General features: G+C 65.6%; 50 protein-coding genes and 1 pseudogene (1 of these 51 only partly in view). 28 read left to right on the plus strand and 23 right to left on the minus strand.

The window, feature by feature from the left end; translation table 11 throughout:
• Positions 1-60: 60 nt before the first annotated feature.
• Positions 61-444: a cell division protein ZapA gene (locus AC1RUR_RS14240; RefSeq protein ID WP_492844923.1), complete on the minus strand. Its 384-nt coding sequence runs from the start codon at positions 442-444 to the stop codon at positions 61-63.
• A complete protein-coding gene (locus AC1RUR_RS14245) occupies positions 441-761 on the minus strand; it encodes a DUF4164 domain-containing protein (RefSeq protein ID WP_020608063.1) in 321 nt (106 codons plus the stop codon). Before AC1RUR_RS14245 ends, AC1RUR_RS14240 begins: the two co-directional genes overlap by 4 nt.
• Positions 762-1,156: 395 nt before the next feature.
• On the opposite strand from AC1RUR_RS14245, the gene tkt reads away from it, so the two are divergent.
• The 8 genes from tkt to AC1RUR_RS14285 all read left to right on the plus strand — a co-directional run bounded on the left by tkt (position 1,157) and on the right by AC1RUR_RS14285 (position 10,926).
• A complete protein-coding gene (gene tkt, locus AC1RUR_RS14250) occupies positions 1,157-3,142 on the plus strand; it encodes a transketolase (protein ID WP_492844925.1) in 1,986 nt (661 codons plus the stop codon).
• 170 nt (positions 3,143-3,312) lie between these two features.
• Positions 3,313-4,320, plus strand: coding sequence for a type I glyceraldehyde-3-phosphate dehydrogenase (gene gap, locus AC1RUR_RS14255; protein WP_492844927.1), 1,008 nt, complete (start codon positions 3,313-3,315; stop codon positions 4,318-4,320).
• A 153-nt stretch (positions 4,321-4,473) separates the two neighbouring features.
• Complete coding sequence (locus tag AC1RUR_RS14260; protein WP_492844929.1) at positions 4,474-5,670, plus strand: phosphoglycerate kinase; 1,197 nt, start codon at positions 4,474-4,476, stop codon at positions 5,668-5,670.
• Positions 5,671-5,724: 54 nt separating this feature from the next.
• A complete protein-coding gene (fba, locus tag AC1RUR_RS14265; protein WP_492844931.1) occupies positions 5,725-6,792 on the plus strand; it encodes a class II fructose-bisphosphate aldolase in 1,068 nt (355 codons plus the stop codon).
• 246 nt (positions 6,793-7,038) lie between these two features.
• Entirely contained in the window at positions 7,039-8,064 is a 1,026-nt protein-coding gene (locus AC1RUR_RS14270; protein ID WP_492844932.1) for a class I fructose-bisphosphate aldolase, read from the plus strand.
• A gap of 3 nt (positions 8,065-8,067) precedes the next feature.
• Entirely contained in the window at positions 8,068-8,742 is a 675-nt protein-coding gene (locus tag AC1RUR_RS14275) for a thiamine phosphate synthase (protein ID WP_492844934.1), read from the plus strand.
• A 248-nt stretch (positions 8,743-8,990) separates the two neighbouring features.
• A complete protein-coding gene (locus AC1RUR_RS14280) occupies positions 8,991-10,055 on the plus strand; it encodes a tetratricopeptide repeat protein (protein ID WP_492844935.1) in 1,065 nt (354 codons plus the stop codon).
• 85 nt (positions 10,056-10,140) lie between these two features.
• The gene (locus AC1RUR_RS14285) at positions 10,141-10,926 is read left to right on the plus strand and encodes an inositol monophosphatase family protein (protein WP_492844937.1); all 786 of its coding nucleotides are present in this window, start codon (positions 10,141-10,143) and stop codon (positions 10,924-10,926) included.
• A gap of 66 nt (positions 10,927-10,992) precedes the next feature.
• Here AC1RUR_RS14285 and AC1RUR_RS14290 read toward each other — a convergent pair.
• From AC1RUR_RS14290 to AC1RUR_RS14315, 6 genes and pseudogenes are all read right to left on the minus strand, one after another.
• Positions 10,993-11,103, minus strand: a pseudogene (locus AC1RUR_RS14290) (IS5/IS1182 family transposase); the annotation flags it as partial.
• 86 nt (positions 11,104-11,189) lie between these two features.
• Positions 11,190-12,359, minus strand: coding sequence for a tetratricopeptide repeat protein (locus AC1RUR_RS14295; protein WP_492844939.1), 1,170 nt, complete (start codon positions 12,357-12,359; stop codon positions 11,190-11,192).
• 81 nt (positions 12,360-12,440) lie between these two features.
• A complete protein-coding gene (locus AC1RUR_RS14300) occupies positions 12,441-13,565 on the minus strand; it encodes an AAA family ATPase (protein WP_492844941.1) in 1,125 nt (374 codons plus the stop codon).
• Positions 13,566-13,955: 390 nt separating this feature from the next.
• Positions 13,956-17,117, minus strand: coding sequence for a multidrug efflux RND transporter permease subunit (locus tag AC1RUR_RS14305; protein ID WP_492844943.1), 3,162 nt, complete (start codon positions 17,115-17,117; stop codon positions 13,956-13,958).
• Between the two features lie 241 nt (positions 17,118-17,358).
• The gene (locus tag AC1RUR_RS14310; RefSeq protein WP_492844945.1) at positions 17,359-18,552 is read right to left on the minus strand and encodes an efflux RND transporter periplasmic adaptor subunit; all 1,194 of its coding nucleotides are present in this window, start codon (positions 18,550-18,552) and stop codon (positions 17,359-17,361) included.
• Between the two features lie 231 nt (positions 18,553-18,783).
• Positions 18,784-19,812 (minus strand): SAM-dependent methyltransferase, encoded by a 1,029-nt coding sequence (locus tag AC1RUR_RS14315; protein WP_492844947.1) that lies wholly within the window; start codon positions 19,810-19,812, stop codon positions 18,784-18,786.
• A 210-nt stretch (positions 19,813-20,022) separates the two neighbouring features.
• Between AC1RUR_RS14315 and AC1RUR_RS14320 the strand changes: the two genes are divergently transcribed.
• From AC1RUR_RS14320 to AC1RUR_RS14335, 4 genes are all read left to right on the plus strand, one after another.
• Entirely contained in the window at positions 20,023-21,042 is a 1,020-nt protein-coding gene (locus AC1RUR_RS14320; protein WP_492844949.1) for a flagellar motor protein MotA, read from the plus strand.
• A 148-nt stretch (positions 21,043-21,190) separates the two neighbouring features.
• Positions 21,191-22,219: a peptidoglycan -binding protein gene (locus tag AC1RUR_RS14325; RefSeq protein WP_492844950.1), complete on the plus strand. Its 1,029-nt coding sequence runs from the start codon at positions 21,191-21,193 to the stop codon at positions 22,217-22,219.
• Positions 22,219-22,668, plus strand: coding sequence for a GNAT family N-acetyltransferase (locus tag AC1RUR_RS14330; RefSeq protein ID WP_492844952.1), 450 nt, complete (start codon positions 22,219-22,221; stop codon positions 22,666-22,668). Before AC1RUR_RS14325 ends, AC1RUR_RS14330 begins: the two co-directional genes overlap by 1 nt.
• 79 nt (positions 22,669-22,747) lie before the next feature.
• The gene (locus AC1RUR_RS14335) at positions 22,748-22,975 is read left to right on the plus strand and encodes a hypothetical protein (protein ID WP_492844954.1); all 228 of its coding nucleotides are present in this window, start codon (positions 22,748-22,750) and stop codon (positions 22,973-22,975) included.
• Positions 22,976-23,132: 157 nt separating this feature from the next.
• Here AC1RUR_RS14335 and AC1RUR_RS14340 read toward each other — a convergent pair whose 3' ends face one another.
• Positions 23,133-24,983: an ABC transporter ATP-binding protein/permease gene (locus AC1RUR_RS14340; RefSeq protein WP_492844956.1), complete on the minus strand. Its 1,851-nt coding sequence runs from the start codon at positions 24,981-24,983 to the stop codon at positions 23,133-23,135.
• A gap of 201 nt (positions 24,984-25,184) precedes the next feature.
• Here AC1RUR_RS14340 and rpmE point away from each other — a divergent pair, with 201 nt between their 5' ends.
• Positions 25,185-25,412 (plus strand): 50S ribosomal protein L31, encoded by a 228-nt coding sequence (gene rpmE / locus AC1RUR_RS14345; protein WP_027530154.1) that lies wholly within the window; start codon positions 25,185-25,187, stop codon positions 25,410-25,412.
• 272 nt (positions 25,413-25,684) lie between these two features.
• Here the strand turns inward: rpmE and rcdA are convergent, their stop codons facing one another.
• A complete protein-coding gene (rcdA, locus tag AC1RUR_RS14350; RefSeq protein WP_492844958.1) occupies positions 25,685-26,194 on the minus strand; it encodes a protease adaptor protein RcdA in 510 nt (169 codons plus the stop codon).
• Between the two features lie 517 nt (positions 26,195-26,711).
• Positions 26,712-26,903 (minus strand): DUF1192 domain-containing protein, encoded by a 192-nt coding sequence (locus AC1RUR_RS14355; RefSeq protein ID WP_492844960.1) that lies wholly within the window; start codon positions 26,901-26,903, stop codon positions 26,712-26,714.
• Positions 26,904-27,015: 112 nt separating this feature from the next.
• Here AC1RUR_RS14355 and AC1RUR_RS14360 point away from each other — a divergent pair, with 112 nt between their 5' ends.
• The gene (locus AC1RUR_RS14360; RefSeq protein ID WP_492844961.1) at positions 27,016-28,014 is read left to right on the plus strand and encodes an NAD(P)H-quinone oxidoreductase; all 999 of its coding nucleotides are present in this window, start codon (positions 27,016-27,018) and stop codon (positions 28,012-28,014) included.
• A gap of 152 nt (positions 28,015-28,166) precedes the next feature.
• A complete protein-coding gene (locus tag AC1RUR_RS14365) occupies positions 28,167-31,043 on the plus strand; it encodes an EAL domain-containing protein (RefSeq protein WP_492844963.1) in 2,877 nt (958 codons plus the stop codon).
• Positions 31,044-31,102: 59 nt separating this feature from the next.
• Here AC1RUR_RS14365 and AC1RUR_RS14370 read toward each other — a convergent pair whose 3' ends face one another.
• Positions 31,103-31,366, minus strand: coding sequence for a DUF7662 domain-containing protein (locus tag AC1RUR_RS14370; RefSeq protein WP_492845284.1), 264 nt, complete (start codon positions 31,364-31,366; stop codon positions 31,103-31,105).
• A 153-nt stretch (positions 31,367-31,519) separates the two neighbouring features.
• On the opposite strand from AC1RUR_RS14370, the gene AC1RUR_RS14375 reads away from it, so the two are divergent.
• The gene (locus AC1RUR_RS14375) at positions 31,520-33,016 is read left to right on the plus strand and encodes a sensor domain-containing diguanylate cyclase (RefSeq protein WP_492844965.1); all 1,497 of its coding nucleotides are present in this window, start codon (positions 31,520-31,522) and stop codon (positions 33,014-33,016) included.
• A 195-nt stretch (positions 33,017-33,211) separates the two neighbouring features.
• Here the strand turns inward: AC1RUR_RS14375 and AC1RUR_RS14380 are convergent, their stop codons facing one another.
• Positions 33,212-34,087 (minus strand): UTP--glucose-1-phosphate uridylyltransferase, encoded by an 876-nt coding sequence (locus tag AC1RUR_RS14380; RefSeq protein ID WP_492844967.1) that lies wholly within the window; start codon positions 34,085-34,087, stop codon positions 33,212-33,214.
• 203 nt (positions 34,088-34,290) lie between these two features.
• On the opposite strand from AC1RUR_RS14380, the gene AC1RUR_RS14385 reads away from it, so the two are divergent.
• A complete protein-coding gene (locus tag AC1RUR_RS14385; protein ID WP_492845286.1) occupies positions 34,291-35,673 on the plus strand; it encodes a lytic murein transglycosylase in 1,383 nt (460 codons plus the stop codon).
• Between the two features lie 170 nt (positions 35,674-35,843).
• The gene (locus AC1RUR_RS14390; RefSeq protein ID WP_492844969.1) at positions 35,844-37,547 is read left to right on the plus strand and encodes an SGNH/GDSL hydrolase family protein; all 1,704 of its coding nucleotides are present in this window, start codon (positions 35,844-35,846) and stop codon (positions 37,545-37,547) included.
• A 163-nt stretch (positions 37,548-37,710) separates the two neighbouring features.
• Here the strand turns inward: AC1RUR_RS14390 and AC1RUR_RS14395 are convergent, their stop codons facing one another.
• Positions 37,711-38,085, minus strand: a complete 375-nt coding sequence (locus tag AC1RUR_RS14395) for a CsbD family protein (protein ID WP_492844971.1) — start codon at positions 38,083-38,085, stop codon at positions 37,711-37,713.
• A gap of 183 nt (positions 38,086-38,268) precedes the next feature.
• Positions 38,269-39,006, minus strand: coding sequence for an SDR family NAD(P)-dependent oxidoreductase (locus tag AC1RUR_RS14400; protein WP_492844973.1), 738 nt, complete (start codon positions 39,004-39,006; stop codon positions 38,269-38,271).
• 99 nt (positions 39,007-39,105) lie between these two features.
• On the opposite strand from AC1RUR_RS14400, the gene AC1RUR_RS14405 reads away from it, so the two are divergent.
• Together AC1RUR_RS14405 and AC1RUR_RS14410 are read left to right on the plus strand one after the other, a co-directional pair.
• Positions 39,106-39,885: an SDR family NAD(P)-dependent oxidoreductase gene (locus tag AC1RUR_RS14405; protein ID WP_492844975.1), complete on the plus strand. Its 780-nt coding sequence runs from the start codon at positions 39,106-39,108 to the stop codon at positions 39,883-39,885.
• 152 nt (positions 39,886-40,037) lie between these two features.
• Entirely contained in the window at positions 40,038-40,925 is an 888-nt protein-coding gene (locus AC1RUR_RS14410) for a TauD/TfdA dioxygenase family protein (protein WP_492844977.1), read from the plus strand.
• Positions 40,926-41,244: 319 nt separating this feature from the next.
• Here the strand turns inward: AC1RUR_RS14410 and AC1RUR_RS14415 are convergent, their stop codons facing one another.
• Positions 41,245-41,889 carry a YqgE/AlgH family protein gene (locus AC1RUR_RS14415; RefSeq protein WP_492844979.1) on the minus strand — a complete coding sequence of 215 codons (645 nt, stop codon included), beginning with the start codon at positions 41,887-41,889 and terminating at the stop codon, positions 41,245-41,247.
• Between the two features lie 142 nt (positions 41,890-42,031).
• Between AC1RUR_RS14415 and AC1RUR_RS14420 the strand changes: the two genes are divergently transcribed.
• Both AC1RUR_RS14420 and AC1RUR_RS14425 read left to right on the plus strand, forming a co-directional pair.
• Positions 42,032-42,874, plus strand: coding sequence for a protein-disulfide reductase DsbD domain-containing protein (locus AC1RUR_RS14420; protein WP_492844981.1), 843 nt, complete (start codon positions 42,032-42,034; stop codon positions 42,872-42,874).
• A 585-nt stretch (positions 42,875-43,459) separates the two neighbouring features.
• Complete coding sequence (locus AC1RUR_RS14425) at positions 43,460-44,836, plus strand: flippase (RefSeq protein ID WP_492844983.1); 1,377 nt, start codon at positions 43,460-43,462, stop codon at positions 44,834-44,836.
• Between the two features lie 12 nt (positions 44,837-44,848).
• Here AC1RUR_RS14425 and AC1RUR_RS14430 read toward each other — a convergent pair whose 3' ends face one another.
• The gene (locus AC1RUR_RS14430) at positions 44,849-45,823 is read right to left on the minus strand and encodes a LysR family transcriptional regulator (RefSeq protein WP_492844985.1); all 975 of its coding nucleotides are present in this window, start codon (positions 45,821-45,823) and stop codon (positions 44,849-44,851) included.
• Positions 45,824-45,960: 137 nt separating this feature from the next.
• Here AC1RUR_RS14430 and AC1RUR_RS14435 point away from each other — a divergent pair, with 137 nt between their 5' ends.
• From AC1RUR_RS14435 to AC1RUR_RS14460, 6 genes are all read left to right on the plus strand, one after another.
• Positions 45,961-46,983: a carbon-nitrogen hydrolase family protein gene (locus AC1RUR_RS14435; RefSeq protein ID WP_492844987.1), complete on the plus strand. Its 1,023-nt coding sequence runs from the start codon at positions 45,961-45,963 to the stop codon at positions 46,981-46,983.
• Positions 46,984-47,049: 66 nt separating this feature from the next.
• Positions 47,050-48,369 carry an ABC transporter substrate-binding protein gene (locus tag AC1RUR_RS14440; RefSeq protein ID WP_492844989.1) on the plus strand — a complete coding sequence of 440 codons (1,320 nt, stop codon included), beginning with the start codon at positions 47,050-47,052 and terminating at the stop codon, positions 48,367-48,369.
• A gap of 9 nt (positions 48,370-48,378) precedes the next feature.
• Positions 48,379-49,254, plus strand: coding sequence for a branched-chain amino acid ABC transporter permease (locus tag AC1RUR_RS14445; RefSeq protein ID WP_492844991.1), 876 nt, complete (start codon positions 48,379-48,381; stop codon positions 49,252-49,254).
• Positions 49,251-51,128 carry a branched-chain amino acid ABC transporter ATP-binding protein/permease gene (locus AC1RUR_RS14450; protein WP_492844993.1) on the plus strand — a complete coding sequence of 626 codons (1,878 nt, stop codon included), beginning with the start codon at positions 49,251-49,253 and terminating at the stop codon, positions 51,126-51,128. The genes AC1RUR_RS14445 and AC1RUR_RS14450 overlap by 4 nt, the downstream gene beginning before the upstream one ends.
• On the plus strand, positions 51,115-51,819 hold the full coding sequence (locus tag AC1RUR_RS14455; protein ID WP_492844995.1) for an ABC transporter ATP-binding protein: 705 nt from the start codon (positions 51,115-51,117) through the stop codon (positions 51,817-51,819). Before AC1RUR_RS14450 ends, AC1RUR_RS14455 begins: the two co-directional genes overlap by 14 nt.
• Positions 51,820-51,988: 169 nt before the next feature.
• Positions 51,989-52,813 (plus strand): sulfite exporter TauE/SafE family protein, encoded by an 825-nt coding sequence (locus AC1RUR_RS14460; RefSeq protein ID WP_492844997.1) that lies wholly within the window; start codon positions 51,989-51,991, stop codon positions 52,811-52,813.
• A gap of 122 nt (positions 52,814-52,935) precedes the next feature.
• Here the strand turns inward: AC1RUR_RS14460 and AC1RUR_RS14465 are convergent, their stop codons facing one another.
• From AC1RUR_RS14465 to cysT, 6 genes are all read right to left on the minus strand, one after another.
• Positions 52,936-53,724 (minus strand): 3-hydroxybutyrate dehydrogenase, encoded by a 789-nt coding sequence (locus AC1RUR_RS14465; RefSeq protein WP_492844999.1) that lies wholly within the window; start codon positions 53,722-53,724, stop codon positions 52,936-52,938.
• A gap of 1 nt (position 53,725) precedes the next feature.
• Positions 53,726-54,904 (minus strand): DUF3734 domain-containing protein, encoded by a 1,179-nt coding sequence (locus AC1RUR_RS14470; protein WP_492845001.1) that lies wholly within the window; start codon positions 54,902-54,904, stop codon positions 53,726-53,728.
• A gap of 78 nt (positions 54,905-54,982) precedes the next feature.
• The gene (locus AC1RUR_RS14475) at positions 54,983-55,486 is read right to left on the minus strand and encodes a CAP domain-containing protein (protein WP_492845003.1); all 504 of its coding nucleotides are present in this window, start codon (positions 55,484-55,486) and stop codon (positions 54,983-54,985) included.
• Between the two features lie 90 nt (positions 55,487-55,576).
• A complete protein-coding gene (locus tag AC1RUR_RS14480; protein ID WP_492845005.1) occupies positions 55,577-56,614 on the minus strand; it encodes a sulfate/molybdate ABC transporter ATP-binding protein in 1,038 nt (345 codons plus the stop codon).
• Positions 56,604-57,506: a sulfate ABC transporter permease subunit CysW gene (cysW, locus tag AC1RUR_RS14485; protein WP_492845007.1), complete on the minus strand. Its 903-nt coding sequence runs from the start codon at positions 57,504-57,506 to the stop codon at positions 56,604-56,606. The genes AC1RUR_RS14480 and cysW overlap by 11 nt, the downstream gene beginning before the upstream one ends.
• A gap of 10 nt (positions 57,507-57,516) precedes the next feature.
• A protein-coding gene (cysT, locus tag AC1RUR_RS14490; RefSeq protein WP_492845009.1) for a sulfate ABC transporter permease subunit CysT crosses the window boundary here: on the minus strand, positions 57,517-57,671 show its final stretch. It continues 682 nt past the right edge of the window; 155 of the gene's 837 nt are visible here — the last part of the coding sequence; the start codon falls outside the window, past its right edge — the gene reads right to left on this strand; it ends in the stop codon at positions 57,517-57,519.

The following is a 57,671-nucleotide window of genomic DNA, read 5'->3' on the forward strand; positions in this document are numbered from 1 at the left end:
TCACCCCACCCCGCTCGCGCTTCGCGCGATCGACCCTCCCCCTCCAGGGGAGGGTGGACGCTACCCGATCGCGATGCCGCCTCCGACGGTCCGGTTCAGGACCTGGGTCGATTTCTCGATGCGTTCGGCGGCGGCGTTGAGCGCATTGACCACCGCGGTCTGCGTCAACCTGGCGCGCTCGACGGCGGCGTTGCGGAAATCCCTGAGCTCGGTGAGCTCCTGCTCCAAAGTACGGACGCGGTTGCTGGTGTCGACCAGCTCGTCGCAGACGGTCAGCGCGGCCATCACGGTGAGGCGCGCATCGCCGATCTCGCCGAATTTTCCGCGCAGCGACTGAATCCGCGTCTCCAGGCTTTCGGCGAGCTTGAGCAGCCGCACCTCCTGGCCCTCCTCGCAGGCCATGCGGTATTGCCGGCCGTTGATGGTGACGTTGATGTGGCTCATCCATCCTCTCCGGTATCGAGCACCGAGCGTATCGTGACGATGGCCGAATCCAGCCGGTCGGAGATCTCGCGATTGGTGCGCTCCAGCTTGCGCGCCTTCACCAGCGCGCCGTCGAGCTCATCGGCAAGCCGCGAGCGGTCCGCGCCCAGCGCCTGGATTCGCGCGGCAAGCTCGTTCTCGTCGCGATCGGCATCGCGCCGCCGCTCGACCGCGCTTTCGAGCGCGTCGAGCGCCGCCATGAGCCTGCGGGTCGCGATCTCGATCTCGACAGCGGAGGACTCCGTCATGGCGGAACTGTTGGAAACGCGATCGTTCATGCGGTCAGCGGCGGACCTTGGTGGCCTTTGCATCGGGGCTTGCCGCCCGGCAAAAGACTCGGTTCGGCAAGCGGTTAGAAGCAGAAATTTACGTGGCAAGCTAGCAAATCGCAACGTCGCCGCGAAACTATGCACTGATAGATCGGGATGGGATTCATCCCGATCTATCAGTTCCTCGGGCATGATCTGGCCGGAAAACCGGCCTCCACTTTGCGCTGACGCGGCCCTTCGGGTCCGGATCATGCCGTCAGCAACTTTTACGGCCAAACCGGCGTTTGATTGCCTTGGCCTGCCGGAACCGAGATGCTATCCCAGCCGCGACCCCAGCGGCCGAAAGGCTCCTTCCGGCGCGGCAAGTACCGCCACAAGCGCCTCATTTCAGACGGATTTCAGACATGACGCAGGTCGACCACACCCGTATGGCCAACGCGATCCGCGGCCTTTCGATGGACGCTGTCGAGAAGGCGAAATCGGGTCATCCCGGCCTGCCGATGGGTGCCGCCGACATCGCCACGGTGCTGTTCACGCAGTTCCTGAAATACGACGCCGCCGCGCCCGCCTGGCCGGACCGCGACCGCTTCGTGCTCTCGGCCGGCCACGGCTCGATGCTGCTCTATTCGCTGCTGTATCTCACCGGCAATGCCGAGATGACGCTGGACCAGATCAAGCAGTTCCGCCAGCTCGGCGGGCTGACGCCGGGCCATCCCGAGAATTTCCACACCAAGGGCATCGAGACCACCACCGGTCCGCTCGGCCAGGGCATCTCGACCGCGGTCGGCATGGCGCTCGCCGAGAAGATGCTCGCCGCCGAGTTCGGCAAGAAGATCGTCGACCACCACACCTACGTGCTCGCCTCCGACGGCGACCTGATGGAAGGCGTGTCGCAGGAAGCGATCGCGATGGCCGGGCACTGGAAGCTCAACAAGCTGATCGTGCTCTACGACGACAACGGCATCTCGATCGACGGCCCGACCTCGATCTCCGATTCCGTCGACCAGGTGAAGCGCTTCAAGTCCGCCGGCTGGGCCGCCGAGAAGATCGACGGCCACGACCAGGCCGCGATCACCGCGGCCATCACCCGCGCGAAGAAATCCAACAAGCCGACGCTGATCGCCTGCCGCACCACCATCGGCTTCGGCGCGCCGCACAAGCAGGGCACCTCAAAGGTGCACGGCGAGGCGCTCGGCGCCGACGAGCTCAAGGCGGCAAAAGAAAATCTCGGCATCTCGCTCGAGCCGTTCTCGGTACCCGACGACGTGCTGAAGGCCTGGCGCGCAGCCGGCTCTCGCGGCGCCGCCGCACGGCAGGAATGGGAAGGCCGGCTCGGTGAGCTCGGCAGCCGCAAGCGCGCCGAGTTCGAGCGCCGCCTGCGCCATGAGCGTCCGGCTTCGCTCGCAAAGGCGGTGCGCGCCTACAAGAAGGAGCTGCTGGAAAAGCCGCTGGTTGCGGCCACCCGCAAATCCTCGGAAGCCGTGATCGAAGTCATTGCCGGCGCGATGCCGATGGAGTTCCTCGCGGGCTCGGCCGACCTCACCGGCTCCAACAACAACAAGGCGAAGTCGGCCACGGCTTTCTCGGCCAAGACGCCGAAAGGCCGCTTCATCCATTACGGCATCCGCGAGCACGGCATGGCGGCTGCGATGAACGGCATCTTCCTGCACGGCGGCTTCGCGCCGAACGGCGCGACCTTCCTGGTGTTCACCGATTATGCGCGTCCGGCGATGCGCCTGGCCGCGCTGATGGGCGCGGGCGTCGTCTACGTGATGACGCACGATTCCATCGGCCTTGGCGAGGACGGCCCGACCCATCAGCCGGTCGAGCATCTCGCCGCGCTTCGCGCCATTCCCAACATGCGCGTGTTCCGCCCCTGCGATTCCATCGAGGTCGCCGAGTGCTGGGAGCTCGCGCTGAATCGCATCGACGGTCCGACGGTGCTGGCGCTGACGCGGCAGAACCTGCCGCAGCTCCGCACCACCGCGCCGAACGACAATCCCTGCCAGCAGGGCGCCTACGAGCTGGTCGCCGCCCAGGGCGAAGCCAAGGCGACGCTGTTCGCCTCCGGCTCCGAGGTCGAGATCGCGGTTGCCGCCCAGAAGCAGCTCGCCGAGCGCGGCATCCCGTCACGGGTGGTCTCGGTGCCCTCGCTCGAGCTTTTGTTAGCGCAACCAGAGGCGAAGCGGGCTGAGATCATCGGCAACGCGCCGGTGAAGGTCGCGATCGAGGCGGCCGTGCGCTGGGGCTGGGACGCCGTGATCGGCCAGGACGGCGAATTCGTGGGCATGCATTCCTTCGGCGCCAGCGCGCCGGCGAAGGAGCTTTACAAGCACTTCGGGATTACCGCCGAGGCTGCGGTTAACGCTGTGCTGAAACGCGTTTCCTGAGAGTTGAGCTTGCCAAAAAAAAGGACTACGTAGTCTCTCATATGATCAAGCATCGCCCGGCCGAACCGGGCGTCCGCCCCTAAAAAACCCTTGCAGGCGCGTATAGCGCGTTGTGCGGGATGATCAGGCGTTATCGAGCCCGTCATTGAACGGTCATAAGGAGATGAAACATGGCAGTCCGCGTCGGAATTAACGGTTTTGGCCGCATCGGCCGCAACATCCTGCGGGCTATTGCCGAGTCAGGCCGCAAGGACATCGAGGTCGTCGGCATCAACGACCTCGGCCCGGTCGAGACCAACGCCCACCTGCTCCGCTTCGACAGCGTCCATGGCCGCTTCCCCGGCACCGTCACCGTCGACGGCGACACGATCAGCCTCGGCGGCAGCAAGATCAAGGTGACCGCCGAGCGCGATCCCTCCAAGCTGCCCTGGAAGGATCTCGGCGTCGACATCGCGATGGAATGCACCGGCATCTTCACCTCGAAGGACAAGGCGTCCGCGCATCTGACCGCCGGCGCCAAGCGCGTGCTGGTCTCCGCGCCCGCCGACGGCGCCGATGCCACCATCGTCTACGGCGTCAACCACGACACGCTGACCAAGGATCATCTGGTCGTCTCCAACGGCTCCTGCACCACCAACTGCCTGGCGCCGGTGGCCAAGGTGCTGAACGACCTCGTCGGCATCGAGACCGGCTTCATGACCACGATCCACGCCTACACGGGCGACCAGCCGACGCTCGACACCATGCACAAGGATCTCTACCGCGGCCGCGCGGCTGCGATGTCGATGATCCCGACCTCGACCGGCGCCGCCAAGGCGATCGGATTGGTTCTCCCGGAACTCAAAGGCAAGCTCGACGGCGTCGCGATCCGCGTGCCGACGCCGAACGTCTCGGTCGTCGACCTCAAGATCATCGCCAAGCGCGCCACCGATGTGAAGGAAATCAACGCGGCGATGAAGCGCGCCAGCGAGCAGCAGCTCAAGGGCATTCTCGGCTACACCAGCGCGCCGAACGTCTCGATCGACTTCAACCACGACCCGCACTCCTCGACCTTCCACGAGGACCAGACCAAGGTGCAGAACGGCACGCTGGTGCGCGTGATGTCCTGGTACGACAACGAGTGGGGCTTCTCGAACCGCATGGCGGATACCGCCGTCGCGTTCGCGAAGGTGATCTAAGGCCGCTCCCGTGTCCCGGACGCGGTGCAGCGCCCTTGCGCTGCTCCGCAGAGCCGGGACCCATTTGACCGCGCGACCCGTCACATCCTGGGTCCCGGTTCTGCGCAGCGACACTTCGTGCCGCAGCGCGCCCGGGACAAGAGAGAGCGTTCAATGACCAACAAATTCCGCACCCTCGACGACGTCGACGTGAAGGGCAAGCGCGTGCTGCTGCGCGTCGATCTCAACGTGCCCATGGAGAACGGGCGCGTCAGCGACGCGACACGGCTCGAGCGCGTCGCGCCGACCATCACCGAGCTCTCCGGCAAGGGCGGCAAGGTCATCCTGCTCGCGCATTTCGGCCGGCCGAAGGGGCGCGATGCCAAGGAGTCGCTCAAGCCCGTGGCTGAAGCGCTGTCGAAGGTCGTGAAGAAGCCGGTCGCGTTTGCCGACGACTGCATCGGCGAGCCCGCGGCCACGGCCGTGGCGGCGCTGAAGGACGGCGACATCCTGTGTCTGGAAAACACCCGCTTCCACAAGGAAGAGGAAAAGAACGATGCCGCCTTCGTCGCGGAGCTGGCCAAGCTCGGCGACATCTGGGTCAATGACGCCTTCTCCGCCGCGCACCGCGCCCATGCCTCGACCGAAGGCCTCGGCCACAAGCTGCCGGCCTATGCCGGCCGCACCATGCAGGCCGAGCTCGATGCGCTGGAGAAGGCGCTGGGCTCGCCGACCAAGCCGGTCATCGCAATCATCGGCGGCGCCAAAGTCTCGACCAAGATCGACCTCTTGGAAAACCTCGTCAGCAAGGTCGACGCGCTGGTGATCGGCGGCGGCATGGCCAACACCTTCCTGCATGCCCAGGGCGTCGGTGTCGGCAAGTCGCTGGCCGAGAAGGATCTCGCGCCGACCGCGCTGCGCATCATGGAGAAGGCGGAAGCCGCCAACTGCGCGATCATCCTCCCCGTCGACGCCACCGTCGCCTATCATTTCGCCGCCAACGCGCCCTCGCATGCCTACGGGCTCGACGCGATCCCGGCCGACGGCATGATCCTCGACGTCGGCCCGCAATCGATCGCCCGCGTCCATGCCGCGATCGACGACGCGGCGACGCTGGTGTGGAACGGACCGCTCGGCGCCTTTGAGCTGCAGCCCTTCGACCGCGGCACCGTCGCGGCGGCCAAGCATGCGGCGGAGCGCACCAAGGCCCGGAAGCTGATCTCGATCGCGGGCGGCGGCGACACCGTCGCGGCCCTCAACCAGGCCCATGTGGCCGGTGACTTCACCTATGTCTCGACTGCCGGTGGCGCATTTCTTGAATGGATGGAAGGCAAGCCACTGCCCGGCGTCGAGGTCCTGCGTATCAAGTAAACCAGTCGACAAGCAGCTAGCGGGCCCTGAAGGCCCAAACCGGAGAAAAGACACATGGCTCGGATCACGTTACGTCAATTGCTCGACCATGCGGCTGAGAACGATTACGGCGTACCGGCCTTCAACATCAACAACATGGAGCAGGCGCTGGCGATCATGGACGCCGCCAACCAGGTCGATGCGCCCGTCATCATCCAGGCCTCGCGCGGTGCGCGCTCCTACGCCAACGACGTCATGCTCAAGCACATGATGGACGCGGTGACCGAGATCTATCCGCACATCCCGGTCTGCGTGCATCTCGACCACGGCAACGAGGCTGCGACCTGCATGACCGCGATCCAGGCCGGCTTCACCTCGGTGATGATGGACGGCTCGCTCAAGGCCGACGGCAAGACCCCCGGCGACTGGGGCTACAATGTCGGCGTCACCAAGACCGTGACCGACATGGCCCATCTCGGCGGCATCTCCGTCGAGGGCGAACTCGGCGTGCTCGGCTCGCTCGAGACGGGCATGGGCGACAAGGAAGACGGCCACGGCGCCGAAGGCAAGCTGAGCCACGACCAGCTCCTGACCAATCCGGACGAGGCCGTGAAGTTCGTCCAGGAGACCAAGGTCGACGCGCTCGCGATCGCGATGGGGACCTCGCACGGCGCCTACAAGTTCACCCGCAAGCCGGACGGCGACATCCTCGCCATGAACGTGATCGAGGAGATCCACCGCAAGCTGCCGAACACGCATCTGGTGATGCACGGCTCCTCGTCGGTGCCGCAGGACCTCCAGGACATCATCAACAGCTATGGCGGCAAGATGAAGCCGACCTGGGGCGTGCCGGTCGCCGAGATCCAGCGCGGCATCAAGCACGGCGTGCGCAAGATCAACATCGACACAGACAACCGCATGGCGATGACCGGCCAGATCCGGAAGGTGCTCAAGGACAATCCGGAAGAGTTCGACCCGCGCAAATATTTGAAGCCGGCGATGGAAGCGATGACCAAGCTGTGCAAGCAGCGGCTCCAGGAGTTCAACACCGCCGGCCAGGCCTCCAAGATCAAGAAGGTCCTGACCACCGCCGACATGGCCAAGCGCTACGCCAAGGGCGAGCTGGATCCCCGCGTCGCGTAAGCGATCGCGAAGGTGGCGTAAGCGACGTAAGGGCAGGCACCGTCATTCCGGGGCGCGCGCAGCGCGAGCCCGGAATCCATGGTGCCACCGTCGACGCGGATCAATGGATTCCGGGCTCGCGCCAAGGGGCGCGCCCCGGAATGAGCGGCCTCCCCCTTTACCCTGCGACGAACGTTAACTCGGCAATTGCCCGAGAACGGGCTATTTTCACGGGCAAGGGCAGAATCGTTTTGGGAGGACCTCTCGATGAATCTGACTGAGCTCAACAGGGTCGCGACCGCCATGGTCGTATCGGGCAAGGGCATCCTTGCCGCCGACGAATCCTCCGGGACCATCAAGAAGCGCTTTGACGCGATCGGCGTGGAATCGACGGAATCGAACCGCCGCGACTACCGCGAGATGCTGTTCCGCTCCAGGGAAGCCATGAGCCAGTACATCTCCGGCGTGATCCTCTATGACGAGACGATCTGGCAGGATGCGAAGGACGGCACGCCGCTGGTGAAGCTGATCGAACAGAGCGGCGCCATTCCGGGCATCAAGGTCGACGAGGGCACGCAAGCCCTGCCGATGTGCCCCGGCGAACTCGTCACCGTCGGGCTCGACAAGCTCGCCGAGCGCCTGAAGAAGTATTACGAGCGCGGCGCGCGCTTCGCCAAATGGCGCGCGGTGATCGACATCGGCAACGGTATTCCCTCGATGACCGCGATCAGCGTCAATGCCCACGCGCTGGCGCGCTATGCCGCGCTCTGCCAGGCCGCGCAGATCGTGCCGATCGTCGAGCCGGAGGTGCTGATGGACGGCGACCACGACATCGACCGCTGCTATGAAGTCACCCAGCGCGTACTCAACAAGACGTTCCAGGAGCTGCGTGTGCAGCGCGTCGCGCTCGAGGGCATGGTGCTGAAACCGAACATGGCGATCTCAGGCAAGAAGTCACCGAAGCAGGCTTCCGTCGCGGAAGTCGCGGAGAAGACGATACGGCTGCTCAAGGCCTGTGTGCCGGCGGCGGTGCCCGGCATCGCCTTCCTGTCCGGCGGTCAGTCCGACGAGGAGGCAACCGCGCATCTCAACGCCATGCACAAGCTCGGCCCGCTGCCCTGGGGCCTGACCTTCTCCTATGGCCGCGCGCTGCAAGCTGCGCCGCAGAAGGCCTGGTCCGGCAAGGCCGAGAACGTCGCGGCTGGCCAAAACGCCTTCAGCCATCGCGCACGGATGAACGGCCTCGCCTCCAGGGGCGAGTGGCAAAACAGCCTGGAAAAGAAAGCGGCCTAGATCTTGTCGAACAAATCGCCTCCGCCGCGCCCGGCGCCGCGTCTTTATCTCGCGACGCCTGTCGTCGATGACCCGGCTTCGCTGGTCGCCGAGCTGCCGGGCCTGCTCGCCGCCGCCGACGTCGCGGCCGTGCTGGTGCGGCTGAAGGAGACCGACCAGCGCACCATGATCTCGCGCATCAAGGCGCTGGCACCGCCGGTGCAGAAAGCGGGCGCTGCGCTGCTGGTCGACGGCCATGCCGAACTGGTCGCGCGCGGCGGCGCCGACGGTGCGCACCTGCCCGGCATCGCCGCGCTGAAAGAGGCGCTGCCGTCGCTCAAGCCCGATCGCATCGCCGGCGTCGGCGGGCTGACGACGCGGCACCATTCCATGGATGCGGGCGAGATGGGCGCGGACTATGTGCTGTTCGGCGAGCCCGACGCGAAAGGCCAGCGGCCGTCGGCGCAAGCCATCGCGGAACGGCTGGACTGGTGGGCCGAGCTGTTCGAGCCGCCCTGCGTCGGCTTTGCCACCTCGCTGGAAGAGGCCCACGACTTCGCCGCCAGTGGCGCCGATTTCGTGCTGGTCGGCGATTTCATCTGGGCCGATCCGCGCGGGCCGAAGGCCGCGCTGGTCGAGGCCGACGCTGCGATCAAGAAGGCCCATGCGACCGCGCTTGCGGGTGAGGAGCACGGCTAGCGCATGATGACGTCAGGTTCGAATGCCGCAACGAGGGAGGTGCGCTCCCTCCCCCGCTTGCGGGGGAGGGCTGGGGAGAGGGTGCCTCCGCAATGGGACAATCCCCCAGAGGAAAGAGCCCTCACCCGGCGCGCGGGACGATGCTTCGCATCGCCCGGGACGCGCCGACCTCTCCCGCAAGCGGGAGAGGTGCACCGAGCCCGCGGCCGCTTGATTCAACCTAAGCTCATTCCGCTTTCGCGCCCGACATGAAGCTCCCGCGCATCACCATTCTGGCCACGCTGCTGCTCACAGGGCCCGCAGCCGCGCAGCTCCAGATCACGCCGCCGGCCACAACGCCGAGCGCGCCGGCCGAAAAGCAGAAAGCCAAGCCGCACGCACCTGCCAAGAAGAAGGAGGCCGCGCCGGCGCCGAAGCCGTCCGCCTCGCCCAAGCCGGCACTGCCCGCGACGGTGATCCCGGCGCCGCCGACCGACAATCCCAATGTCGACCTGGTGTTCGGCGCCTATCAGCGCGGCCAGTACAAGACCGCGTTCGATCTCGCCACCGCCCGCGCGGCGACCGGCGATCCCAAGGCGATGACCATGCTGGGCGAGCTCTATTCCAACGCCATGGGCATCCGCCGCAACTACGCCAAGGCGCTCGAATGGTACAAACGTGCGTCCGACGCCGGCGACCGCGAGGCGATGTTCGCGCTCGCCATGATGCGCATCGCCGGCCGTGGCGGCCCGGTCGACAAGGGCGAGGCGGTGAAGCTGATGGCCTCCGCCGCCAAGCTCGGCGAGCCCAAGGCGGCCTATAACCTCGCGTTGCTCTACCTCGACGGCCAGACCCTGCCGCAGGACGTCAAGCGGTCCGCTGAACTGCTGCGCCAGGCCGCCGATGCGGGCCTGCCCGAGGCCCAATATGCGCTCGCGACCTTCTACAAGGAAGGCACCGGCGTGCCGAAGGACCCGGAACGGTCGGTGCGGCTGCTCCAGGCCGCCTCGCTGGCCGACAATGTCGATGCCGAGGTCGAATATGCCATCGCCATGTTCAACGGCACCGGCACGCCGAAGAACGAGCCGGCAGCCGTAGCACTGCTCCGCAAGGCCTCCCGCCAGGGCAGCGCGATCGCGCAGAACCGGCTGGCTTGGGTGCTGATCAATGGCATGGGAACGTCCGTGGACAAGGTCGAGGGCTTCAAATGGCATCTGGTGGCCAAGACCGCCGGCAAGGGCGATCCGGAGCTCGACAAGCAACTGGCCGATTTGCCGGCCGAAGAACGGGGCAAGGCGGAAGCCGCCGCCAGGAAATGGCTCGGGACCAAATGACTTGACGTTGAGCCCCCCACAGGGCACCCAATCCCCCAAACAGGCGCGTTTTCGCGCCATTTCCCCCGATCAAGACCTAGAGCACATGCTGTATTCCGCAACTATCAACGTCATGGTCAAGGCTGCGCGCCGCGCCGGCCGCAGCCTCAAGCGCGATCTCGGCGAGATCGAGCATTTGCAGGTCTCGCTGAAGGGGCCGGCGAATTTCGTCTCGCTCGCCGACAAGCGCGCCGAGGAGATCCTCTACCAGGACCTCTCCAAGGCGCGGCCCGGCTACGGCTTCATCGGCGAAGAGGGCGGCACGCGGGAAGGCAGCGACAAGAGCCACACCTGGATCGTCGACCCGCTCGACGGCACCACCAACTTCCTGCACGGCATCCCGCAATTCGCGATCTCGATCGGCCTCGTTCGCGAGGGCACGATCATTGCGGGCGTGATCTACAACCCCGCCAATGACGAGCTCTACATCGCCGAGCGCGGCAAGGGCGCCTTCCTCAACGACCAGCGCCTGCGGGTCGCCGGCCGCCGCCAGCTCAACGAATGCGTGGTGGCCTGCGGCCTGCCCCATATCGGCCGCGGCGACCACGAGGAATTCCGCCGCGAGATGACCGCGATCCAGGACCGCGTCGCAGGCCTGCGCCGCTTCGGCGCCGCCTCCCTCGACCTCGCCTTCGTCGCCGCCGGCCGCCTCGACGGCTACTGGGAGCGCAACCTGCAATCCTGGGACATCGCCGCCGGCATGATCATGGTGCGCGAAGCGGGTGGCACGGTGAGCGATATCAATACGCCCGGCGATGCGCTGGTGACCGGCGACGTCGTGTGCGGGAATGAGTTCGTGCACGGGGAGCTGGTGAAGGTGTTGCGGAAGTAAATCGCAGGAGCACGACGGCTCGATCCGCAACGAGTAGGACGCGGACTCATTAAGGCGTGGCCATGATCAGATTGATGCGAGCTGAACGAAGGCAAGGTAGTTGACGGCGAGCCTGTCGTAGCGCGTCGCCGCCCGACGACATTGTTTGATCCTGTTGAAGAACCGCTCGACCCGGTTGGCAGCAGAAGCGGACATCGACCTGCCGACAATCCTCGGTGAGACCGTCGAAAATGACCCACAACGGAAGTTGAGCCTGCCGCAACTTAGGGGCTATTCCCCGACGCATTTGGCGCACGAAACGTCGCTTGGGAGCCAAGCTGTGCCTTCAAGACCAGGTCGAAGCTGGGGCGCGTTTTTCCGTCCTGGAACACCACGCCTTTCGGGCTGAAGGCGACCCTGTCCGGGTCCTTGTTCAACGTCTGCCAGCTGCACGATATAGCGACGATACCGTAAGCCGAAACCGGCTGAACCTCTCCGGGATCTGCCACGCCATTACCATTAGCATCGCGCCACAGGGCGAGGCCGGCCAGTTCTTTACCGGTCAACATGCCATCGCGGTCGTCATCGAGTGCGGCCAGCGGCGCATATCCGTTGTTCCAAAACATCCAAAACGTGATGTTGCCGAACAATTGCCGGCCGCTGTTAATTTTGCCATCAAGCCTCAAGTCGCTGACAAGCCAGGCAGCTTTGGGGGTAATCCAGCTCCATTCGCGACTCAACCCGCTGCCGTCCACGTCGAACGTCACCCGCGCGTCGGGTGCTTCTAGGTCGGTGATCGTGAGTCCATCGGCCAGCGGCACAGCGATGGGAGTGATTGGGTACGGCAGCTTTCCCATCGCGGCCGCGTGGTCCTTCAGCGTCTCGATCTCGCGCTTATCCTTCTCGGCGTCGAGAAGCGGGACGAGGTAAGAGGCGACTTCGCCGGTCAGCGTCTGCCCGCCGAGACCAAGCCCCGTCAGGTTCTTTTCCTTCTCCCAGGCGGCGCTTGCGATCGTTCGATACTGCTTCACCGCATCGTACTTCCTGCCGGCCTGCTCGGTCAGCCAGGCGAGGCCGAGCTGGATAACAAGGTTGTCCTTGTCCAGTGCCAGCGCCTGCTTGTACGCTTTCAACGCGGCTTCCAGATGCGCCTGGGAGGCGGTCTTCGAAGTGGGGTCAGCGGCCGTCGTTACCTTACCGAAAGGAACGGCCGGCGGCCGAGTGCCATGGTAGGCCTTCGGCACCGTCAGCGGGTCGGACTTCTGAGCGTAAGCCATGCCATGCGCACGACCAAGGTTCAGCAACGCCTCGACGCTGGTAGGATCGTCCTTGGCGATCTTCTCCAGGTTTTCGATGAGCCTGGCGACCGGGATCCGTTCCTCTTCCACGCCCACCCACCTGCCGAGCGCCGGCGACGTCGCGGCAAGGAAAACCATCAGGAAGAGCAAGCGCACGGCGACTCCGACTTGCAAGAGAAGATCGTGGTCAATTTATCCGGTGCACACTGACGATGCTAGGGTCTGGAGGGACGCGGCCTAATCGTCCTCGTCCGGCTCCTCCTCGCGATACTCACCGCCGAGAGTGAGGCCCTCGATCGCCGTCGCCCCTTTCGACTTGATCACGCGGCGGAGCGGGACCGCGTTCTCGCTTCGCAATGCCTCCATCAGCTGTTCCGAATGGGTGACGATCCAGATATCGGCGCGGCGTGATGCCTTGGCGATCAGCCGGGACAATGGCGACAGCAGCGACGGATGCAGGCTGGTCTCGGGTTCGTTCAGCGCGATGAACGGCGGCAAGCGGTAGCCCATGAACACCGCGAGCAGGCAGATGTATTTCAGCGTCCCGTCGGAGAGTTCATGAGCCCCGAACGGCCGCGGCATGTCCTCCAGTTGCAGAGCAAATTCGCACAGGCCGTTGTTTTCCCATGCGCGGAGATCGGCGCCGGGAAACGCATCCTGGATCGCATCCTGCAGGTCGGCGGCGTCTCCTCGAATGGTGTAGAGCGTCGCCAGGGCCGCAGCCAGATCGCTTCCATCGGCGCTGAGCGAGGGCGTCGTGATCGCCAGACACGGCTTTCGTATCGGCGACGCCGGATCGGTGCGAAAGTCGTGATAAAATCGCCAGCCCAGCATTGCGTTTCTGATCAAATCGATTTCGGGGCATTCCTTGCCGTCCGAAAAACCCGCTAGCGCCGTTTCCGACGGCAGCACCGCGTCCTTGTGGTTGACCCATGCACCACTCTCGTCGCGGACGCTGACGAGCGAGTTTTTCCGCTCCATCAGGAGAACCGTGCGCTTGCCCTCCGTCGCCTCGATACTTTCTGTCTTGATCATCGGTTCGCCGGAAAACGCCGCCTCCAGTGGGCCAGGAAATCCGAGCTCAATGGAATATTTGAGACGGTCGAACCTGGCAGACAACCGCAGTCGCCCATCTTCGCCGCGCTTGCGGAGGCCGGACCAGCACACCGAATTCAATCCGCCCTCGTCGGCGATGGTGCGCGTGATCCGCCCGGTTGCCGCGTCGCGCAACAGCGACAGGGACTTGTAGAGATTGGATTTGCCGACACCATTCTCACCGACAAACACGGACAGGGGATGGATGGGTATGGAGAGCCGCCGGATGGAGCGATAGTTCGAGATCGCAATGTCGGTCGGACGCATCACATGCTCTCGGCAGGCTAACCGTGCATTCGCTGTTCAGTGCGACTACACATTCATTCAATCCAGGGATGCAGTCTGGATTGACAATCCCGAGAAAGCAAGCCGACCGATCCGGCGTTCGGGCAGGCAATCGCATATGGATTTCACAAGCAGCGCGCGGGCTTGCTCCGCCTCTCCCGCTCGCGGGAGAGGCCGACGCGCCCGGGGCGATGCGCAGCATCATCCCGCGCGCGGCGGGTGAGGGCTCTCACCACACTGGGACATCCTCCGCATTCTCGGCAATCCCGACGCGGAGATACCCCCACCCCAGCCCTCCCCCGCAAGCGGGAGAGGGAGCCCACTGCCGATGCCGCCCCATCGTGCATACTATGGGCGATTGCCCCGGGGCGTTCAGTGGCCGCCCCTTGCCCGCGCCGGCGGCCCGTACGCCTCGCCATCCTTCGCCGCTTTCTGCTCGCGATCCCCCGCCAGCACGCGCTGCACGGAGACGAAGAACACCGGCACCATCAACAGTGCGAGGATCACCACCGCGATCATGCCGCCCATCACGATGCTGCCCAGCGCCTGCTGGCTGGCGCCGCCGGCGCCGTGGGCGATGGCCATGGGGAGCACGCCGCAGATGAAGGCAAGGCCGGTCATCAGGATCGGGCGGAAGCGCAGGCGGCAGGCCTCGATGGTGGCTTCCACCAGCGGCTTGCCCTCCTTGCGGAGGTCCTTGGCGAACTCGATGATCAGGATCGCGTCCTTGGCGGCGAGGCCAATGATCGTGATCAGGCCGACAGTGAAATAGACGTCGTTGGGTAGCCCCCGCAGCATCGCCGCGACCACGGCGCCGACGATGCCGAGCGGCACGGTGAGCAGCACCGCGAGCGGAATGGTCCAGCTCTCGTAGAGCGCGGCGAGGCACAGGAACACCACGAACACCGACAGCGCCAGCAGGAACGGCGCCTGCGAGCCCGACAGTTTCTCCTGGAGCGACTGGCCGGTCCATTCATAGCCGAAGCCGCGCGGCAGCTTGCCGGCGAGACGCTCCATCTCCGCGATGGCATCGCCCGAGGTGAAGCCGGGCCTGGCTTCGCCCGAGATGCGCACCGCCGGATAATAGTTGAAGCCGGCGATCTGGGTCGGGCCGCGCGCCCACTCCACCGTGGTGAAGGAGGAGAATGGCACCAGCTGGCCGCGGCTGTTCTTGACGTTGTAGTTGAGGATGTCCTCGGTCCGCATGCGGTCGCGGGCATCCGCCTGCACCACGACGCGCTGCATGCGGCCGCGGTTCGGGAAGTCGTTGATGTAGTTCGAGCCGAGATTGGTCGAGATCGTGTTGTTGATGTCCTCGAAGGTGACGCCGAAGGCGCCGGCCTTCTCGCGGTCGATCACGAGGTTGACCACGCCCGCCTCGGGCAGGCCCTCGATATAGACCTTCTGCAGCACCGCGCTCGCATTGGCCTCCGCGATCAACTGGTCGGCGGCGCGCATCAGGGCCGGATAGCCCTTCTGGCCGCGGTCCTGGAGACGGAACGAGAAGCCCGAGGAATTGCCGAGATTGTCGATCGGCGGCGGCTGCAGCGCGGAGATCTTCGCGTCGCGAATAGAAGACGACAGATCGCGGTTGATGTCGGTGACGATCGCAGCGGCCGACTCCTTCGGCCCGCGCTCCGACCAATCCTTCAAGGTGATGAAGGCCTGCGCGGTGTTCATGCCCTGGCCGGAGAAGCTGAAGCCGGTGAGGAAGGTGACGTTGTCGACGCCCGGCCGCTGCGCCAGGTATTTCTCGACCTTCTCGATCACGGCCTCGGTGCGGCCGTAGGACGAATCCGACGGCGTCTGCACGTCGGTGGTGACGAAGCCCTGGTCGTCGACGGGCAGGAAGCCGCCGGGCAGGTTGACGAAGGCCCAGGACAGGCCGACGAGCAGCGCGACATAGACCAGCATCAGGCGGCCGGTGCGCTTCAGCGAGAAGCCGACGGTGCTCGCGTAGCGAAACCGGCAGGCCTCGAGCAACCAATTGAACCGGCTGAACACGAAATTGCTCGAATGGCCGTGCCCCTTGGCTACGGGCTTCAACAGCGTGGCGCACAGCGCCGGCGTCAGCGACAGCGCGAGGAAGGCGGAGAAGCCGATCGCGGCGACCATGGTCACGGAGAACTGGCGGTAGATGATGCCGACCGATCCCGGGAAGAACGCCATCGGCACGAACACCGCCATCAGCACCAGCGTGATGCCGATGATGGCGCCGGTGATCTGCGACATGGCTTTCCGCGTCGCTTCCTTCGGCGGCAGGCCCTCCTCGGCCATGATGCGCTCGACGTTCTCGACCACGACGATGGCGTCGTCGACGAGGATGCCGACCGCGAGCACCATGCCGAACATCGAGAGCATGTTGATGGAGTAGCCGGCGAGCAGCAGAATGGTGCAGGCGCCCAGCAGCGCCACCGGCACCACGATGGTCGGAATGATGGTGTAGCGGATGTTCTGGAGGAACAGGAACATCACCACGAACACCAGCACCACGGCTTCGACCAGCGTCGAGAGCACCTTCTTGATCGAGGCCTCGACCACGGGCGTGATGTTGTAGGGGATCTCGTAGGAGATGTTGGCGGGGAAGAAGCGCGACAGCTCCTTCATCTTCTCCTCGACCGCGCTCGCGGTCGCCAGCGCGTTGCCGGTCGGCGACATCAGCACGGACAGGCCCGCGGTCGGCTTGCCGTTCAGGCGGGTGTTGAACTGGTAGCTGAGGCCGCCGACCTCGATGCGCGCGACGTCGCGCAGGCGCACGGTCGAACCGTCGGCGTTGGCGCGCAGGATGATGGCGCCGAATTCATCGGGGGACGAGAGCTGGCCCTTGACCAGCACCAGCGCGGAGGTGCGCTGGGTCGACGTCGACGGCTCGGCACCGATGCTGCCCGAGGCGACCTGCGCGTTCTGCGCCGATATCGCCTTGTTGACGTCGTCGGCGGTCAGTCCATAGCCGACCAGCTTGGCCGGATCGACCCAGACGCGCAAGCTACGCTCGGTCGAATAGAGCGTGGCGCGGCCGACGCCGGGAATGCGGCGAATCTCGCCCAGCACGTTGCGGATCATGAAGTCGCCGAGGCCGACCTCGTCGAGGCTGCCGTCGGTCGAGTTCAGCGTGATGATCTGGAGCACGGCGCTGGAGGCTTCCTCGATCAGGATGCCCTGCTGGATCACCGCGCGCGGCAGCCGCGCCTCGACGCGCTTGATGCGATTCTGCACCTCGACCGAAGCCGCGCTGGTATCGGTGCCGGGCACGAAATTGGCGATGATCTCGACCTGGCCGAGCGAGTCGCTGGTCGATTCGAAATTGAGGATGCCGGAGGCGCCGTTGAGCTCCTCCTCGATCAGGCGCGTGACGCTGTTGTAGAGGTTTTCCGGCGAGGCGCCCGGATAGCTGGTCGAGATCGAGATCGAGGGCGGCGCGATGATCGGATATTGCGCGATCGGCAGCAGCGGCACGGAGATCGCGCCGATCAGGCAGATGAACAGCGCAACCACCCAGGCGAAGATCGGCCTGTCGATGAAGAAACTCGGCATTTGCCGTATCACCCTTGTTGTTTCGTACAGGCTCGATGAAGTTAGGTTCGCCCGGTTGTCTGGGGTCCGACCTCTCCCCAGCGGGGAGAGGTCGGATTGCTCTGGCGATGCGAAGCATCGTCCAGTGCAATCCGGGTGAGGGGCCGCAGCGCCCAGTGAGACTGTAACCCCTCACCCGGATCGCATCTTCGATGCGATCCGACCTCTCCCTTCGGGAGAGGTGTTCTGAACCGCGCGAGCGTTACCGCGTGAGTTTCTGGGCGTGCCGGTTGTCCGCGGTCGCATCCGCCTCCGACCAGGATTGCGGCTTGACCTTGTCGCCGGCCGCGAACTTCTGGAAACCTTCGACCACGACCTTGTCGCCGGCCTTCAGTCCTTCGGTGACGAACCAGATGCCGTCCTGAACCGAACCGGTGCGCACCGGCTGCACCGCGATGCGGTTGTCGTCCTTGACGACGAACACCTCGCTGCCGCCGCCGCCATTGCGCTGGATCGCCTGCTGCGGCACCGCGATCGCGTCGGAATCGAGACCCTGGTCGAGGCGCACGCGGACATACATGCCTGGCAACAGCTCACGCTTGGGATTGCGGAACTCGCCGCGCAGCGTCACCTGGCCGGTATGGGCGTCGACCTTGGCGTCGGAGAACAACAGCTTGCCGTCGAGCGAATAGATGGTGTTGTCGTCGAGCACGAGGCGCACCTTGGCGGCGTCGGCCGCGATGCGCTCGAGGTCGCCGCTCTCGAAGGCGCGGCGGAGCTGGTTGAGCTCGTTCACCGACTGGGTGAAGTCGGCATAGATCGGATCGAGCTGCTGGATGGTGGCAAGATTGGTCTCGTTCTGGACCGCGAGCGCGCCTTCGCTGACCAGCGCGGCACCGACCACGCCGTCGATCGGGGCGCGCACGGTGGCATAGTCGAGATTGAGCTTGGCGCGCGAAAGGTCGGCCTTGCGGCCCTCGACCTCGGCATAGGCCTGGCGTTCGGCCGCGATCGCCTTCTCGTTCTCGGCTTCCGGGGCCGCGCGATCCTTGGTGAGGGTGGCGATGCGGTGCGCCTGCTGTCTGGCCTGCATCAACCCGGCCTCGGCCTTGGCGACCGCGGCCTCGTTGGCCATCACCTCGACCTCGAACGGACGTGGATCGATGCGATAGAGCGCATCGCCGGCCTTCACCTCGCTGCCCTGACGGAACAATCGTTCGACCACGATGCCGGAGACACGGGGCCGCACGTCGGAGACGCGCGTCGGCGCGATGCGGCCCGGCAGTTCGCGCACCACGGCGCGCGGCTGCGGTTTGACGACGACAATGCTGACGTCAGGGTCGACCGGCGGGGCGGCGGACACCGCGGAGCTGGACTCGTCGCAAGCACCGAGCAGCGGCGCAAAGGCCGCGAGCAACACTGCAACGCATGCCGATCGCGCGCGAAGTCCTGACATGAAGTGGGGTGCCCCGATGTTGTTGAAACAGATCACGCTCCGCACCGGCCCGTTCTGGGCCATTTTGGCACGGCTGATGGCCCCAAGATAGAATGGACTTGCTGCGACGCAACGCATGGCGCGGGCGGCTCAATGTCACACGGCCTATCGTGCTGAGTTCAGGTTGCTTTTTGCGTCTCACCGGATTGTGAGTCGGGTTCCATTGCAACGTGCTGCGACAGAAGAGCGCAATTACCCCGCCGCCTTCATCCGGTAGTGGCTGACACCCCACTCCGTTCCATCGGCGTAGCCGAACAGGCCCGAGGTCGCGAGCAAGAACCAGCGCCAGCGCCGCAACCACAACGCGGTGTCCTCACCATGGACCCTGCGCAAGGCCGCCTCGATCGCATCGCGATGCGCGTCGAAATTGGCGAGCCAGTCGTTGGCGGTACGCTGATAATGCGTGCCGCTCCAGCACCATTCCTTCTCGACCGTGAAGATGTCGTCGAATTGCCTGACGAGGTGATGGCTCGCCATCACCCCGCCGGTGAAGACGTGCTGCGCGATCCAGTCTTCGCGATTGGCCCGGTCGAACAGATGGGAGCCGGAGCGATGGGTGACGATGTGCATGAACAGCCGCCCCTCGGGCGCAAGCCATGACCGCAGGCGCGTCATCAGCTTGCGCCAGTTCATCACGTGCTCGAACAGCTCGACCGAGACGATGCGATCGAACTGGGCCTCGGGCGCGAATACGTTCATGTCGCCGGTGAGCACGCGCAGGTTCAGCAAGCCGCGCAGCCGCGCCTCCTCCTCGATATGGGCGCGCTGCGCCTGCGAGCTCGACACCGCCGTCACTTTGGCATGCGGAAACTGCCGCGCCATCCACAGCGACAGCGAGCCCCAGCCGCAGCCGAGCTCGAGGATGGTCTGCCCGTCGGCGAGACCGGCATGGGCGACGGTCTGGCGCAGCGCCTCCTCCTCCGCCTCCTGCAGGGTGGTCGCATCGGTCTTGTAGAAGCAGGACGAGTATTTGCGGTTGGGGCCGAGCACCTGGGCGAAGAAGGACGCGGGCACCTCGTCATGGCCGGCATTGGCCGCATCGATGTCCTCGGCGATCGGCCGCAGCATCATCCGCCCGGCGAAAGCGGCCTCGTCGTCCACGCCCAGGGCGGACAGGCGGGTCGCCGTGCGCGAGCACATGCGCTGGATCGCGGCGCGGATCACCACATCCGGCAGCGGCACACGTTCGGCAGTCCCGATGATCGCGGAAACGACGCTCATGCGGCCACTCCGTCTCTGGCGGCAGGGAAGCGAAAATCCGGCTAAGCCTGTGGAATACCGAAGTTCTGCAGGATACGCAGGTATCAAAGCGCGGTTTCGGCTTTGGGTTCCAGATGCTCTCCCCGAAATCGGCGCATCCGGCGCTTTTTTTGGGCTGCCGCTGTGCCATAGTGCGCGCCGCAATCACGTTCGTAACGGATGATACCGGCCATGCCGTCTGGCACTTCGCCCCGCTCCCCCATGGACATCGAATACACCAAACTGTCCTCGCCCAGCGTCTTCCTGGTGCGGATGCTGGTCTTCCTGGTGCTCTGCGCGCTGGTGGGCGTGGTGCTGTACAAGCAGATCATCCAGGCCTTCTTCGCCAATCCGGGCCTCAACGCCCTGATCGGAGCGGTGCTGTTCATCGGCATCGTGCTGGCCTTCCGGCAGGTCATCCGGCTCTACCCTGAAGTCTCCTGGGTCAACAATTTCCGCATCGCCGATCCCGGCCTCGCGCCTGCCCGCCACCCCAAGTTGCTGGCGCCGATGGCGATGATCCTGGGCGGCGAGCGCATCGGGCGGATGACGATCACCCAGACCACGATGCGGCATCTGCTCGATTCGATCGCGACCCGCCTGGACGAGGCCCGCGACATCTCCCGCTACATGACCGGCTTGCTCGTCTTCCTCGGCCTGCTCGGCACCTTCTGGGGCCTGATCGAGACGGTCGGCTCGGTCGGCAAGGTGATCGACGGGCTCAAGGTCGGCGGCGATTCCGGCGCGCTGTTCGACACGCTGAAAGAGGGCCTCGCCGCCCCGCTCGGCGGCATGGGCATCTCGTTCTCGAGCTCGCTGTTCGGCCTCGCCGGCTCGCTGATCCTCGGCTTCCTCGATCTGCAATCGAGCCAGGCGCAGAACCGCTTCTACACCGATCTCGAGGACTGGCTCGCCACCACCGTGCGCGAATATGGCCATGGCGAGGTCGCGGTCGCCTCCGGGGGCGGCGGCGTCGCCAGCGGCGAGCTTCAGGCCGCCGTCGAGCGCTTGCGCTCCGTGCTCGAGGAAGGCAGCGCCAGCCGCGGCACCACCGCGGCGATGGCGAGCCTTGCCGAAGCGATCCAGGCGCTGGTCTCGCACATGCGCACCGAGCAGCAAATGATCCGCGAATGGGCCGACGGCCAGGGCGAGCAGAACCGCGAGATCCGGCGCCTGCTGGAGCGGATCGCGCGCCAGCCCGAGAAGGGTTAGGCGCTCTCGTGCCCCGGACGCAGCGCAGCGCGAAGCGGTGCGCTGCTGAGCCGGGGCCCAGTGCCAGGTGAGACATGGGTCCCGGCTCTGCGGAGCAGCGTTACACGCTGCACCGCGTCCGGGACACGAAAGAACGGAGAGATTAAAAATGGCTCTGGCGCGCAGCCGCCGCGGCGATACTTCCTTCAACTACTGGCCCGGCTTCGTCGACGCGCTGTCGACGCTGGTGCTGTCGATTGTGTTCCTGCTGTCGGTCTTCCTGGTCGTGCAGTTCTTCCTGTCGCAGGAAGTGACCGGCAAGGACAAGGCACTGGAGCAGCTCAACGCCAAGATCGCCCAGCTCAACGAACTGCTCTCGCTGGAGAAGCTCGGCAAGCTCACGCTCGACGACCAGGTCTCGTCATTGAAGGCGGGCCTCGCCTCGGCCGAGAGCGAGCGCGACCGCATCAAGGGCCTCTATGACGGCCTGGCTGCCGCCGGCAACGACGCGCAAGGCAAGACCTCCGAGCTCGGCAAGGCGCTGGACTCCGAGAAGGCGGTTTCGGCGCGGGCGCTGGCGCAGATCGAGGTGCTGAACCAGCAGATCAGCGCGCTGCGGCGGCAACTCGCGGCACTGGAAGAGGCGCTCGATGCATCCGAGAAGCGCGACAAGGAATCGCAGAACCGGATCGCCGATCTCGGCTCCCGCCTGAACGTGGCCCTGGCGCAGCGCGTGCAGGAATTGTCGCGCTACCGCTCGGAGTTCTTCGGCCGCCTGCGCGCCATCCTCGGCAACCGCCCGGACATCCGCATCGTCGGCGACCGTTTCGTGTTCCAGTCCGAGGTGTTCTTCGACACCGGCCAGGCGACGCTGCTGCCCGAGGGCCGCGCCGAGCTCGACACCCTGGCGACCGCGCTGATCGAGCTCGACAAGAAGATCCCCAGCGAAATTCCCTGGGTCTTGCGCGTCGACGGCCATACCGACGTGCGGCCGGTTAGCGGTGCAAACTTCAAATCCAACTGGGACCTGTCGGCGGCACGTTCGATCTCGGTGGTGCAATACCTGATCTCGCTCGGCGTGCCGGCCCAGCGCCTCGTCGCCGCCGGTTTCGGCGAATTCCAGCCGCTCGACACCGGCAACACGGAAGAGGCCTACAAGCGCAACCGCCGCATCGAGCTGAAGCTGACGGAGCGGTAGTGAGCCCTGCCCTCCACCTCCGCCCCTACCGCCCAGAGGACGAAGCAGCCTCGATCGACCTCTGGCACCGCACCTGGCAGCGGGCCTATCCGCAGATCGATTTTGCCGCGCGGCTGGACTGGTGGCGCGAGCGCTGGCGCAAGGATCTGGTGCCGAAGGCCTCGATCGTCGTGACCGAACAGGACGGCGCGCTGACGGGGTTCGTCACCATCGACGGCGACGGCTATCTCGACCAGCTCGTGGTCGATCCGGATCACTGGGGCTCGGACGCGGCGCGGCTATTGGTGGATGAGGCCAAGCGGCTGTCGCCGTCAGGCGTCACGCTGCTCGTCAACAAGGACAATTCCCGCGCCATCCGCTTCTACGAGCGCAACGGCTTTGCCCATGCCGGCGACGATGTGAACCCGACCTCGGGCCGGCCGGTGCTGAAGATGATCTGGCGGACGTGACGCCTGTCACGTCGGGATCGAACGGCGTCCGTTATTCGTTGTGGTTGGAAGCAGCAATGACAGCGGATGGAGACGATCGATGCGGTTGAGCGACCTCGCCAAGGGGTCTTCGGTCTTTCTGGCCGTCATCGTCGCCGGCTATGTGTCGACGGCCTATGTCGACCAGCGCCTTGCTTCGCCGCCCAAGACGACGGGCCAGCCTGCGCCGACGAGCAGCCCTGCTCCATCAGCCTGCGTCGATGCGGACGGCAGCTGGAAGAACTGGCCGTGGCCGAACGTGCCGACGCTCTCGCCGAAGTGCCGGTAAGTCCGAGCCCTCACCACAGTCTCAACTGTCATGCCCCGCGAAGGCGGGGCATCCAGTACGCCGCGGCTTCTCGGTTCAATCACTGCTGTCTCTGGAATACTGGATTCCCCGCCTTCGCGGGGAATGACACCGTCACTGGGGCAGCGATCGCACCGCCTCACGCCCCCTCGAACTGCAGCCTCGCGAGCCGCGCATAAAGCCCATTCGCGGCCACGAGCTCCGCATGCGTACCCTGCTCGACGATCTTGCCCTGGTCCATCACCAGGATGCGGTCGCAGGAGAGCACGGTGGCGAGGCGGTGCGCGATCACCAGCGTGGTGCGGTGGCGCATCAGCTCTTCCAATGCGGTCTGCACCAGCGTCTCGCTTTCGGCATCGAGCGCGGAGGTGGCTTCATCGAGCAACAAGAGCGGCGCATCGCGCAGGATGGCGCGGGCGATGGCGATGCGCTGACGCTGGCCGCCGGATAGCGTCACGCCGCGCTCGCCGAGCGGGGTGTCGAAGCCTTCGGGCAGGCGGCGGATGAACTCGGCGGCATGCGCGAGCTCGGCAGCGCGCTCGACCTCGGCATCGGTCGCATCGGGCCGGCCGAAGCGGATGTTCTCGCGGGCGCTCGAGGCGAACACGTTGGATTCCTGCGGCACCAGCGCGATGCGGGAACGGAAGTCGCGGGGATCGGCCGACCTGACCGGCACGCCGTCGAGCGAGATCGCGCCGCTGCGCGGATCGTAGAAGCGCAGCAAGAGATGGAAGATCGTGCTCTTGCCGGCGCCGGACGGACCGACGATCGCGACCTTCTCGCCCGGACGCACGGTGAACGACACGGCGTCGAGCACCTTGACGTCGAGCCGCGCCGGATAGGCGAAGCTGACCTGGTCGAAGCCGACCTCGCCGCGCGCCGGCACCGGCAGCGCGCGCGGTGACGCGGGCGCCTTGATCTCGGGCTGCACGTGCAGGATCTCGAACAGGCGCTCGGCCGCACCTGATGCCGCCGAGACTTCGCCCCAGACCTCGCTGAGCTGGCCGAGGCCGGCGGCGGCAAACGCAGCATAGAGCACGAACTGGCCGAGCCGGCCCGGCGAGATCGCGCCTGACAGCACGTCATGCGAGCCGATCCAGAGGATCGCGACCACGCTTGCGAACACGATGAAGATGATGATGGCGGTGAGCACCGCGCGCGCCTGGGTCGAGGTGCGCGCGGCCTCGTAGGCCTGCTCGACTTCGCCGCCGAACCGCTTTTCGGCAAACCGCTCGCTGGTATAGGCCTGCACGGTGCGGATCGCACCAATCAGCTCGCCCGCATAGGCGGAGGCCTCGGCGAGCGTGTCCTGCGCATTGCGCGACAGACGCCGCACCCAGCGCCCGAAGGCGACCAGCGGCAGCACGATCAGGGGAATGGCCAGCAGCACGAAGCCCGACAGCTTCGGGCTGGTGATCACCATCATCGCCGCCGCGCCGAAGAACATCATCAGGTTGCGCAGCGCGATCGACACCGAGGCGCCGACGGCGGATTTGAGCTGGGTTGTGTCGGCGGTGAGCCGCGAGATCAATTCGCCGCTGCGCGCGGAATCGAAGAACGCCGGCGAGAGCGACAGCAGATGCGCGAACACATCGTGCCTGAGGTCGGCGACGATACGCTCGCCGATCGTCATCACGAGGTAGTAGCGCGCGGCGCTCGCCAGCGCGAGCACGGCGACGACCGCGATCATCACCGAGAAGTAGCTGTTGATCAGCTCGATGCCCTCGGGCGTCAGGCCGAAATCGATCATCCGGCGCACCGCGACCGGCACCAGCAGCGTCGTCAGCGCAGCGATCGTCAGCGCGACGAAGGCAAGCGCGGCCCGGCCGCGATAACGATTCACATAAGGTGCGAGCGCGAGCAGCGGCCGCAGCTTCGCGCGACTCCTGGCGGGCTGCTCGATCAGCTCGGCCTCGATCGACGGGGCCTCGGCCGCCACGGTCTGGCCCTCATCGCGGTACCGATCGTCAAGCCGTTCCACTGCGCTCATGACATCCGACCCAAGGAGACAAGTTAACTCCACATAGGCCGGTGCAAGGGTAGTGGCAAATCCGGTATGTCCCTTAGGGGACTGCCCGGTTCCCCTTTGGCCACAATGGCTTGTTTTGAAGGGTCCGCTGGGGTATAGAGCCGGCCAAATCCGTCATTCGATAGCCACTCAAGCAAGGCGCAGGTCGCCCTAGGAATTGCCATGAAAGCCGAAATTCATCCGGATTATCATACGATTAAGGTCGTGATGACCGACGGGACCGAGTACCTGACCCGCTCCACCTGGGGCAAGGAAGGCGACACGCTGAACCTCGATATCGACCCGAAGTCGCACCCGGCCTGGACCGGCGGCAACGCCCAGCTGATGGATCGCGGCGGCCGCGTCTCGCGCTTCCAGAAGAAGTTCTCGGGCTTCCTCAAGAAGGATTGATCCGGCCGTTTCGGCCGCGACGAAAAACGCCCCCGGGAGACCGGGGGCGTTTTTGTTTTCCATGAGGCCGCAGCTCAATCTCTCCCCGTCATCCTGAGGCGCGAGCCAGGCGACGCAACGCGTCGCGTGGGGAGCCTCGAAGGATGCACGGCCCGCAGATGCAGCCGGGCCGTCGCCCTTCGAGGGCCGCTGAAGAAGCGGCCACCTCCAGCGACAATGGCTTCGCCATTGCGCGGGGGTGACGGTCGGACAACAAATGCGCGGATTACAGCCTACCGCTCGAACGCGGCCTTCAGCGCGTTGAGCTGCGGCACCAGCGGGTTGCCGATCGCGATGTGCTCGGCCGGCGGGGTGTGGATGGTGGTGTCGAGACGGCGGACGCGGGTTTGCAGGCTCATCGAGCGGTGGATCAGGTCCTGGAGCTGCGAGGGCAGCTTCTCGATGGTGTCGGCGGGGCCGGGATCGGCGGCGGTCAGCTTGACCTTGGTCTTCTCGCGGTTGGCCTGGACCAGCGTCATCTCGCCTTCCTTCACCGCACGGTGCAGCAGCAGCCAGGAGGCGAGCTGCATCAGGCGGGTGGTCAGGCGCATGCTTTCGGTTGCATAGGTGAGGCTGACGGCGCGATCGAGCGCCTTGGCCTCGGTGCGGCCGGCGCCGTCGAGATAGGCGGCGGTTTCCTCGACGAGGTCCATGCCTTCGCGGAACAGCGTGCCGAACGCCGCAGAATTGGTGAACCGCTCGCTGAGTTGAACGAGAGCGCCGTCGGCTTGCAAACGTTCCATGGTTAACGCCCCTTACGCAACTGTTTACCTGTCCGGCTTTGCGCCGGCTTATGATGAACAAATCATTGCGCGCTGGGAGCGCGGAGTCCAGCGACAAGCGCGGATATGGTTTCCGCGCGTCTTTCCTCGGAATTCAACCGCAACTGGTCGTTTTTTGAAAGCGCTTGAACGCAAAAAAGAGCCGCCGGAAGACCGGCGGCTTTGAAAGTTGATAACAGGGAGGCGTCAAACAGAGTGGACAGGAGCCACTCGGTGTCCAAACGAGGACAGTTCCAGTCATAAACGCGAAAGCTTAATCGACGGTAAACGAACGATTTTTTTGAGGGTTCGTTAGCCATGTCGGCCAGAGGCCGAGTGCGCTGCGGAACAGTCTCTCCATCGTCGCCCCGGCGAAGGCCGGGGCCCATAGCCACAGGCGGGAGTCGTCGGGGAAATGCTCGCTCCGAGTCTTCGCCAAACTGCTTGCACGGAGTATGGGTCCCGGCCTGCGCCGGGACGACAGCCGTCATGCGGCGACCTACGACTTGAAAATACTGTTCGCCGCATCGCGCGAGGCGCGCTTCTTGGTGGCGGCTTCTTCCAGTCTGGCGATCTCGGTCTTGAGCAGGGCCACGCGCTCGGTCAGCTCCTCCACGGACAACAGTGAGAGATCCTGTCCGATTTCATGCGTGATCTTCTTGCGCGGGCGGTCGTCGTCTTCGATCGGCATCCTCGTTCCTCCTGCGTTGCGCGAACCACACGGCTGAAGCGGTTGCCAGCGTGGACCGCGCTGGCTAAGCAATGGCCTCGTTGCATCCCGCACCTTTGCTCAAGGACACATCATGGACAAGCTGCCCGCGCAAATGACCGTGGTCGCCATCTCCAAGCCCGGCGGGCCGGAGGTGCTGGTGCCGGAACAACGTCCCGTTCCGCAGCCCGGTCCCGACGAGATCCTGGTCAAGGTGCAGGCCGCGGGCGTCAACCGGCCCGACGTCGCGCAGCGCTCCGGCGCCTATCCGCCGCCGCCCGGCGCCAGCGACCTCCCGGGCCTCGAAATTGCCGGCGAAGTGGTGGCCGTCGGCAGCAACGCCAAGCGGCACAAGATCGGCGATAAGGTGATGTCGCTGGTCGCCGGCGGCGGCTATGCGCAGTACTGCATTGCCCAGGACGCCCAGGCGATGAGCGTGCCGCCGGCGCTGTCGATCAAGGAAGCCGGCGCGCTGCCGGAAACCCTGATGACGGTCTGGCACAATGTGTTCGAGCGCGGCGGCCTGAAAGCCGGCGAGACGCTGCTGATCCATGGCGGCTCCTCCGGCATCGGCACCATGGCGATCCAGCTCGCGAAGGCGTTCGGCGCAAAGGTGTTCGTCACCGTGGGATCGCAGGACAAGGTCGATGCCTGCCTCAAGCTGGGTGCCGACCGCGCCATCAACTACAAGACCGAAGACTTCGTCGCCGTGGTGAAGGAAGAGACCGACAAGGCCGGCGTCAATTTGATCCTCGACATGGTCGCCGGCGAGTATGTCGACCGCAATTACGACGCCGCCGCAGTCGACGGCCGCATCGTCCAGATCGCGACCCTCAACGGCCCCAAGGTCAGCGTCAACATCGCCAAGGTCATGGTCAAGCGCCTGACCCATACCGGCTCGACGCTGCGCCCCCGTAGTAATGCGGACAAGGCGGCGATGGTGGCCGCAATCGAGGCGAAAGTGATGCCGCTGCTGCGCGAGGGCCGGGTCAAACCGGTGATGGACAGCGCTTTCCCGCTGGAAAAGGCGGCCGATGCCCACCGGCGCATGGAGACGAGCGCACATATTGGCAAAATTGTGTTGGAGGCCTAGGCCGCTGACCCACAGGGCAAGGCGGAAACCCTTTGATTTTCCTTGCTTTCGTGGCATCTATCGCGACGCACCGAACCAATTGCGTCCGGTCTGAAATCGCCTTCTAGAGTCGTCTTGCACACAAAGTTTGCGTCGAACGCGGAGAACCGACCTTGCGTCTGATCAGGTGCCTCGCGCCCATCGCGCTGGGCCTCATGATTGTTGTCGCCGCGCTTCCCGCGCGCGCGCTCGACGCCGTCAGCGTCCGCGGTGACGCGCCCGCGATCGACCTCACCGGCGTGCTCGAGCATCAGCGCAGCGACGCCGACCGCATCCAGGTCTCGACCGCGCCCGGCACCGACGGCATCGTCCGCCGCATCGAGGTGCGCGCCCGTGAAGGCGGCCAGAACTGGGTGGTGTTCGCGCTCGCCAACAACACCGACGACCAGCTCGACCGCCTGATCGTCGCCCCGCATTACCGTATCGTGTCCTCGGGACTGCTGTGGCCCGATCTCGGGCTGTCGCGCATCGCGACCATCACGCCCTCGACCGGCGACCGGCCCGAGCGGCAGGAAAGCCCGACCGCCGACGTGTTCCGCGTCACGCTCGACCCCGGCGCCGTCATCACCTTCGTCGCGGAACTGCGCACCGACAAGCTGCCGCAGCTCTATCTGTGGGAGCCGGAGGCCTACAAGGACAAGGTCAACTCCTTCACGCTCTACCAGGGCATCGTGATCGGCATCTCCGGCCTGCTTGCGCTGGTGCTGACCATCCTGTTCGTGGTCAAGGGCAGCATCATGTTCCCGGCGGCCGCGGCGCTGGCCTGGGCGGTGCTGGTCTATATCGGGGTCGATTTCGGCTTCTGGGGCAAGGTGCTCGACATGTCGAACAACGCCGAGCGCATCTGGCGCGCGGCGGGTGAAGCGATCCTGGCGGCGACGCTGCTGGTGTTCCTGTTCGCCTATCTCAACCTCAGCCGATGGCATGTGCGCTATTCGCACATCACGGTGGGCTGGCTCGCCTTTCTCGGCTCGCTGGTCGCGCTCGCGCTGTTCGACCCGGCCGTCGCATCCGGCATCGCGCGCATCTCGCTGGTGCTGATCGCCTTCGCCGGCTTTGCGCTGATCGTCTATCTCTCCACCCATGGCTTCGACCGCGCGGTGCTGCTGATCCCGACCTGGTTCCTGCTGGTGGTCTGGGTGGTCGCGGCCGGCATGACGGTGGCGGGCTCCGTCACCAACGACATCGTCGGCCCGGCGCTGCTCGGCGGCCTCGTGCTGATCGTGATGCTGATCGGCTTCACGGTGATGCAGCACGCCTTCGCCGGCGGCGGCGCCACCACCGGCGTCGTCTCCGACATCGAGCGGCGGGCCCTGGCGCTCGCCGGTTCCGGCGATCTGATCTGGGACTGGGACGTGTCCGCCGACAAGGTCTTCACCAGCCCCGAGACCGAAGCCCTGCTCGGCCTCAAGCGCGGCACGCTGGAAGGCCCGGCCGCATCGTGGCTGGAGGTGCTGCATCCACTCGACCAGGACCGTTTCCGCGCCGCGCTCGACAGCGTGCTCGACCAGCGCCGCGGCCGCCTGGTGCAGGATTTCCGCCTGCGCACCCCGGACGGCCACTTCATGTGGTTCGCGCTGAAGGCACGCCCGGTGGTCGGCTCGGACGGCGAGGTCTCGCGCGTGGTCGGCACGCTGACCGACGTCACCGAGCTGCGCAATGCCGAGGAGCGCCTGCTGCACGATTCCGTGCATGACAACCTCACCGGCCTGCCCAACCGCAAGCTGTTCATGGACCGGCTGGGTGCGGTCGCGCATTTCGCCAAGACCATGCCGACGCTGCGGCCGACGCTGATGGTGATCGACCTCGACCGCTTCAAGCAGGTCAACGATTCCGTCGGCATCGCGGTCGGCGATTCCATCCTGCTGACGCTCGCCCGCCGCCTCACCCGCATCCTGAAGCCACAGGACACGCTGGCGCGGATGGCCGGCGACCAGTTCGGCCTGATCCTGCTGTCCGAGCAGGATCCCGCCCGCATCACCGCCTTCGCCGAGACCATCCGCAAGACCATCCGCGCGCCGATCGCCTTCAACGACCGCGAGATCTTTCTCACGGCCTCGATCGGGCTCGCCCTTTCTGATCCTCAGACGCAATTGACGGACGAGATCATCAAGGACGCCGAGCTTGCGATGTATCACTCCAAGCGCATCGGCGGCGACCGCATCGACGTCTACAAGCCCGCCATGCGCGCGCGAAAGACCGACCGCCTGACGCTGGAGAGCGAGCTGCGCCGCGCCATCGAGCGGCAGGAGATCACCATTCTCTACCAGCCGATCGTGCGGCTCGAGGACCGCTCCGTCGCCGGCTTCGAAGCGCTGGCGCGCTGGGACCATCCGAAGCTCGGGCGCATGGCGCCGTCGGAATTCATCACCATCGCGGAAGAGACCGGCCTGATCATCGATCTCGGCATGTTCGTGCTCGACCAGACCGCAAAACAGCTCTCGATCTGGCAGCGCGCGATGCGCTCGCGCGAGCCGATCTTCGCCTCCGTCAACGTCTCGTCGCGGCAGCTGCTGCGCCACGACCTGATCCACGACATCCGCACCGTGCTGTCGCGCTCCTCGGTGGCGCGCGGCACGCTCAAGCTCGAATTGACGGAATCGCTGGTGATGGAGAATCCGGAGCACGCCGCCCAGATGCTGACGCGGATCCGCGAGCTCGGCACCGGCCTGTCGCTCGACGATTTCGGCACCGGCCATTCCTCGCTGGCCTACCTCCAGCGCTTCCCGTTCGACACCATCAAGATCGACCAGTCATTCGTGCGCACGACCAACCGCGGCACCCGTCCGGTGATCCTGAAGTCGATCATCGCGCTCGCGCACGACCTCGGCATGGACGTGGTGGCCGAAGGTGCCGAGACCGATTCCGACGCGGTCGAGCTCTACCAGATGGGCTGCGAATACGCGCAGGGTTTTGCCTTCGGCGAGCCGATGGACGCCGATGCCGCGATGCGCCTGCTGACGGAAGTGCGGCTGGAAGCGGCGAGCTGATCTCGCCCTCTTGTCTTACCCTCCCCCTCCAGGGGAGGGTCGGCGGCTTCGCCGCCGCGCTACCTCCGCCGGTCGATCTTCAGCTTCGTGAACCGCACGCTCTGGCCGTCCGGCATCCGCACCGCCTTGAAACCCGCGGCGAGGCAGGCCTCGCGCTGCGGCATCTGGATGTCGGGGCTGCGCGAGGTATCCCACCACGAGGCCCGGTTCGCCGCGCGCGGCAGGGCGGCGCCGATGATCTCCTCGATCTGTTCGAAGGTCAGCACGAATTCGGCCTGCTTCTGCCGCAGCAGATGGTCGCGCAACGCGTCGTAGTCGATCACCATCGTCCTTTCGTCCGAAACCGGATCCGCCCGGTCAGGCCTGCCTGAAACCGTGAGCCGCATAAACCGTTTCTTAACTCATTGCGACAGCGTCGTCCTGCCTTAAACACTACTCAAGCTTTCGGGCGCATCCACTAATGTCGGGAGCAAACGATGTTGTCTGGATGGCGCGAAGTCACGGCCCGCCGGCCGTGGCGGGTTTCGGCGAAGCTGCTGATCATCTCGTCCGTCGTGACGGTGATCGGCTTTTCCGCCGTTTGCGTCAACGTGATGCTGGACATGCGCCGGGGCGAGGAGGCGCTGGCCCGCCAGACGCTGGAAAACCTGGCGACGACCATCGAGTCCGACGTCAGCCGCAACATCGAGATCTACGACCTGTCGCTGAAGGCCGTTTCCAGCGGCATGCTGCTGCCCGAAATCGCCACGGTCTCGAAGTCGATCCGCCACCTCATCCTGTTCGACCATGCAACCACGGCACGGCATTTCGGCGCCATCCAGGTGTTCGATGCCGACGGCAGGCTGACCATCGACGCTTCCTCGCTCGATCCCCTGCCGGAGAACCGGAGCGATGAGGACTATTTCAGGGTTCATCGCGACAATCCGGGCGCGGGCCTCTTCATCAGCCGCCCGATGCTGTTCCGTGGCGCCTATTCCATCGTGCTCAGCCGGCGCATCAGCGACACCGACGGCGGCTTCCTCGGCGTCGTCGCCGGCTCGATCCGCTTCAGCTATTTCCACGAATTGTTCGAGCGCCTGAGCCTCGATCCCCAGGACACCATCACCGTGCTCAAGCGCGACCGCACCATCATGATGCGGCGGCCGTTCGATCTGGACGTGATCGGCACGAACCTCGCCGAGCGCCAGAGCTGGAAACCGGACAATCTGAAGATCGGCGGCGCGTTCGCCGGACAGGGGCCGATCGACGGCACCCCGCGGCTCTATGTTCGCAGCAGCGGAAGCAATCCGCTGTTCGTGGTGGCGGGCAAGCCCCTGAGCGCCGTGTTCGCGCTGTGGCAGAGGGAGGCACTTCGCATCGGCGCCGTGGTGCTCGCGCTTGCGCTGTTCGTGCTGGGCTCGACGCTCGTGCTCGCGCGCGAGATCGGCCGCCGCGCCGAAGCCGAGAGCAAGCTCGAGGAGATGGCGACGACCGACGCGCTCACCGGCCTGAGGAACCGCCGCAAATTCGACCACGTCATCGACAGTGAATGGCGGCGCGCGATGCGCCAGAAGACGCCGCTCGCGCTCTTGATGATCGATGCCGATCACTTCAAGGCCTACAACGACACGTTCGGCCACCAGGCCGGCGACCAGGTGCTGGTCGGCATCGCCATCTGCATTTCCGACTCGGTGCGGCGGGCCGGCGACTGCGCCGCGCGCTATGGCGGCGAGGAGTTCGCGGTGCTGCTGCCGAACACCTCGGCCACCGACGCCTTCAAGGTCGCCGAGGCGATCCGCGGCAAGGTGCAGGGCTGGTCCGACGACACGGCGACGTCGACCGTCTCCTGCGGCATCGCCAGTCTCGTCCCCGCCGCCGTCATGGACTGGTCGGTCCTGGTCGCAGCCGCCGACAAGGCGCTCTATGCGGCGAAGGCGGGCGGGCGTAACCAGTCGGTGGTGGCAAGCTTGCCGAAGCTGTCGCTGGTGGCGTGAGTCTATTCGGTGCAGGCGGTGCCTGCGCGCCTCACCCCCGCTGTCGTCCCGGCGAAGGCCGGGACCCATAACCACAGGGAGGAATTTGGCGAAGACTTGTCGTTCGCACTAAGAGCGACCGCAATCGACAGATCACGCGGTGATGGGTCCCGGCCCCCGTGCGCAATCGCGCACTAGGCCGGGACGACGTTGAGGCTACTGTCCCAGATACTTCTTCATCTCCGCGATCAGCCCGTCACGCAGCTCCGGCCGCTTCAGGCCGTAGGCGATGTTGGCGCGGAGGAAGCCGGGCTTGGAGCCGCAATCATGGCGCTCGCCCTCGAACTCGACGCCGTAGAATTTCTGCGATCTGGCGAGGCCGATCATGGCGTCGGTGAGCTGGATCTCGCCGCCGGCGCCGCGCTCCTGCGTTTCCAGGATCTTGAAGATCTCGGGCTGGAGGATGTAGCGGCCGGTGATCGAGAGGTTGGAGGGCGCGGTGCCCTTGGCCGGCTTCTCGACCATGCCGTCGACCTCGAACATCTTGCCGGTGCGCTTGCCGACGCCGCAGATGCCGTATTGATGGGTCAGGTGGTCGGGCACGGCCTCGACCGCGATCAGGTTGGATTTCTCGCCCAGCGAGGATGCCGTCTCGATCATCTGCTTGAGGCAGCCGGGCGTGTTGAGCACGAGCTCGTCGGGCAGCACGACCGCGAACGGCTCGTTGCCGACGATGTCGCGTGCGCACCAGACCGCGTGCCCGAGACCGAGCGGTGCCTGCTGGCGGGTGAAGCTGACGGCGCCGGCTTCCGGCTGGTTCTGCGCCAAGATCTCCTGCTCGGCCTTCTTGCCGCGCGCAGCCAGCGTCGCGTCGAGCTCGAACATCCGGTCGAAATGATCTTCGATGACGTTCTTGTTGCGGCCGGTGACGAAGATGAAGTGCTCGATGCCGGCCTCCCTCGCCTCGTCATAGACGTACTGGATCAGCGGCTTGTCGACGATGGTCAGCATTTCCTTCGGCATCGCCTTGGTGGCGGGCAGGACGCGGGTGCCGAGGCCGGCGACGGGGAATACGGCTTTGCGAATTTTCATGGGATCGATCGAATACCTGAGGACGTGAACGGAGCAATGGCATCTTGCTAGCTTGTTTGCAGCCGCCAACAAAGGCGGATGTGGGGCCTCGCGATCATAGAGTTAAGAAAAAAGCAGCCAACAAAATTTCATCTTTGTTAAGCTATTGGCAACCGGTACCGGGCCTCCTGATGGCGGATTTTTGGCCGGACAGGTGGGACATGATGCATTCGATGGCAGAGCTGGCAAAACGTGCTGGATCCGTGACCGGCGGAGCGCTGGTTGCGGCTGCCTTGCTGCTGCCGGCCTGCGCGCAGGCCCAGGCCCAGAACGGCCTGTCGAACCTGTTTGGCGGTATCTTCTCCGGCTCGAGTCCGGCGCCCGCGCAAGCCCCGCCAGGCCCCGGCGGCGCGCTGCCCTGGAGCGGCGAGGACGGCGCCTCCGGCCATCCGCTGATGACGGCGGCGGCGATCCGCGAAGCTGCCGGCAATTTCAACAATTGCGTCGCCGGGATGTGGCCCGATGCCGCACGGCGCGGCATCACCCAGGAAAACTTCCAGCGCTTCACCGCGGGTCTCAGCCCCGACCTGCGCATCATGGACCTGATGGACTCGCAGCCGGAGTTCACCAAGTCGATCTGGGACTATCTCGACATCCTCGTGAACGACAATCGTCTCGCCAAGGGCCGCGAGGTGCTCGCCAAATACAAGGCGCAGTTCGATGCCACCGAAAAGGCCTATGGCGTCGACCGCTACGTCATCGCCTCGATCTGGGGCATCGAGTCCAATTACTCGACGCAGATGGGCGACCGCAGCGTGCTGCAATCGACCGCGACGCTCGCCTGCATCGGCCGGCGCCAGGCCTATTTCAAGGACGAGTTCCTGTCAGGCCTGGAGATCCTCAACCGCGGCGATCTGCGCCCCGAGCAGATGCGCGGCTCCTGGGCCGGCGCCTTCGGCCCGACCCAGTTCATGCCGACCGCGTTCAAGCGGTTTGCGGTGGACGGCGACGGTGACGGACGGCGCGACGTCGTCGACAATCCCACCGACCTGATCGCCTCCACCGCCAACAATCTGAAGAAGGACGGCTGGCAGACCGGCCAGAGCTGGGGCTACGAGGTCGTCGTGCCCCAGGGCTTCAACTACATGCTGGCCGATCGCGCCAAGGCGATGACGATGGCGCAGTGGGAAAAGCTCGGGCTCAAGCGCCCGACGGGCCAGCCCTTTCCGCATCCGGCGGAGAAGGCCTATCTGCTGGCGCCGGCGGGCGCGCAAGGGCCGGGCTTCCTGATGCTGCAGAACTACCGCGTCATCATGAAGTACAACCCGGCCGAGGCCTATGCGCTGGCGATCGGCCATTTCGCCGACCGCCTGCGTGGGGGGCAGCCCTTCGTGCAGCCCTGGCCCCGCCAGGAACGGGAGCTGTCCCGCACCGAACGGCTGGAGCTCCAGCAGCTGCTGGCCCAGCGCGGGTTCTACAAGGGCACCCCGGACGGCCAGTTCGGCGGCCAGACCCGGGAAGCCCTGCGCAACTTCCAGGCCTCGATCGGGGTCCCCGCGGACGGTTTTGCCTCCTCGGACGTGCTGGACCGGCTGCGCGGGCGGTAAAATCGGCCCGAAAGTAACCCTGAACAGGGATTTTGCCTGCCGGCCTTGACGGGAGCCGCTGTTCCCCGGTGTATGGCCAAAGAATCTGCAGCGGAATCTGCCCGTTTGCGGCCTGATTCCGTTACTATATTGAGCTGCTTCCAGACCCCATTGCGCCTGCCCGAGATCGCATGTCGAAGAAGTCCCTGTTCAAGGCGCTGACCGAGACCGGCCCGTTGATCGCGCTGGGGACGGCGCTTGCGATTCTGGTCTCGGTTGCGGGACCGGCCTCGGCGCAGTTCTTCAACTTCCCCGGCTTCGGCGGTCCGCCGCAGCGCTCGGCTCCGCCGCAGCAGCGGGGCGGCGGCCGCGACGGCGGCTGGTTCGGCGGCGACTTCTTCGCGCCGTTCCAGCAGCAACAGCCGCAGGCGCCGCGCCAGGATTTTTCGCGCGCGCCGGCGCCAGCCAAGCGCGACACGACGCCCGACAAGAACGTGCTGGTGATCGGCGACGCCATGGCCGACTGGCTCGCCTATGGCCTGGAAGATGCCTACAGCGAGCAGCCCGACATGGGCGTGATCCGCAAGCACAAGACCACGTCCGGCCTGATCAAGTACCAGCCGAAAGGCGAGCCCTCGGACTGGGCGGCAGCCGCCAAGGGCATCCTCGAGACCGAGAGGCCCGACGTGATCGTCGTCATGCTCGGCCTCAACGACCGCATCGCGATCCGCGAGGCGGCGCCCGACAAGCCGGCAGACAAGGACAAGGACAAGAAGAACGACAAGGGTGCGCGCGCCAAGCCACAAGGCAAACCTGACGCCAAACCTGGCGACGCCAAGCCCGACACGGCTGCCAAGCCGGACGACAAACCCGCCGACACCGACCTGCCGCAAGACGACGCCGATAACGCCGACACGCCTGCGGCCACGCCTGAGAAGACCGCGCGCAATCCGAACGGCCTCTACGAATTCCGCGACGAGCGCTGGGTCGAGCTCTACGGCAAGAAGATCGAGGAACTGGCCAACGTGCTCAAGGCCAAGGGCGTGCCGGTGCTCTGGGTCGGCCTGCCCGCGATCCGCGGCCCCAAGGGTACGGCGGACATGCTGTTCCTGGATTCGCTGTATCGCGAAGGCGCGGCCAAGGCCGGCATCACCTATGTCGACGTCTGGGACGGCTTTGTCGACGAAGCCGGCCGCTTCCTGCAGAAGGGTCCGGACTTCGAGGGCCAGATCCGTCAGCTGCGCAGCTATGACGGCGTGTATTTCACCAAGCCGGGCGCGCGCAAGCTCGCGCACTATGTCGAGCGCGAGATCACGCGCCTGCTTGCAGGACGCTCCGGTCCGATCGCGCTGCCGAGCGAGCCTGCGACGCCCGACACCAGCGCCGAGCCTGGCAAGCCCGCGCCGCGGCCGCTGGCCGGCCCGATCGTGCCGCTGGTGGCGGCCTCGATCTCGACCGATCAATTGCTGGGCGGACCCGGCTCGCGTCCCGCCGCCGTCGATGCACTCGCCGCGAAGACGATGGTGAAAGGCGAGCCGCTGGCGGCCCCCGCGGGCCGCGCCGACGATTATGCCTGGCCGCGCCGCGAAGTCGGCCGCGAGCAGGCCAAGGGCGATACGCCGATGGCGGCGACGACGCCTGACGGCGCTGCTGCTCCGGGCACGCCGGGAGCGGCCGCTGCGATCGCGCCACAAAAGCTCGCGCCGAAGAAGCCGCCGGTGGTGCAGCAGCCGGCACAGGCTCAGCCGTCAATTCGCGACTTCTTTGGCTTCGGTTCGCCGCAGCCAGCGCCGCGTCAACTGGCGCCCGCGCCTGGGCCGCGCAACCCGAATCCGAACCCCGCGATCCCGCGTCCGCCGGGCAATGTCGGGCGAGCGGCGGAAGTGGTGCGGTAATCGATCTCGTGTCCCGGACGCGTCGCAGCACCTCTTGGTGATGCGACGCAGAGCCGGGACCCAGCTTCTTCCAACATTCACAAAAAAGAATCGGCCCCGGCTCAGCAAAGCAGCGTTTCACGCTGCATTGCGTCCGGGGCACGAGAGTGCGTGTTTGCGGCGATTAGCCGTAATAGCGCCAGCGCGGCGGCGGGCGACGGGCGGGGCGCGACATCAGCAGCGCGAGCGCAAAGCCGATGCCGCCGGCGATCAGAAGCGAGCCGAGCGGATTGTCCTGCACCTTCCTGGAAATCGCCTGCGTGCCGTCGCGAAAAGTCTCGCCGCTGTTGTCGTAGGCATCCTTGGCGTAGCCGGCTGCGGTCTCACCGGCGTCACGCACGGCATCCTTGGCCTGGCCGTAGAGATTCTGCACGGTGCCGGCAGCTTCGCGCGCCTTGCCCGATGCCTGTGTCTGCGCATCGCCTGCGAGATCACCGACGGCGCCTTCCGCGCGGCCGGCGAACTCCTTGGCCGATCCAACAATTCGATCCTTGTCCATGTGGTCCTCCTCGGGGGTCAGCCGGGGTAACCGATCAGGCGCAGCGCAGTTCCAATGCACGACGAAAGTGTGTGCCCATACGAAAGTGCGTAGCCCGGATGGAGCGAAGCGCAATCCGGGACAGCACCCACCGCCTTGAAGAACCCCGGATTACGCTTCGCTCCATCCGGGCTACAAGATCGGCTACAGGATGAGCCCGCCATCCACGACCAGCGTCTGGCCGATGATGTAGGACGACAGCGGCGAGGCCAGGAACAGCGCCGCGCCCGCCATGTCGGCCGGCGTGCCCAATCGCCGCAGCGGAATGCGCGACAACGCGCCTTCGAGCCGCTTGGGATTGTCGGTCGTCACCTTCGTCATCTTGGTGTCGACGAGGCCGGGCGCGATGCCGTTGACGCGGATGCCGTCCTCGGCCCAGGCCTCGCCCAGCGTGCGCGTCAATCCGACCGCACCGGTCTTCGAGGCATTGTAGGCGGGATTGCCCATGGTGGAATGATAGGCCGCGGTCGAAGACACCATGATCAGCGCACCCTTCGCATCGCGCAACATGGAATGAAACCGCGTCGCGCAGGCCATCAGGCTCATCAGATTGACCTCGACGACCTTGCGGAAACCGCTCATCTCGAACTCGCCGCGGCGATAGATCACGGCACCTTGTGCGAGGACGAGGATGTCGAGCCGGTCGAAGGACGGCTTGAAGGCTTCGATCGCGCCGGCATTGCTGACGTCGAGCTGCGCGTAGGCAAGGCCGGTGAGATCGGAGCCATCCTCCGCCGAATATTCCGCAGGCCGGACACGCGTACCGCAGACCGTGACAGCTGCGCCTCGGGAGCGAAAGGCCTGCGCGATGCCGTTGCCGATGCCGCTGGAGCCGCCGACGACCAGCACCTGCTTGCCTGTGAAATCCAGCTCGTTCGCCATCGCGGCCTCCCCTTTTGTCTTGCTTGTTTGACCTGTCTGCGGATCGATGCCAGCCTTGTCAATCTCATAACAAGAAGCAACAGGACGCGAGGAAGCAGCATGTCCGAATCCAGGGAGCTCAGCCGGTCCGTGAAGGGCCTGACCGTTCTCGTCACCGGTGCGGCGAGCGGCATGGGGCGCGCGACCGCGCGCGTGTTCGCTGCCGAGGGCGCGAACGTCGCCGTCACCGATTACGATGAGCAAGGCGCGCATGTCGTCGCGAAGGAGATCGCGGCGAGCAGCGGGGCCGCGAAGGCCTGGAAGCTCGACGTCGCCGACGGCGGCGAGATCAAGCGCGTGGTTCATGACGTCGCCGCGCATTTCGGCGGGCTCGACATCATCGTCAACAATGCCGGCATCTCCGTGCGTGTCGCGATCGACGATGAGGCTTACGAGGACGCCTGGGCCAAGGGCATCGCGGTGATGCTGACGGCGCATCCGCGCATCATCCGCGCCGCGCTGCCATATCTGCGCAAGTCGAAGTCTCCGCGCATCGTCAACATCGCCTCCACTGAAGCGCTCGGCGCCACCGCCTTGCACAGCCCCTATTCGGCCGCGAAGGGCGGCGTGGCGAGCCTCACCCGCTCGCTGGCGGTGGAGCTCGGCCGCGAGGGCATCACCGTCAACTGCATCTGTCCGGGGCCGATCCGCACGGCCATCACCGACCGCATCTCCGAGGAGCACAAGACCATCTACGCCAAGCGCCGCACCGCACTCGGCCGCTATGGCGATCCCGAGGAGGTCGCGCATATGACGCTGAGCCTGTGCCTGCCGGCCGCCTCGTTCCTGACCGGCGCGGTGATCCCTGTGGATGGCGGCCTGATGGCGCGCAACGCGTGAGCGGCATCGGAGGTGCGTAGCCCGGATTGCGCTACGCTCCATCCGGGCTACGGGCTGCCATGCGCAGCTAGCGTTGACAACGGTGGAAGCAGGAGTAGCTTTTTCTTCAACAGAGCGGGACCAACCGCTCGCGGTCCGCGGGAGAAAACGCCATGACGATCGCCATCCGGCAGCTTCAGACACATTTTGTCGGCGAGGTTTCAGGCCTCGATTTGCGGAAGCCGCTCACACCGGATGAGGCCCGCGAGGTCGAGGCCGGCATGGACAAGTATGCCGTGCTGGTCTTCCACGACCAGGACATCACCGACGAGCAGCAGATGGCGTTCGCGCTGAACTTCGGCGAGCGCGAGGATGCGCGCGGCGGCACCGTGACGAAGGAGAAAGACTACCGGCTCCAGTCCGGCCTGAACGATGTCTCCAATCTCGGCAAGGACGGCAAGCCGCTGGCCAAGGACAGCCGCACGCATCTGTTCAATCTCGGCAACTGCCTGTGGCATTCAGACAGCTCGTTCCGCCCGATCCCGGCAAAATTCTCGCTGCTGTCGGCGCGCGTGGTGAACCCGAAGGGTGGCAACACCGAATTCGCCGACATGCGCGCGGCCTACGACGCACTCGACGAGGAGACCAAGGCGGAGATCGAGGACCTCGTCTGCGAGCACTCGCTGATGTATTCGCGGGGATCGCTCGGCTTCACCGAGTATACCGACGACGAGAAGCAGATGTTCAAGCCGGTGCTGCAGCGGCTGGTGCGCACCCACCCCGTCCATCGCCGCAAGTCGCTGTATCTGTCGTCGCATGCCGGCAAGATCGTCAGCATGAGCGTGCCCGAGGGACGGCTGCTGCTGCGCGACCTCAACGAGCACGCGACGCAGGGCGAATTCGTCTACGTCCACAAATGGAAGCTGCATGATCTCGTGATGTGGGACAACCGCCAGACCATGCACCGCGTCCGCCGCTACGACCAGTCGCAACCCCGCGACATGCGCCGCGCGACGGTGGCGGGGACGGAGCCGACGGTGCAGCAGCAGGCGGCGGAGTAGGCCCAAACTCCGTGTCGTCCCGGCGAAGGCCGGGATCCATATCCCAGAGAGGGAGTTGTCGCACGAAGCTGACAACTCCGAGTCTTCGCCAAGCCACGTTCGGTGGTTATGGGTCCCGGCCTTCGCCGGGACGACACCGGAGGGATGGGCGGCGGCGTTTATCCATCACGTCGTCCTGGACCAGCGAGCGCCGATCCAGGACCCACTACCACCGGACGCAGCTTGGCCAAGACTGGCGGTGACCAGCCTGCCTCAAACCTCTCTTTGGGGTAACGGATCCTGGCATTCGCCAGGACGACAGCGGAGGATGCAACGCCCGCTACGCGTGTCCGGCCTCGTTCGAGAGCATGCCGGGATCGATGCCGATCTTGCGCAAGGCGCGGCCGTATTTTTCGTCGACGTCGTCGCCGAAGATCAGGTCGGCATCGGCATCGCAATGCAGCCAGCCATTGCTCTGGATCTCGGTCTCGAGCTGGCCCGGCGCCCAGCCGGCATAACCGAGCGCGAGGATGGCGTGCTTGGGGCCGGAACCATTGGCGATCGCGCGCAGGATATCGACCGTCGCGGTGAGGCAGACGCCGTCGTCGATCCGCAGCGTCGCGTTCTCGATGTAGAAATCGCTGGAATGCAGCACGAAGCCACGCCCGGTGTCGACCGGACCGCCGCGCAGCACCTTCATGCTTTCGGCATTCTCCGGCAGCTTGATGTGCTCGCCCTTCTTGATGATGCCGAGCTGCTGCAACAACTCGGGGAAGTCGATGCTGCCGGCGGGATGGTTGACGATGATGCCCATCGCGCCTTCGGCCGAATGGGCGCAAAGATAGATCACCGAGCGCTCGAAGCGAGCGTCGCCCATCACGGGCATCGCGATCAGGAGCCGGCCGTCGAGGTACCCGGCCGAACTGGGGAGCGCGGGGCTCGCTCTCCGGGTGCTTTCGCCCGTCCTCTTGCCTGTGGGAGCCATCAGTGAAGCACTCCGGTTTCAATTCCTATCCTGATGTCGGGCCGGGCCGCTGTCAAATCAAGGCTTGCAGAGACCGGATTCGAGTGCATCCATCACAAGCAATTCAATGGTTTGCCCCGGGTCGCCCCTGTAAAGACGTGCCATGCTCAGACAAGTTCCCCTGCGTGCGACGTTCGGCGTCGTGACAACCCTGCTTGCGTCGTCGCTGGCCATCGCAGCCCGCGCCGACGACGCCTCGCCCTGGCAGCGCGACGGACATTCCGCGGTGCGGCTATTGGCGGGATCGCGCAGCGGCGCTGTCCTGCTCGGCGGTATCTCCTTCCAGCTCCAGCCGGGCTGGAAGACCTATTGGCGCACGCCCGGCGACTCCGGCGTTCCTCCCCGGTTCGATTTCTCGAAGTCGGAGAATGTCGAGGCGGTGACGATCATGTGGCCGGCGCCGCTGAAATTCGATGACGGCGCGGGCGGTCATTCGATCGGCTATCACGGCCAGATCGTGCTGCCCTTGCGCATCGTCGCCAAGGCCGCCGACAAGCCGGTGACCTTGCGCGCCGAGATCAATTACGCGGTGTGCGAGAAACTCTGCATTCCTGTCGAAGCCAGCGCCGAGCTTGGCTTCAACAGCGTGGCCTCGACCGAGGACGCCAATCTGCGTGCCGCGCTCGACACCGTGCCGAAGCCCGCCACGATCGGCGACCCCAACCCGCTGACCATTCGCGACGTCAGGCGCGACGGGCTCAAGAACGTGGTGGTCGACGTCGTCGCGCCGGCGGATGCGCGCAAGGTCAATTTGTTCGTCGAAGGGCCGACGCCGGAATGGTCGCTGCCGATTCCCGCACCGGTCGAGCCCAGCCCGCCCGGCGTGAAACGCTTTTCCTTCGAGCTCGACGGGCTGCCGCCCGGCGCCAAGCCCGACGGCGCGGCGCTGAAGTTCACGCTGGTCGGGCCGGAGAAGGCGTACGAGTTCAATACGAATCTGGAATAGGCCGTCGCGGGCGGAGCAGTGACGCCGATCAGGACACAGGGCAGGCCTTCGAAGCCCGCTTTTCCTGCAACCTCCTCGTGCAAAATGCGCTGCAGCGCTGCCCACCGACCTTGGCGCAGTAGGCCAGGCACTTCTCGTACGAACATCCCCACGCGTCCGCCCGCGCCGGATCCGCGGAACAGAGATCGACGCTGGCCATGACAGCGAGAACAGTCAGACCCGTCAGGAATCGCCGCATAATTCGCTCCTCTTGAAAGCCGGTGATCTACGCAAACATCTCGCCACGCGTTGAAGGTCGCCAGGAGTCGAAGGTCAGCAAGAGTGGGGATGATCCTCAACCAGCCCGACACCGGGTCAAAATCCCTGCGCACACGGTCGGCCGCGCAAATTCCAATTGAAAGCAATATGCGGGTATCCTAGCAGCGCAGCTCCGTTCCGCAAGGAGGGAGGCCTGCTTCCGCATACCGGCTGCCGCCGGCGCAACTGCGCGACCATCCAACCGAATCTTAACGAATGGTTGCTAACACCGAAGGCTGCCAAAGCAAGCCTTCCACAGGCATGCGGATTGCCCGGGGACTCTTCGACGTGGCCGTGATGGATGCTGAACCCGCAACGACCGGACCGGCCGGGCTGATCGCGCGGCTACGGGCCAAGCTGACCGGCGGGTCGAGCGAAGCGTCGCTGACGCGGCGGCTGGCCGGCACCATCTTCATCATTCGCGTGATCAGCGCGGGCCTTGCCTATTTCTCGCAGGTGCTGCTGGCGCGCTGGATGGGCACGTCCGACTACGGCATCTATGTCTACGTCTGGACCTGGGTCCTGCTGCTCGGCAGCATGATGGATTTCGGCATCTCGGCCTCCGCGCAAAAGATCATTCCGGAGTATCGCACCAGCGGCGAGCACGCGCTGCTGCGCGGCTTCCTCTCCGGCAGCCGCTGGCTGACCTTTGCCGTCTCCACGCTGGTGTCGCTCGGGCTTGCCGGCATCGTCAAGCTGCTGTCGCCCTGGATCGATCCGGCCGAGGTGCTGCCGCTCTATATCGGCTGCATGACGCTGCCGGCCTTCGTCGTCGCCAACACCCAGGACGGCATCGCGCGCTCGCATGACTGGATGCAGCTCGGCCTGATGCCGCAATTCATCATCCGCCAGGCGCTGATCATCGGCATCACGGCCTGCGCCTTCCTGCTCGGCTATCATCTCGGCGCGGTCGCCGCGATGGTCGCGAGCCTGGGGGCCGTATGGATCGCGATGACGGGGCAGATGGTGGTGCTGAACCGCAAGCTCGCCGATCACATCGAGCCAGGCTCCAAGGCCTATGACGTCAGCGGCTGGCTTGCCGTCTCGCTGCCGATCCTGCTGGTCGAGAGCTTTTACCTGCTCTTGTCCTACACCGACGTGCTGGTGCTTCAGCAGTTCCGTCCTTCCGACGAAGTCGGCGTCTATTTCGCGGTGGTGAAGACGCTGGCGCTGGTGTCGTTCATCCACTACGCAATGTCGGCGACGACGGCGCACCGCTTCGCCGAATACAACGCCAGCGGCGACAAGGCGCGCCTGTCGGCCTATGTCGCGCATGCCATCAGCTGGACGTTCTGGCCGTCGCTGGCGGCCACCATCGTGCTGCTCGCGCTCGGCAAGCCGCTGCTCTGGCTGTTCGGGCCGCAATTCACCGTCGGCTACGACATCATGTTCGTCGCCGCGATCGGACTCGTGGTGCGCTCTGCGATCGGTCCCGTGGAGCGGCTGCTCAACATGCTCGGCCAGCAGAAGATCTGCGCCCTGGCCTATGCGCTCGCCTTCGTGATGAACGTCGTGCTCTGCATCGCGCTGGTGCCGCGCTACGGCGGCCATGGCGCCGCGGCCGCGACCTCGATCTCGCTCAGCTTCGAAACGGTGCTGCTGTTCTGGATCGTGCGGCAACGCCTCGGCCTGCACGTACTGGCGTTCGGACAGCGCACGGCTTAGGCGGCCGCGCCCTCAGCCGCTTTGAAACGCGACGACCGCGGCATCCGCCACCAGCAGCGCATCGAGCATCTTGCGGCCAGACATATCCGCCTGCATCAGCGGGTCGGACTTGAACATCGCCTTGAGATAGCTCGAGACGGCGCGGATGCGCGGCACGAACTGGAGATCGCCGTGGACGTTGATCCAGACGTCACGCGTCGTCGACATCTTTTCGTGCAACACCGGAACGAGATCGCTGCGGCCGGCCACCGCGAAGCTCGGCAGCAGCACGAGGCCGATGCCGCCCGCGGCGGCGTTCATCTGCGCGATCATGCTGTTGGAGTGAAAGCTGACCGGCGGATTGCGGATGATGTCGTCGAGCCAGCGCACCGAGTCGAGCTGGATCAGATCGTCGATGTAGGTGACGAAGCTGTGGCGCGCGAGGTCCGCCGGCCGCTCGGGCATGCCCTCGCGTGCGAGATAATCCTGTGAACCGTAGAGTCCGAGCTGAAAACTGCCGAGCCGCTCCGACACCATGCCCTGCCCCGGCGGACGGAAGAAGCTCAGGAAGAGATCGGCCTCGCGGCGGTTGACCGACACCGCCTGCGGCGAGGTCAGGAGCTCGACGGTGAGGTCGGGATAACGCTGCCGCAATGGCGCGAAGCGGAACGCGAGATAGAGCGAGGCGATACCCTCCATCGTGGCGAGCCGGACCCGGCCCGCCATCCGGCTGCCGCCGCGCTGCACGTCCTGATGCATCGCGATAACGGCGCTCTCGATCCGCTCGGCGTGGCAGAGCAGGCGCTCACCGGCCTCGTTGACGCGCAGGCCCTGCGGCGAACGCTCGAACAGCGTCGCGCCAAGCGTGCATTCGAGATGCGCGATCCGGCGGCTGATGGTGGACTGGTCGACCCGCAGCCGCTTGGCCGCGCTGCCCAGGCTGCCGCCGCGGGCCGCGTGAAGGAATATTTTCAGGTCGTCCCAGTCGAGTGAGTTGAACTCTTGCATGCCCCCTCCAAACAGCAAGCGTTGTGCCAGCAACGTACGGTGGGACGGATTGTCGCCCCCTGCAAGCCGTCTTGCAGGATTGTCTGTATCGAGGTGTTGGGGACCCCACTAGCCTGTCCTGAACCAAGGACAAAGCCATGCTTCCCCGCTTCAAGGCCGCCGCGGTGCACGCCGCACCGGTGTTTCTCGACCGCTCGGCGACCACAAAAAAGGCAATCTCGCTCATCCGTGAGGCAGCCGCCGCCGGCGCCGAAATCGTGGCATTTTCCGAGACCTTCATTCCCGCATTCCCGGTATGGGCTGCGCTCTGGGCTCCCATCGACAATCACGATCTGTTCGTGCGCATGGCCGACCAGTCGGTGCTGGTCGACGGCCCCGAGATCAAGGCGATCCGGGAAGAAGCGCGCGCGCTCGGCATCGTGGTGTCGATCGGCATCAGCGAGAAGTCGCCGGCCAGCGTCGGTGCGATCTGGAATACCAACCTCCTGATCGGCGAGGACGGCGAGATCCTCAACCACCATCGCAAGCTGGTGCCGACCTTCTACGAGAAGCTGATCTGGGCCAGCGGTGACGGCGCCGGCCTGCGCGTGGTCGACACCAGGATCGGCAAGATCGGGCAACTGATCTGCGGCGAGAACACCAATCCGTTGGCACGCTATTCGCTGATGGCGCAGGGTGAGCAACTGCACATTTCGAGCTGGCCGCCGGTCTGGCCGACCCGCCGGCCGGCCGGCGGCGGCAATTACCACATCGCCGCCGCGACCCGGATCCGGGCCAGCGCGCATTGCTTCGAAGCCAAGGTGTTCGGTCTCGTCACCGCCGGTGTCCTCGACAAGGCAGCGCGCGACATGCTGGTGGCGCGCGATGCCGCCGCCGCCGCCGTGCTCGACGCAACGCCGCGCGCGGAAACCTTCTTCCTCGATCCGACCGGGGAGCAGGTCGGCGAGGCGCTCCGCGACGACGAAGGCATCCTCTACGCCGACATCGACCTCAACCGCTGCGTCGAGCCAAAGCAGTTCCACGACGTGGTCGGCTACTACAACCGCTTCGACATTTTCGACCTCAGTGTCGACCGCCGCCGGCTCAATCCGGTGTCCTTTGTCGGAGCCCCCGCGACGCCGCCGGACTCGACGAGCGATCATATCGATGCCGGCGCGTGAGCCGGGATCTGTTTCAACCGCAATCCACCGGCCGAGCCGGCGGTGATGAACCATGGAAGGTGAGTCATGAAGTTTGACCGTCGTCAGATCCTTCTCGGAAGCGCCGGCGCCGCAGCCGGCCTCGTGCTTCCGGGCACCGCGGCCTGGGCGCAGGCGCCGGCCAGCATCGGCACCTTCCCGGACGGCGTCACCGCGGACTCGGTGTTCGTCGGATTGACCATTCCGCTCACCGGCGTGTTCTCGGGCGACGGCGGCGACCTCAAGCTCGGCTACGAGCTCGCGATCGCGGAGATCAATGCCGGCAGCGACGCCGCGAAGAAATGGGGATTGCAGGGCAAGGGCGTGCTCGGCCGCCAGATCCGCCACAAGGTGTCCGACACCGAAGGAAAGCCCAATCTCGACGTGCAGAGCGCCACGCAGTTCATCCAGCGCGACAAGGCGATCATGGTGTCCGGCTCGGTGTCGAGCGCCAGCGCGATCGCGCTGGAAGAGCTCGGCTCGCGCGAGAAGGTTCTCTACATGGTCGGCATCGCCGGCTCCAACGACATCACCGGCAAGAACTGCCAGCGCTACGGCTTCCGCTCGCAGCAGAACGCCTACATGGCGGCCAAGGCGCTCGCGCCCGTCGTCGCCAAGGCGCTCGGCAAGAACATGAAGACCGCTTTCCTCGTGCCCGACTACACCTACGGCCACACGGTGTATGACAGCTTCGCCAAATTCTCCAAGGAGCAGGGCTGGCAGCAGGTTGCGAAGGAAGTCGTCCCGCTCGGCACCACCGACTATTCCTCGGCGCTGCTCAACATCGCCAACAGCGGCGCCGACGTGTTCGTCAACATCGCCTTCGGCGCCGACGCGGTCGCCTCCACCAAGCAGGCCGAGCAGTTCGGCGTGCTGAAGAAGATGAAGCTGGTGGTGCCCAATTTATCCTCGTTCCAGGACAAGGAGCTCGGCGCCGAGATCATGCAGGGCGTTTATGGCAGCTGCGACTTCTGGTGGACGCTGTCGGACCGTTATCCGCTGGCGAAGGGTTTCGTCGACGCCTTCGTCGCCCAGAACAAATATCATCCGCGCTGGGGCGCCCATATCGGCTACATGCAGACCTATCTCTGGGCGCTGACGGTGGAACGCGTGAAGAGCTTCAATCCGGTCGAGATCATCAAGGCGATGGAGGCCTCGAAGGAAGCTCCTTACGAGACCACGATCGGCAAGGTGTATTTCCGCGCCGAAGATCACCAGATGGTGCGTCCGATCCCGATCCTGCGCGGCAAGGCGCCGGCCGAGATGAAGGGGCCGGAAGACTATTACGAGATCGTCGACGTCGCCGAAGGCGAGAGCGTGATGAATCCGCCGGACCAGTTCGGCTGCAAGCTCGGCCCCTATATCTGAGCCGCGACGATGCCGAGCTGGCCCGCCCTCGCCTCACAGGCCTTCAATGGCCTGGCCCTCGGTTCGCTGCTGGCACTCGTCAGCAGCGGCCTGACCATCATCCTCGGCACGCTCGGCGTGCTGAACTTCGCGCATGGCGCCTTGTTCGCCGTCGGCGCCTATGCCGCCTTCGTCATGCTGCAATATACCCAGTCGTTCCTGCTTGCGATCGCGGTCGGCTGCGGCTTCATGCTGGTGCTCGGCTTCCTGCTCGAGCGCCTGGTCATCCGCTTCTTCTACGGCCGGCCGCACGAAGATCAGATCCTGGTCACCTATGGCATCGGGATCGTGCTCGTCGAGTGCGTGCGGGCAACCTTCGGCGGCAATGCGCAACGCGTGCCGACGCCGTCATGGGGGCAAGGCGCCACGCAGCTCGGCTTCCTGATCTATCCGACCTACCGTCTCCAGCTCATCGCCATCATCGCAACGCTGCTGGTCGGGCTTTATCTCGTGCTCTACCGCACCTCGATGGGCCTGGTGGTCCGGGCCGGAATCGAGAACCCCGGCATGGTCGGCATTCTCGGCATCAACCTGCGGCGCACCTTCCTGCTGGTGTTCGCGATCGGCGTCGTCGCGGTCGGCCTCGCCGGCATGCTGTACGCGCCGGTCGTGGCGGTGACGCCGGACATGGGCGCGAACTTCATGGCGCAATCCTTCGTCGTCATCGTGCTCGGTGGCCTCGGATCGTTTCCGGGCGCCGTGGTCGGGGGGCTGATCGCGGGCGAGATCGTCAGCCTCACCAGCGCGTTCAACTCCTCCTATTCGGAAGTGATGCTCTACGCGCTGATGGCGCTGCTCCTGGTGCTGCGTCCGCAGGGCCTGTTCGGCTCGGAAGGACGGGTATGAGCAGCGCGCGATCGGGCGGGCTGCGGAGCCACATTCCGGAGCTCGCAATCCTCGTCACGCTCGTTGCGGCGCCCCTCGTGCTGCCGCATCTCGGCTTTTCGATCGACCTGCTGACGCGGGTCTTGAACTGGGGCCTGATCGGGCTCGGCTTCGACATCCTGTTTGGCCTCGCCGGCCTCCTGTCATTCGGCCAGGCCGCGTTCTACGGCGTCGGCGGCTTCGTCACGGCGTATCTGCTGGTTTCCGGCGCGCTGAGCAGCGTGTGGCTGGCGCTCGCCGCCGGCACGATATCGGCCGGCGCGTTCGGGCTCGTCGTCGGCTGGCTCGCGGTGCGCCGCATCGGCATCTACTTCACGATGATCACGCTCGCCTTCGGCCAGATGGCCTATTTCATCGAGAACTCGCCGCTGTCGCACTATACCGGCGGCGAGAACGGCATTCCCGGCGTGCCGGTGCCCGTGCTCGGGTTCGGCGAGCACACCTTCCGCATCAGTGCGGGCTGGCCGATGTACGTGCTGTTCGCGGTGATCTTCTTCGGTGCCTACGTGCTGGCGCGCCGCATCGTCCGCTCGCCGGTCGGCGCGATCCTGCTCGCGATCAAGGAGAACACCGCACGCGTCGCGATGCTCGGCCACAACGTGCCGGCCTACAAGCTCGCCGCCTTCGTCATCGCCGCGCTCTATGCCGGGCTTGCCGGCGGCCTGCTCGGCTCGTTCCAGAGCTACATGCCGCCCGATGCGTTCTCGTTGGAAACCTCCGGCCAGCTCGTGGTCCAGACCATCGTCGGCGGTGCCAACACCCTGGTCGGGCCGCTGGTCGGCGCCGCGGTCTGGCTGTGGCTGCGCGACAATCTCCAGCTCATCCCCGGCCTCACCACGCTGTGGAAGCTGGTGCTCGGCATCGCCTTCATCGTCCTGGTCATCGGCCTGCGCCGCGGTATCTGCGGCGAGATCATCCATTGGTGGACCGAGCGCCGGACTCTCGCCGCGCGGCAGGCCGCTGAAGCCGCGACCGAGGCGATCGAAGCGAGCGGGGATGCGGCGAAAGCGGCATCGAGCCGCACGCACGATGCTACGCTGCCGCTGCCACCGCCCGTCACCGGCGACAGCGCCATTGCGCTGGAAGCACGCGCGCTGGCGCGGCACTATGGCGGGCTGAAAGCCGTTGACGGCGTCTCGTTCAAGGTACGCCGCGGCTCCATTCACGCGGTAATCGGACCGAACGGCGCCGGCAAGAGCACGCTGTTCAAGATGCTGCTCGACGAGGTCAGCCCGACCTCGGGCCATGTGCTGTTGTTCGGATCGCAGGTGACCGGCCACGGCGTCAGCCGCGCCGCGCAGTTCGGCATCGCCAAATCCAACCAGCTGAACCAGCTGTTTCCGAACCTCTCGGTGCGCAAGAATTTACGCATCGCCGCACTCGCCCGTCGCCGCGGGCCGCTGCGCATCGACTTGCTGCGCACCGCCGACAGCCTGCCGGACGTGGAAGCGCAGATCGACGCGATCATGACCCTGCTCGACCTGACTGCCCGCGCCGATACGCCAACGCATATCCTGGCCTATGGCGAGAAGCGGCGGCTCGAGATCGGCATGGCGCTGGCCACCAGCCCGAAGGTGCTGCTGCTCGACGAGCCGCTCGCCGGCATGAGCCCGTCGGAGCGAACCGCGACCTGCGCGCTGATCCGCGACATCGCGCGGACCTGCACCATCGTCATCGTCGAGCACGACCTCGACGCGATCTTCGGCCTCGCCGAGCGCATCACCGTGCTTTACGAGGGCCGGCTGCTGGCCGACGGCACCGCGGACGAGATCCGCGGCAACCAGCAGGTTCAGGACGCTTATCTCGGAGGGCTTCACGCGCATGAGCCTGCTTGAAGTCGACCGCATCAATACGCTGTACGGCGATTCCCACGTCCTGTTCGACCTCTCGATCCGGGTCGAGGAGGGCGAGGTCGTAGCGCTGCTGGGCCGCAACGGCGCCGGCAAGACCACGACGCTGCGCTCGATCATGGGCGTGCTGGCCCCCAGAAACGGCGAGATCAGGCTCGACGGCAAGCCGATCGGTGGCCTCGCCCCGTCCGCCATCGCCAACATGGGCGTGCAGCTTGTGCCCGAGGAGCGCGCGATCTTCGGCGGGTTGACGGTGGAAGAGAACCTGCGCATCGCCGCGCTGACGGCGCCGAACGCCTGGTCGTTCGAGCGCATCTACGACGTGTTTCCGCGCCTGAAGCAGCGGCGCAAGTCCCTGGGACGCACCCTGTCGGGCGGCGAGCAGCAGATGCTGTCGATCGCGCGCGCACTGATCCGCGACGCCCGCATCATCCTGCTCGACGAGCCGTTCGAGGGCCTGGCGCCGCTGATCGTGCGCGACCTCGTCAACGTCGCCGCCGGCCTTGCGCGCGAAGGCCGCACCATGATCGTGGTGGAGCAGAACGTCGCCGCCGCGCTCAGCTTCGCCACCCGCGTCTACGGATTGAACAACGGCCACGTGGTGTTCGAGGGCACCTCCGCCGAGCTGACCGCCAACCCTGACCTGGCGCGGGATTTCCTCGGCGTCGGCGCGTGACCGCCGCGAACGGCTGTTTCGCAAAATGGCATTGATTTGGGCGAAATGACTGCCCGGCGCCGTGCGGTAGCAAGATTTTTCTTATTTGATCCAGCAGGTTGCGCCAGAGGGAAATTTTATTCTACGTCATATTGCCCAACCGACGAGATAAACCTAAGATTCCCCTCGCATGATTGATCCACTCTACGTCGCCTCCGGATTCGGCGTCGGCCTGCTTGTCGGCATGACCGGCGTGGGAGGCGGATCGTTGATGACGCCGCTCCTGATCCTGTTGTTCGGCGTCCATCCATCGACGGCCGTCGGGACCGACCTGCTCTATGCCGCCGCCACCAAGACCGGCGGCAGCGTGGTGCATGGCTGGTCGCGCAGCGTGCACTGGCCGGCGGTGCTGCGGCTCGCCTGCGGCAGCCTTCCGGCAAGCGCCCTGACGCTGCTCGTGCTGTGGAAGCTCGATCTCAAAAGCGATTCCGAGCGCAGTCTCGTCAATCTCGTGCTGTGCTTCGCCCTCTTCCTGACCGCCACGTCCCTGATCTTCCGCAAGGCGATCATGGAGCGCTATCGCCGGCGCCTCGAGCAGGTCGACGACCGCACCACGGCGATTGCGACAGTCATCACCGGCCTCGTGCTCGGCGTGCTCGTCTCGATTTCGTCGGTCGGCGCCGGCGCGGTCGGCGTGACCGTGCTGCTGCTGCTCTACCCGCGCCTGCCGATGGCGACCATCGTCGGCTCGGACATCGCCCATGCGGTGCCGCTGACCCTGGTCGCGGGCATCGGACATTGGGCGCTTGGCGACGTCGACTGGGGCCTGATGGGCGTGCTGCTGCTGGGCTCGCTGCCCGGCATCGTCGTCGGCAGCTTCAGCGCGACGCGCGTCCCCGAGACGGTGCTGCGGCTGACGCTTGCCAGCGTGCTGTTCGTGGTCGCCGGCAAGATCATGTTCGCGGAGCTGAACCTGTCGTCCGCGTTCGTGACGGCGCTGGCCTGGACGCATTGAGCGAAGACCGCGCGCAGGTCTCGTAGGGTGGGCAAAGCAACTTGTCCGCCGTAGCTCGAAGAGCGAAGGCGGAAGCGTGCCCACCACTTTTTCAATTGAGGGTGATGGTGGGCACGACCGAACTACTCCGCGGTCCAGCCGCCGTCGATCGACAGGTTGGTGCCGGTGATCTGCGCGGCATCGTCGCCGCACAGGAACAGCGCGAGGGCTGCGACCTGCTCGGAGGTGACGAACTCCTTGGTCGGCTGCGCGTCGAGCAGCACGTCGTTGATGACCTGCTCGCGCGTCAGGTTGCGCGCCTTCATCGTATCGGGGATCTGCTTCTCCACCAGCGGCGTCCAGACATAGCCCGGGCTGATGCAGTTGCAGGTGATCTTGTGGGTCGCCACTTCCAGCGCCACGGTCTTGGTCAGGCCGGCGATGCCGTGCTTGGCCGAGACGTAGGCCGACTTGAACGGCGAGGCGACCAGCGAGTGCGCCGACGCCGTGTTGATGATGCGGCCCCAGCCCTTCTTCTTCATGCCGGGCACCGCGGCGCGGATGGCGTGGAAGGCCGAGGACAGGTTGATCGCGATGATCTGGTCCCATTTTTCCAGAGGGAATTCCTCGATCGGGGAGACGAACTGGATGCCGGCATTGTTGACGAGGATGTCGACCGAGCCGAAGGTTTTTTCGCCGAGGGCGATCATGCCGGCGATCTCGGCCGGCTTGGTCATGTCGGCGGGCGAATAGACCGCCTTCACGCCAAAATCGGACTCGATCTTGGAACGCTCCTTCTCGATGTCCTCCGGCGAGCCGAAGCCGTTGATGACGACGTTGGCACCGGCAGCAGCGAAGGCGCGCGCGTAAGCGAGCCCGATGCCGCTCGTCGAACCGGTCACGACGGCGTTCTTGCCTGACAGACTACCCATATTATTCGCTCCTTTTTGCCGGGGGCGCGGAGACGTCCCCCGTGAGATCGTAGGTCATCATGGTCTCGCCGGATTGCGGCTGATCCAGCCTGTCCTTGTGGCGCATCGACATGTGCACGTCGCGCACCCCGGCTTCCCAGTGCTCGACCATGGCCACGTGCGAGAAGTCGTAGTCCTTGGACGAGGATTCGTAGTTCTTGCTGCGATAGATCAGGTGCACCACGGTGACCGTGCTCTCACGAGATGCCTTCGCAAGGAATTCGACGGAAGGGTCGTTCTTGAGATAATCGGGCAATTTGGAAATCAGGTCGCGCACCGCCCGGCGGGCGTTGTGGATCTGCTTGTTCTTGTCGGTGTTCATCCGCGTGCGGCTGGAGAAGCGGATGTCCTTCTCGCGCTCGGTGGCCTCGAGCAGCGAATTCGGCAAATCGCCGCGGGCACTGAACAGATCGACCTGGAAGATCAGCATGTCGCGATCGACCTCGGCATCGAGCACGTAGTCGAGCGGCGTGTTGGAGGCAATGCCGCCGTCCCAATAGTGCTCGCCGTCGATGATCACGGAGGGAAAGCCCGGCGGCAGCGCGCCGGAGGCCATGACGTGCTCGGGGCCGATCTTCTTGCCGAGCTTCTTGAACTCGTAATTGTCGAAATACTTGAAATTGCCCGAGGTGACGCCGACCGCTCCGACGGAGAAGCGCGTCTTGAGGTCGTTGATGCGGTCGAAATCGACCAGCCGCTCCAGCGTCTTCTTCAGCGGCGCGGTGTCGTAATAGCTCTCGGCCTGCGGGCTGCCGGGTGGCCACATCGGCGCGGGCGGCACACGCGGGACGAAGAAGCCGGGCACGCCGAAGGTCGCGATCAGCGCGGCACTGGTCGAATTGAACAGCTCGCGGCTGTGGTCGCTCTTGCCGATCGGCTTCCACGGCACCGGCGCCGAGACCATCTCCCAGAATTCCTTCAGCCGCTTGACGCGGGTATGGCCCTCATTGCCGGCGATGATGGCGGCGTTGACCGCGCCGATCGAGATACCGGCAACCCATTCGGGCTCGAAGCCATAGCCGCACAGCGCCTGATAAGCGCCGGCCTGGTACGAGCCGAGCGCGCCGCCGCCCTGCAACACCAGGACGCGTTGCGCATTTGCGGGGACGCTGGCGGATTCCGGGCTGGTATGATCTGTCATGCGGGAACAATAGCAGATGGCAAGCGACCGTGGCGACAGTCCGCCGCGGCGTCAATGCATCCCGGGATCAAGTCTGGCTTATCGGGGGTCCGTCGAGGCCAGGATCATGGTCCAGAACACCTTGTACTTGGTGTTCGGAGCATAGCCGGCCGCTATGCCCAATTTTGTGACACCGCTCTTGAGCATGTTGGCCCGGTGCGGGGGCGAGTCGCGCCAGCCGGAAAACGCTTCCGCCAGCGTATGATAGCCGGCCGAAACGTTTTCGACTGCCACGGTCGCCGGATAGCCGCCGGTACTGAGCCGCTTGGCCAGGGGCGCGCGAACGTCATGGTCCATCTTGTTCGCCGCAGCCATCGCCTGGGACTGGGATTCGGCGAGCCGCATCAAATCGGGATCGATGACGACGGTGCCAAGGCCATTGTTCTGGCGGTATTGCGAGATCATCACCGCGGCCGCCGGCGCGTCGAGCTTGGCGCCCGGGACCGCCATATCGGCATACATCGACGGCTGCTGAACCGGCGCTTCGTTGCCGGCACAGCCGGCGAGCAGCAAAGTGATGAGAATTGCGGCCGCAGCGCGCATGAATCGAGGCCCCCAAATGAGGGGCCGTTGTTGCATACCAACCGTGGCTGAAAGGTGAATTTTGAGGAAAATTTGCCCTTCCGCGCGGCCTCAGGCACCCGCAAATATCCGGTAGCGGCGCGGATTGAGGCCGATGGTGTCACCGGCCCTGAGTTCCTTGTCGCGGGGGGCGTCGATCTCGATGGTCTCGCCGCCTGACAAGGCGACCTCCGCTCGCTGCACCGGCCCGAAATTCCGGACATGTTGAACCGCGCCCTCGAAGGCGCCGCTGCCGGGCGGACCGACCTGCATGTCATGTCGCCGCACGAACAGTTTTGACGCGCCAGGCGCAAGACCGTCTGCCGCAAGTTGAAGCGGCCGGTCGCCGAGCCTGATCACGCCGGCTTCGACTCGGACCGGCAGCTCGATGGATTCGCCGATGAAGCCATGGACGAAGGCCGTCGCGGGGCTTTCGTAGACGTCGTCTGGCGAGCCGATCTGCTCGATCCTGCCCTTGTCCATCACCACGACGCGGTTGGCGACTTCAAGCGCTTCCTCCTGGTCGTGGGTGACGAAAATCGAGGTGACGTTGATCTCGTGATGCAGGGAGCGCAGCCATTTGCGCAGCTCTTTCCGCACCTTGGCATCGAGCGCGCCGAAGGGCTCATCGAGCAAGAGGATGCGCGGCTCGATCGCAAGCGCGCGGGCCAGCGCGATGCGCTGGCGCTGGCCGCCGGAGAGCTGGCTCGGATAGCGGTCGGCAAGCCAGTCGAGCTGCACGAGGTCGAGCAGTTCCTTGACGCGCGCACGAATGGTCGCTTCATCCTTGCGAACCGCGCGCGGCTGCACGCGGAGGCCGAAAGCGACGTTCTCGAACACCGTCATATGGCGGAACAGCGCGTAGTGCTGGAACACGAAGCCGACGTGCCGTTCGCGCGCGCCTTGCGCCAGCGCATCCTCGCCGTTGAAGAAGACTTCGCCGGAGTCGGGCCAGTCGAGGCCGGCGATGATCCGCAGCAGCGTGGTCTTGCCTGAGCCCGAGGGTCCGAGCAGCGCCAGCAGCTCGCCATTGTCGACCTTGAGGTCGACGCCATCGAGGGCTTTGAAGCTGCCGAACTTCTTGACGAGATTCCTGACTTCAATGGTCACTTGCGTCCTGTCCTTCGTCCAGATGACGTTCGAGAACGGTCTTTGCGATCAGCGTGATCAGCGCCAGCATCGCCAGCAGCGAGGCGATCGCAAACGCTGCGACGAACTGGTACTCGTTGTAGAGGATCTCGACCAGCAGCGGCATGGTGTTGGTCTCGCCGCGGATGTGGCCGGAGACGACGGAGACCGCGCCGAACTCGCCCATCGCGCGCGCGTTGCAGAGCAGGACGCCGTAGAGCACGCCCCATTTGATGTTGGGCAGCGTGACGCGGAAGAAGGTCTGAAGGCCGGAGGCGCCGAGCGAGATCGCGGCCTCCTCCTCCTGGGTGCCCTGCTCCTGCATCAGGGGGATCAGCGCGCGCGCCACGAACGGGAAGGTCACGAAGGTGGTGGCCAGCGCAATGCCGGGCACGGCGAACAGGATCTGGATGTCGTGATCCCTGAGCCAGCCGCCGAAATAGCCCTGCGCGCCGAACAGCAGCACGAAGACCAGGCCCGAGATCACCGGGCTCACCGAGAACGGCAGGTCGATCAGCGTGATCAGGAATGTCTTGCCGGAGAATTCGAACTTGGCAATGGCCCAGGCGGCGATCAGGCCGAACAGAAGATTGAGGCCGACCGAGATCGCCGCCACCAGCAGCGTCAGCCGGATCGCAGCCAGCGCCTCCGGTTCCGACAATGCGGCGAGATAGGCCGCGATGCCCCTGGAAAAGGCATGCGCAAACACCACGACCAGCGGCAGCACGACGAAGACGACGAGGAACGCGACCGCGATTCCGATGATGACAAGGCGCACCGCCTTCGGCTCGGTGCGGATGTTGTCCCGCGCGGCCGCGCGTGCGTCGACGTTGGGCGGCGAGATCGAGACCAAATCGGCGACCTGCATCGTCATCGTTCCGTCCTCACCGCTCCGCGCCCCGGCGCTCGGCCCAGCGCTGCAACCGGTTCACGGCGAAGATGACGGTGAAGGAGACGACGAGCATGACCACCGCAATCGCCGTTGCATCGGCATAGCGGAATTCCGAGAGCCTGATCACGATCAGCAATGGCGCGATCT

Source organism: Bradyrhizobium sp. GW821-FHT12B03, from assembly GCF_058807535.1.

Coding starts and splice junctions, on each gene's coding strand:
- AC1RUR_RS14285 (WP_492844937.1), top strand. CDS start 10,141: ATGCTGTATTCCGCAACTATCAACGTCATGGTCAAGGCTGCGCGCCGC.
- AC1RUR_RS14420 (WP_492844981.1), top strand. CDS start 42,032: ATGCTCAGACAAGTTCCCCTGCGTGCGACGTTCGGCGTCGTGACAACC.
- rcdA (WP_492844958.1), bottom strand. CDS start 26,194: ATGGAACGTTTGCAAGCCGACGGCGCTCTCGTTCAACTCAGCGAGCGG.
- tkt (WP_492844925.1), top strand. CDS start 1,157: ATGACGCAGGTCGACCACACCCGTATGGCCAACGCGATCCGCGGCCTT.
- cysW (WP_492845007.1), bottom strand. CDS start 57,506: ATGACGATGCAGGTCGCCGATTTGGTCTCGATCTCGCCGCCCAACGTC.
- AC1RUR_RS14335 (WP_492844954.1), top strand. CDS start 22,748: ATGCGGTTGAGCGACCTCGCCAAGGGGTCTTCGGTCTTTCTGGCCGTC.
- AC1RUR_RS14470 (WP_492845001.1), bottom strand. CDS start 54,904: ATGACAGATCATACCAGCCCGGAATCCGCCAGCGTCCCCGCAAATGCG.
- AC1RUR_RS14455 (WP_492844995.1), top strand. CDS start 51,115: ATGAGCCTGCTTGAAGTCGACCGCATCAATACGCTGTACGGCGATTCC.
- AC1RUR_RS14305 (WP_492844943.1), bottom strand. CDS start 17,117: ATGCCGAGTTTCTTCATCGACAGGCCGATCTTCGCCTGGGTGGTTGCG.
- AC1RUR_RS14410 (WP_492844977.1), top strand. CDS start 40,038: ATGACGATCGCCATCCGGCAGCTTCAGACACATTTTGTCGGCGAGGTT.
- AC1RUR_RS14395 (WP_492844971.1), bottom strand. CDS start 38,085: ATGGACAAGGATCGAATTGTTGGATCGGCCAAGGAGTTCGCCGGCCGC.
- AC1RUR_RS14315 (WP_492844947.1), bottom strand. CDS start 19,812: ATGAGCGTCGTTTCCGCGATCATCGGGACTGCCGAACGTGTGCCGCTG.
- AC1RUR_RS14435 (WP_492844987.1), top strand. CDS start 45,961: ATGCTTCCCCGCTTCAAGGCCGCCGCGGTGCACGCCGCACCGGTGTTT.
- AC1RUR_RS14270 (WP_492844932.1), top strand. CDS start 7,039: ATGAATCTGACTGAGCTCAACAGGGTCGCGACCGCCATGGTCGTATCG.
- AC1RUR_RS14405 (WP_492844975.1), top strand. CDS start 39,106: ATGTCCGAATCCAGGGAGCTCAGCCGGTCCGTGAAGGGCCTGACCGTT.
- AC1RUR_RS14440 (WP_492844989.1), top strand. CDS start 47,050: ATGAAGTTTGACCGTCGTCAGATCCTTCTCGGAAGCGCCGGCGCCGCA.
- AC1RUR_RS14320 (WP_492844949.1), top strand. CDS start 20,023: ATGCCGTCTGGCACTTCGCCCCGCTCCCCCATGGACATCGAATACACC.
- gap (WP_492844927.1), top strand. CDS start 3,313: ATGGCAGTCCGCGTCGGAATTAACGGTTTTGGCCGCATCGGCCGCAAC.
- AC1RUR_RS14325 (WP_492844950.1), top strand. CDS start 21,191: ATGGCTCTGGCGCGCAGCCGCCGCGGCGATACTTCCTTCAACTACTGG.
- AC1RUR_RS14310 (WP_492844945.1), bottom strand. CDS start 18,552: ATGTCAGGACTTCGCGCGCGATCGGCATGCGTTGCAGTGTTGCTCGCG.
- AC1RUR_RS14260 (WP_492844929.1), top strand. CDS start 4,474: ATGACCAACAAATTCCGCACCCTCGACGACGTCGACGTGAAGGGCAAG.
- rpmE (WP_027530154.1), top strand. CDS start 25,185: ATGAAAGCCGAAATTCATCCGGATTATCATACGATTAAGGTCGTGATG.
- AC1RUR_RS14280 (WP_492844935.1), top strand. CDS start 8,991: ATGAAGCTCCCGCGCATCACCATTCTGGCCACGCTGCTGCTCACAGGG.
- AC1RUR_RS14475 (WP_492845003.1), bottom strand. CDS start 55,486: ATGCGCGCTGCGGCCGCAATTCTCATCACTTTGCTGCTCGCCGGCTGT.
- AC1RUR_RS14340 (WP_492844956.1), bottom strand. CDS start 24,983: ATGAGCGCAGTGGAACGGCTTGACGATCGGTACCGCGATGAGGGCCAG.
- AC1RUR_RS14375 (WP_492844965.1), top strand. CDS start 31,520: ATGTTGTCTGGATGGCGCGAAGTCACGGCCCGCCGGCCGTGGCGGGTT.
- AC1RUR_RS14355 (WP_492844960.1), bottom strand. CDS start 26,903: ATGCCGATCGAAGACGACGACCGCCCGCGCAAGAAGATCACGCATGAA.
- AC1RUR_RS14385 (WP_492845286.1), top strand. CDS start 34,291: ATGCATTCGATGGCAGAGCTGGCAAAACGTGCTGGATCCGTGACCGGC.
- AC1RUR_RS14450 (WP_492844993.1), top strand. CDS start 49,251: ATGAGCAGCGCGCGATCGGGCGGGCTGCGGAGCCACATTCCGGAGCTC.
- AC1RUR_RS14445 (WP_492844991.1), top strand. CDS start 48,379: ATGCCGAGCTGGCCCGCCCTCGCCTCACAGGCCTTCAATGGCCTGGCC.
- AC1RUR_RS14415 (WP_492844979.1), bottom strand. CDS start 41,889: ATGGCTCCCACAGGCAAGAGGACGGGCGAAAGCACCCGGAGAGCGAGC.
- AC1RUR_RS14460 (WP_492844997.1), top strand. CDS start 51,989: ATGATTGATCCACTCTACGTCGCCTCCGGATTCGGCGTCGGCCTGCTT.
- AC1RUR_RS14300 (WP_492844941.1), bottom strand. CDS start 13,565: ATGCGTCCGACCGACATTGCGATCTCGAACTATCGCTCCATCCGGCGG.
- AC1RUR_RS14245 (WP_020608063.1), bottom strand. CDS start 761: ATGAACGATCGCGTTTCCAACAGTTCCGCCATGACGGAGTCCTCCGCT.
- AC1RUR_RS14380 (WP_492844967.1), bottom strand. CDS start 34,087: ATGAAAATTCGCAAAGCCGTATTCCCCGTCGCCGGCCTCGGCACCCGC.
- AC1RUR_RS14465 (WP_492844999.1), bottom strand. CDS start 53,724: ATGGGTAGTCTGTCAGGCAAGAACGCCGTCGTGACCGGTTCGACGAGC.
- fba (WP_492844931.1), top strand. CDS start 5,725: ATGGCTCGGATCACGTTACGTCAATTGCTCGACCATGCGGCTGAGAAC.
- AC1RUR_RS14430 (WP_492844985.1), bottom strand. CDS start 45,823: ATGCAAGAGTTCAACTCACTCGACTGGGACGACCTGAAAATATTCCTT.
- AC1RUR_RS14240 (WP_492844923.1), bottom strand. CDS start 444: ATGAGCCACATCAACGTCACCATCAACGGCCGGCAATACCGCATGGCC.
- AC1RUR_RS14360 (WP_492844961.1), top strand. CDS start 27,016: ATGGACAAGCTGCCCGCGCAAATGACCGTGGTCGCCATCTCCAAGCCC.
- AC1RUR_RS14400 (WP_492844973.1), bottom strand. CDS start 39,006: ATGGCGAACGAGCTGGATTTCACAGGCAAGCAGGTGCTGGTCGTCGGC.
- AC1RUR_RS14390 (WP_492844969.1), top strand. CDS start 35,844: ATGTCGAAGAAGTCCCTGTTCAAGGCGCTGACCGAGACCGGCCCGTTG.